This is a genomic window from Streptomyces sp. 130, from assembly GCF_007096885.1.
Taxonomy (GTDB): Bacteria; Actinomycetota; Actinomycetes; order Streptomycetales; family Streptomycetaceae; genus Streptomyces.
Window position 1 is genome coordinate 1 of record NZ_VJNO01000027.1, and the last position, 55,735, is coordinate 55,735.

The following is a 55,735-nucleotide window of genomic DNA, read 5'->3' on the forward strand; positions in this document are numbered from 1 at the left end:
CCGCCGGCCGCGAGCGGCCGGCGGGCGCCCGGCCTGGCCGCGGGCCGGGCCCTGGGCCGTCGGTTCCTCGACGGGCGGCTGTGCGGGCGGCTGCGCGGCCGGCGCGGGCGCCGGGGTCTCGGCGGGGGGTGCCGGGGGCACCGGGCGGCTGCCGGGGGCGCCGAGCCGCGCGCGGGCGGCGAAGATCCAGTTCTCGGCCCGGGTGATCAGCGGCTCCACCCAGGGCAGGCCCAGCAGGATCAGCAGGCCCGCCGCCCAGCCGAGGAGCACGTCGCTCAGCCAGTGCGTACCGAGGTAGACCGTCGTCAGGCCGACGCCGAGCGAGACGATGGCGGACATGGCCGACAGATAGCGCCTGGCCCTCGGGGTGGCGGCCAGATAGGCGAGGATGCCCCAGGTCACGACGGCGTTGGCGGTGTGGCCGGAGGGAAATATATCGCCGCCGGCGAAGAGCTCGGCCGATCCGATCCTGGTCGCGTAGTGCGGGCCGAGCCGGCCGAGGCCGATCTTGACCGCGCCCACCGTCAGGTTGAGCAGCAGCAGCGAGGCGCCGAGCGTCAGCAGCGGACGCAGGGTGTGCTGCCGCCAGGAGCGCCAGCCGAGCCAGCAGGCGACCATGACCGCGGTGGGCCCGCGCTGGCCGAGGACCACGTAGTAGTCCAGGGCGGCGTGGATTTCGGGCCACTGCTGGTAGGGCCGGAAGAGCATGACCTTCCAGTCCAGGGCCACCAGCCAGGACGACATGAGCACGGCAATGACGATGGCCAGATAGAACGCCAACGTCCCGCCGAAGAGAGCGATGCGGTGACGGCTCATCCGCGGTGTCTCTATCTTCGGCGGTTCCGGCTCCCGGTCCAGCCGGGCGAAGATGTCGGTACGCACCCAATCGACGTTACAGGGAGTGAGTGGGCGCGCCTGTCGATCCGGGCGCTTTGTGATGACGATGTGATGTGGAGTATGTCTCAGCCGCCGGGTTTTTCTAGGTTGCCTGAATAACTCCCCTATTCTTTTCGGCCGATTATGCGATACCTGTTCGACAAGTAATTCGCTGACGCTTGCGAGAATTCCGAAGGGATCTCGAAGTGTGTTTGTCCGTAGCGTGGCGAAGCGGAACGGAGGGTGTCAGTCCGGTTACCGTACGGCTTCGGGTGGGGGGTCGTACGGTGCCGCCGGGCGGCGCGCGCAGTGGCGTACGCCACACCGAGGCGGGTCGGGCGGTATGAGATGGGCCACGTGTGGCCCAGCCGAACTCGCGTACGCTGACGGATCACTCGCCCGTCGACGCCGGGCCCGGACGCCGCGTCCCGTGGGCCCGCCGAGAGCGAGGGGACCATCTGGGAGGTAGATGCATGTCCGGGACGCCCACCGCCCGAATCCGCCCGCGCGCAGCCGCCGACGGTGCCAACCGCTGGGTCGTCCTGGTCGTCCTCTGCCTCAGTCTGCTGCTCGTCGCGCTCGACGCGACCGTGCTCCACGTCGCCGTCCCCGCCGTCTCCGAGGACCTGCGGCCCAGCGCCGCCGGACTGCTCTGGATCGTGGACGCCTACCCGCTCGTCTGCGCCTCGCTGCTGATCCTCTTCGGCACCCTCGGCGACCGGTTCGGACGCCGGCGCGTCCTGCTGCTCGGCTACGCCCTCTTCGGCGCCGCCTCGGCCGTCGCCGCCCTGGCCGGCAGCGCGGCGGTGCTCATCGCGGCGCGGGCCCTGCTCGGCGTCGGCGGGGCGATGATCATGCCCGCGACCCTCTCGATCCTGCGCCAGGTCTTCCCCGACCGGCGCGAACGGGCGGTGGCGATCGGCGTCTGGTCCGCCGTGGCCGCCGTCGGCGCCGCCACCGGGCCCGTCATCGGCGGCTTCCTCGTCGAGCACTTCTGGTGGGGCTCGGTCTTCCTGGTCAACATCCCGCTGATGGCGCTGATCCTCCCAGTCGGCCGGCTGCTGCTCCCCGAGTCCCGGGGCAACGACGACGGGCCCTGGGACGTGCTCGGCGCGCTGATGGCCGCCGCCGGGGTGCTCGGGGTGGTCCTCGGCGTGAAGCGGGCCGGCACCGGTGAGGACGTGGCCGGCCTCGCGACCCTGCTGCCGCTGCTGCTCGGCGCCGTCCTGCTGGTCGCCTTCGTGCGCCGCCAGAAACGGCGCACCCACCCGCTGATCGACATCGGCATGTTCGCCCGGCCCGCCTTCTCGACCGCCGTCGGCTGCATCGTCCTGGCCATGCTCGCCCTGGTCGGCCTCGAGCTCGTCGCCGTCCAGTACCTCCAGCTCGTCCTGGGCCTCAGCCCCCTGGAGACCGGCCTCAGGCTGCTGCCGCTCACCTTCGCCGCGATGGCCGCCGGCGCCACCGGCTCCCACACGCTGCGCCGGATCGGGCCGCGCCGGATGGTCGGCTGGGGCTTCGTCGTGACGGCCGCCTCGGTGCTGACGCTCACCGTGATGGGCCGGGACGACCGGCCCGCCCTGCTGGCCGTCGCCTTCGTGGCCCTGGGCTTCGGCCTCCAGACGACGCTGTTCGGCGCCTACGAGTCGATGCTCAGCGAGGCCCCCGCCGACCGGGCGGGCGGGGCGGCGGCCATCGGGGAGACCTCCTACCAGCTGGGCGCCGGCATGGGGATAGCGCTCCTCGGCAGCGTGATGAACGCCGCCTATACGCCCGGCCTCGCGGGCCTGCGGGCCGACGGCGTCCCCGCGTCCGCAGCCGCCGGGGCCGCCCACTCGCTCGGCGAGGCCTACCAGGAGGCCACGCACCTGGGCGGGCCGCTCGGCGCGGTGCTGCGCACCACGGCCCGGGACGCCTTCATCGCCGGGCTGCACGTGACCCTGCTGGTCAGCGCGGGGCTCCTGCTGCTCGGGGCGCTGGCCGCGCTGCGGCTGCCCCGGGCGATGGAGTGCGCCCCGAAGCTCTGCGAGCCCCGGGAGCCGGTGGAGCGCCCGGACGCGCCGGCGCGCGAGGCCGTGGACCGGCCGGACGCGCCGCCGCGGGTGCCGGCGCGGCGCCGGCCGGGCGGGGCGGCGGGCGCCGGGCACCCTGGACGTCCGGCACACCGGGTCGTAACGTCGGCCCGGCACCGTAACTAACGCTGCTAGTTTTCGAGCACCCCGCCGGAGGCACCCCCTCATGTCCACCGCCCCGTCCTCGCCGCCCCCGCCCTTCGACCCCCGCGATCCGATCGGCGTCGACGACCTGCTGAGCCCCGAGGACCTCGCCATCCGCGACACCGTCCGCACCTGGGCCGCCGACCGCGTCCTGCCGCACATCGCCGAGTGGTACGAGAACGGCGAGCTGCCCGGCATCCGTGAGCTGGCCCGCGAACTGGGCGCCCTCGGCGCGCTCGGCATGTCGCTCCAGGGCTACGGCTGCGCCGGTGCGACGGCCGTCCAGTACGGGCTGGCCTGCCTGGAGCTGGAGGCGGCCGACTCCGGCATCCGCTCGCTCGTCTCCGTACAGGGCTCCCTCGCGATGTACGCGATCCACCGCTACGGCTCCGAGGAGCAGAAGCGGCGGTGGCTGCCCGGCATGGCGGCGGGCGAGACCATCGGCTGCTTCGGCCTCACCGAGCCCGACCACGGATCGGACCCGGCCGCCATGCGCACGTACGCCAAGCGCGACGGCGAGGACTGGGTGCTCAACGGCCGCAAGATGTGGATCACCAACGGCTCGGTCGCCGGTGTCGCGGTCGTCTGGGCGCAGACCGACGAGGGCCCGGCCGGCACCGGCATCCGGGGCTTCGTGGTCCCGACGGACGCGCCGGGCTTCTCCGCCCCCGAGATCCGGCACAAGTGGTCGCTGCGCGCCTCGGTCACCAGCGAACTGATCCTGGACGAGGTGCGGCTGCCCGCCGACGCCGTCCTGCCCGGGGTCACCGGGCTGCGCGGACCGCTCAGCTGCCTGAGCCACGCCCGCTACGGCATCGTCTGGGGCGCCATGGGCGCGGCCCGGTCCAGCTTCGAGGCGGCCGTCGACTACGCGCGCACCCGGGAGCAGTTCGGGAAGCCGATCGGAGGTTTCCAGCTCACCCAGGCCAAGCTGGCCGACATGGCGGTCGAGCTGCACAAGGGCATCCTGCTCGCCCACCACCTGGGCCGGCGGATGGACGCCGGGCGGCTGCGCCCGGAGCAGGTGAGTTTCGGGAAGCTGAACAACGTGCGGGAGGCCATCGAGATCTGCCGCACCTCGCGCACGATCCTCGGTGCCAACGGGATCTCGCTGGAGTACCCGGTGATGCGGCACGCGACCAACCTGGAGTCGGTGCTCACCTACGAGGGGACCGTGGAGATGCACCAGCTGGTGCTGGGGAAGGCGCTCACCGGCCTGGACGCGTTCCGATGAGCGCCCGGAGGGCGGTCAGCTCTGGTTGAAGAAGCCGTCGGCCGGCCGGCCGACGGCTTCGCCGTTCATCACCTGGGTGTCGGCGGGGGTCAGCAGGAAGACGCGGGTGGCGACGCGGTCGATCGACCCGCGCAGTCCGAAGATCAGGCCCGCGGCGAAGTCCACCACGCGCTTGGCGTCGGCGGAGTCCATGGAGGTGAGGTTCATGATCACCGGGACACCGTCCCGGAAGAGCTCGCCGATGGCCCGGGCGTCCCGGAAGCTGTCCGGGGTGACGGTGGCGATCCGGCGGCCCGTCTCCTCGGCGGACTCGGAGGCCACCCGCACCCGGGGATCGGTCACCCACGCCTGACCGGTGCCGGTCCGTGCACCCTCGGCGTACTCGTCGTCCTCGTAGTACCGCTCGTCGTTGTCCTCTACGAGGCCCAGCCAGGCACTCGCCTTGCGCACCGATCCCATGGACGCCTCCTCTCACCGCGGTTCCTTGGTGTTCCGCATCTCTTTCGTATCCCTATGGTCGTCCATGATGCGGATCGTGCGCCAAGTGGATAGGCGGCGCGCAGGGCATTCGTGACGGTACTGGTGCACATGATGTGGCGATTCGTCAGCTTTCGCCCCGGTAAAGGGTGCTGAAGAAAGAAAATATGATCTCCGGGCCGTACGGGTGACATGGGGGGCGTACGGGTGAACGGGACGCTGGGTACGATGCCGTCGCGTCCGCGCCCGAGCGCGGCGCACACCGCGAACGAAACCCGGGGGACGGCCGTGTTCGGAATAGTCAGGCCCTGTACGCACCGCCTCTCCGAGAGGCTCAGGACCGAGTGGATGGCCCACCTCTGCGGGCTCTGTCTGGCGCTCCGCTCCGACCACGGGCAGTTCGCCCGGGTCGTCACCAACTACGACGGCCTGATCGTCTCGGTCCTGACGGAGGCTCAGGCCGAACGCACCCCCGCACAGCGCCGGACGGCCGGGCCCTGCCCGCTGCGCTCCATGCGCACCGCGCCCGTCGCGCGCGGCGAGGGTGCCCGGCTGGCCGCCGCCGTCTCGCTGGTGCTGGCCTCGGCGAAGGTGCGGGACCACGTCGCCGACCGGGACGGCCTGTTGGCGCGCCGCCCGGTCGCCGCGGCGGCCCGCCGCGTCGCGGCGGGCTGGGACCGGGCCGGGGCGCGCACCGGTGCCCAGCTCGGCTTCGACACCGCCGTCCTGGTCGACGCGGTCGACCGGCAGACCGGCATCGAGCTCCTCGCGGGCCCCGGCACCCCGCTGCTGACGGTCACCGAGCCCACCGAGACCGCCACCGCCGCGGCCTTCGCGCACACCGCCGTCCTCGCGGGCAAGCCGGAGAACGCCGAACCGCTCGCCGAGGCCGGACGCCTCTTCGGGCGCCTCGCGCACCTGCTGGACGCGGTGGAGGACCAGGAGGCCGACGCGGCGTCGGGAGCCTGGAACCCGCTCACCGCGACCGGCACCTCGCGCGCGGAGGCCCGGCGGCTGTGCGACGACGCGCTGAGGGGCGTACGGCTGGCGCTGGCGGACGCGGAGTTCACCGATGGCCGGCTCGCCCATGTGCTGCTGACCCACGAACTGCGGCGCTCGGTGGACCGGGCCTTCGCCACGGACGTCTGCTCGCACCGCGCGGGCGGACCGCCGGCCGCCTCCGGCGAACCGTCAGGAACGGCGCCCGCGGGCTCGTTCGGGCCGCCGCCGGGCAACCCGTACGCGCCCACCGGACCGGGCGGGCCCGCCGGGCCCCGGCCGCCCGAGCCGCCGCGCGACCGGCGCGGTCTCGTCATGGGCTGCCTGGTGTGGGCGGGGCTCGCCTGCACCTGCCAGATGTGCTGTGGCACCTTCGAGGACCCCTGGTCTCGTCAGCGGCGCGAAGGGCTGTGCAGCCAGTGCGACTGCGGGGACTGCTGTGACGGCTGCGAGGCGTGCAGCAACTGCTGCGACTGTTGCAGCTGCAGCGACGGCTGTGACTGCGGGTGCGACTGCTGAGGCGGTGTCACCCGCGGGACCCGGTGCCGCGTGGTGGCCGCGTCACGGGATCGCCGCCCCCCGTATGGAAGGGTTGACCACCATGAGCACGCACGCACAGCAGCAGGCAGCGCGGGACTGGGAGCGCTGGCGCGAGGAGCGGACCGCCGCGGTCGCGGCGCCGTACGGTCCGCTGTCCCTCACCGGGACCCACTGGCTCGCGGATTACCTGGAGGGGCGAATTCCGGCCGTCCCGGGCCGGTGGCGCGAGGTGGACGGCGCGTTGGCGCTGGACGCCGTCCCGGAGGACCGGCTGACCGTCGACGGGAAGCCCTTCGCCGGCGAGGTCCGGCTCGGCGCCGACCGGGGTCCGGTCGACGCCTCCCGGGTCGCGCACGAGGGGCGCAGGCTCGTCGTGCTCAGCCGGGAGGGCCTGTGGGCGGTCCGGGTCTTCGACCCCGAATCGCCGGCGCGGCGCGCGTTCCGGGCGATCGACGCGACCCCGTACGAGCCACGCTGGGCGGTGCCGGGCACCTTCCGCCCGTACCCGGACGCGCGCTCCGTCCGGGTCGAGAACGCCGACGGTGTCGAACGCGGACTCGGGCTCGCCGGGGAGATCGCCTTCGAGCTGGACGGGGCCGGGCACACGCTCCGGGTCGCCGTCGAGCCGGACGGTTCGCTCTGGGCCGTCTTCGCCGACGCCACCAGCGGGAACGGCAGCTACCGCTTCCGTTTCCTGCGGCCCGCCGCGCCGGACGCCGACGGCGCGGTGACCGTCGACTTCAACCGCTCACTGCTGCCGCCGTGCGCCTTCGCTGACCACTTCATCTGCCCCTTCCCGCCGCCGGGCAACACCCTTCCGGTGGCCGTGGCCGCGGGGGAGCGGAACCGGGTCGACGGCTGAGGCGGCTGCCGGGCTCAGGCCAAAAGGCGCCCTTGCGCCAGAAGTTGACGCCTTGAATACTCCCGAGCAGCGCTTGTCAGGAGCACGGCGTATCCGGAATGCGGACGGATCGCCGGGCACCTGACTGCGCCTCACGGGCCCGACCACCCCACAGGCGGGCCCCCGATTCCCCTCGGGAGGAATGACAGTGAGGATCAAGCGCACCACCCCCCTCAGCGGTACCGCCAGACGCACTCGGGCCATCGCCATCGCGGCGGGCCTGGTGGCCGTAGGCGCCCTGGCCGCCCCCACCGCCCAGGCCAGCTCCAGCGGAACGTACAGCGCCAACCAGCTCGCCGCCGCCAGTGACGCCGTGCTCGGCGCCGACATCGCGGGTACCGCGTGGAGCGTCGACCAGAAGACCGGGAAGGTCGTGGTCACGGTCGACAGCACGGTCTCCGCGGCGGAGATCAAGCAGATCAAGGACTCCGCGGGCGGCAACGCGGGCGCCCTGCGCATCGAGCGCACCCCGGGCAAGTTCAACAAGCTGCTCTCCGGCGGCGACGCGATCTACGCCCCCGGCTGGCGCTGTTCCCTCGGGTTCAACGTCCACAGCGGCAGCACGTACTACTTCCTGACCGCCGGTCACTGCACCGACGGCAACCCGCCCTGGTACACCAACTCCTCGAACAGCACCTACATAGGCCCGACGGTCGGCTCCAGCTTCCCGGGCAACGACTACGGAATCGTGCGCTACGACAACACCGCGCTCGCCCACCCGGGCACGGTCGGCAGCGTCACCATCACGGGCGCGGCCAACGCGACGGTCGGCATGTCCGTGACCCGCCGGGGCTCCACGACCGGCACCCACAGCGGCACCGTCACCGGGCTCAACGCCACGGTCAACTACGGCAACGGCGATGTCGTCTACGGCATGATCAAGACCAACGTGTGCGCCGAGGGCGGCGACTCGGGCGGTCCGCTCTACTCCGGCAGCAAGGCCATCGGCCTGACCTCCGGCGGCAGCGGCAACTGCAGCTCCGGCGGTACGACGTTCTTCCAGCCGGTCACCGAGGCGCTGAGCGCGTACGGCGTCAGCCTGAACTGACGTCCGGTCCCGTACGGACGCATGGCCCCCGGTTCGCCGGGGGCCATGCGCGCGAGAGGGGCGGGACGCCGGTCAGCCGCCGGCCGCGCCCGCCCCGGCCGGTGCCACGCCGAAGATGTCCACCGCGTGGTAGTACGTCCAGGCCGTGGCGTCGCACGAGGTCCGCGTGGCGCCCGAGTAGGCGGCGCACACGCGCTTGAGGTCCGCGTAGAGGGCGCTGTCGAGCCGGGCCTTGTTGGCGGAGAACGTACCCGCGGCCTTGTAGTTGCGGTACCCGAAGTCGTGGCGGGCGCAGGCCGTCTGGAACGGGAAGCCGAAGGGGTTGTCGGGCGAGGTGCTGCAGTAGTCCGTCGACCAGTCGAAGCCGTACGCGGACCACGCGCCCTTGTTGTTGCGGGCGGAGTTCCACGCGTTGTAGCTGGCGGCGCTCGTCTGCGTCCAGGAGCTGAGGACCTGGGGCTTGTCCGCGGGGGCCGCCGAGGCGGAGGCGGTGGGCAGCAGGGCGAGCGGGAGTGACATCCCGAGGGCGGCGAGCAGGGTGGCGATGCGTCGGCGCATGGACAACCTCCGTGGGGCGAGGGGCGGTTGGAGCGGCTCACGGGTGCGCGAGTCGCTCCAGGATGCCGCCATGCACCTGTCACGCCTAGGGGCGTGCGGTGGCTGTTCGGCGCTGTGCGCCGTGCGGGGTACGCGTCAGCGGGCGTGCCGCCGTCCCAGCAGGCGGGCCTGCTCCCTCTTCAGTTCGGCGAAGCCCTTGCGCGCGTACGCGGCTATCTCCTGACTGGGGAACGGTACGACCGAGAGGTGCTGTTCATGGCTGCCCCGCGACCACCGGGCGGCCGTGATCTCGTAACCCGAGACATGGGCGCACAGCTGGAGCAGGAAGGGTGGCATCGCCGGCTCGCTCAGGAGGTCGGCGTGGGCGAGGACCAGATCGCGCATGGCCCGGATGTTCGGGAGGAAGACGGTCGTGACCCACAGCCGCCACTCGGCGAGCTCCTCCTCGGTGGGCGGTGTCCCGTGGTCGAAGGGGGACCTGCCGCCGGGGCGGGCGTTGCGTTCCAGGAACGCGGCGAAGATGCGGCTGTTGGCCTCGGTGAGGGCGAACAGAGGGCCGTAGAACTCGCCGAGCTGGCGGTTCACCCGGGCGAGGCGTTCCTGGCGCTGCGCGAGGCGCAGCCCGTTGAGATAGGTGAGGGCGTAGCCGGCGAACGTGAGCCCGATGGTGACGGCCAGTGTGATCATGGGGGCCGATGTTAACGGGGGGACGCCTCCGTCGCCGCCGGCCGGTCAGGCCTCCGCCGCATCGCCGTCAGCAGGGTCCCCGCCGTGCCCGCCACCGCCCACGCGGACAGCACCAGCAGGGGTCCGGTCACCGCGTTGCCGCGGAAGTACGCGATCGAGCGGGCCGTCCAGGTCGAGGCGCCCGGGGGCAGGGCGGGGCCGATCGCGCGCCAGAAGTCCGGGAGCATCGGGAGCGGGAAGGCGCCGCCCGCGCTCGGGTTGCCCGCGATGACCACGATCAGGACGGCCAGGCCGATGCCGACGATGCCGGTGAGCCCCTCCAGGGCGAGGGTGATCATGCCGACCGCGAAGACGGTCAGCGCGCCCAGGCCCGACAGCCCCCAGATGCTGCCGGGCAGGGCGCCGAGGACCGGGCCGATGATGAGCGCGCCGCCGATGCCGCCCGCGATCGCGTACAGCGCCATGACCCCGGTACGGATCAGCGCGCGCTGCCGGTTGGCGGGGCGGGTGCCCGCGCTGATCGCCAGGATCGAGGCGCACAGATAGCCGCCGACGCACCAGCCCACCGCCAGGTAGAACGCGGACAGCCCGTCGAAGTCCTGACGGGAGGCGGGGGCCACGTCGACGGCGCGCACGGTGCGCCGCTGGGCGGCCTCCGCCTCCTTGACGATCTTCGTCAGCGAGGTGGCCAGGACGGTGCCCCCGCCGGAGGCGACCAGCACGGTGTCCTTCGTGCCCCGGGGGTCCACGATCAGGGCCCCGTCGATCTCGCGGTCCAGGATCTGCCGGCGGGCGGTGGCCTCGTCGGAGACCGTACGCGGATCGAGCGGGCCGCCCGGGAGGCCGTCCAGCTCGGCGACGAGCCGGGCGGACGCCTGCTGGGGCGCGACGACGCCGAAGGGGACGTCCGTCGGCTTCGGGTGGTGCAGCGCCCCGATGTAGGACGCGATGAAGAGCAGCTGGAGCGCCAGCACCCCGATGACGAGCAGAGCGGCCCGGGGAGTGACGGCGTTCCTCACCTCGTCGGCGAAAGTCATGCCCCCCACGCTCCGGGCTGCTCCCCGCGCGCGCAGTCGGGACGCGGCCGAACGGCGGAAGGGGAGGGGTGCGTGACCGGGGGAGAGGGGCGGGCGCGGAGTATCGTACGAGTGTTCGAAACTTGGTTTATGGTGGAGAGCGAGGGGGTGGGCAGCGCGTACGAATCGGTTCAGGAGGTGCAGGTGCCAGGGTTCACGCATCTGCGTACCGCCTCCGGGTTCTCCCTGCGGTACGGGGCCTCGCACCCGGAGCGGCTGGCGGAGCGCGCCGCCGAGCGCGGCCTGGACGCCCTCGCGCTGACCGATCGCGACTCCCTGGCCGGGGCGGTCCGGTTCGCCCGGGCCTGCGAGCGGGCACGGGTGCGCCCGCTGTTCGGGGCGGACCTCGCGGTGGGACCGGGACCGGGCCGGGCGGACGGGCCCGCCCGGCGCCCCCGCACCCCCGCCCGGGGAGGTGTCTTCGTCGATGAATCGGCACCCCGGGTCACCTTCCTCGCCCGCGACGGCGCCCTGGGCTGGGCCGAGCTGTGCCGTCTGGTCACCGCCGCCCACGCCGCCGTCCCCGAGGGCGGCCGGCCCCTGGTCGACCGGTCCGCCCTGCCCGCCGAAGGGCTGACCGTGCTGCTCGGCCCCGCCTCCGACGTGGGCCGGGCGCTGTCGGCGGGCCGCCCCGACCTGGCCGCCGCCCTCCTCGCCCCCTGGCGTGAGCTGTACGGGGACGGACTGCGCCTCGAAGCCGTCCACCACGGGCGGACCGGCACCGGGCCCGGTTCGCTGCGGCTCGCCGCCCGTACCGTCGGCCTCGCCGCCGAGCAGGGCGTGCGGGCCGTGCTGACCAACGCCGTCCGGTACGCCGACCCGGGGCAGGGACCGGTCGCCGACGTGCTCGACGCCGCCCGCCGGCTCGTCCCCGTCGACCCGCGCCGGGCCCCGCTCGACAGCGGTGAGCGCTGGCTGAAGGACGCCCGCGCGATGGCGGAGACCGCCGAGCGGATCACCGCCGCCGCCGGACTCGGCGCCGGTGCCGGGGCGCGGCTCCTCGCGGAGACCCGGCACACCGCGGAGGCGTGCGTGGTGGACCCCGGGGGCGACATCGGCATCGGCTCCGTCCGCTTCCCGGAGCCCGGCCTCGTCGGCGCGCACCGGCGCACCGCCCAGCGGGTGCTGGCCTCCCGCGCCGCCGCCGGCATGGTGCTGCACGGCTACGACCGCAGGCCCGAGTACTGGGACCGGATGCACCACGAGCTGGACATCATCGCCCACCACAACTTCGCCTCGTACTTCCTGACGGTCGCCCAGGTGGTGGACGACGTACGCGCGATGAAGGTGCGGGTGGCCGCCCGGGGCTCCGGGGCCGGTTCGCTGGTCAACCACCTGCTGGGCATCGCCCACGCCGACCCGGTCGAGCACGGGCTGCTGATGGAGCGCTTCCTGTCCAAGCGCCGCTTCGTGCTGCCCGACATCGACATCGACGTCGAGTCGGCCCGCCGCCTCGACGTCTACCGTGCGATCATCGACCGCTTCGGCGCCGAGCGGGTCGCCACCGTCGCCATGCCCGAGACCTACCGGGTGCGCCACGCCATCCGCGACGTCGGCGCCGCGCTCTCCATGAACCCGGCCGAGACCGACCGGCTCGCCAAGGCGTTCCCGCACATCCGGGCCCGCGACGCCCGCGCGGCCATGGAGGAACTGCCCGAACTGCGCGAGGTCGCGAGGACCAAGGAGACGTACGGGAGGCTGTGGGAGCTGGTGGAGGCGCTGGACGCGCTGCCGCGCGGCGTCGCCATGCACCCGTGCGGGGTCCTCCTCTCGGACGCCTCGCTGCTGCGCCGCACCCCCGTCGTGCCCACCAGCGGCGAGGCCTTCCCCATGTCCCAGTTCGACAAGGACGACGTGGAGCACCTGGGGCTGCTCAAGCTGGACGTGCTGGGCGTACGGATGCAGTCGGCGATGGCGCACGCGGTCGCCGAGGTGAAGCGGGCCTCGGGGCGCGAGGTGGACCTGGACGCCGTGGAGCCGGGCGACCCGCGTACGTACCAGCTGATCAGGACGGCCGAGACGCTGGGCTGCTTCCAGATCGAGTCACCGGGCCAGCGGGACCTGGTCGGCAGGCTCCAGCCGGAGAACTTCCACGATCTGGTGGTCGACATCTCGCTGTTCCGGCCGGGCCCGGTCTCCGCCGACATGGTCCGCCCGTTCATCGAGGCCCGGCACGGCCGGGCGCCGGTCCGCTATCCGCACCCCGACCTGGAGGGCCCGCTGCGCGAGACGTACGGCGTGGTGGTCTTCCACGAGCAGGTCATCCAGATCGTCGACATCATGACCGGCTGCGGCCGTGACGAGGCCGACCGGGTCAGGCGCGGGCTCTCCGACCCCGAATCGCAGGCCCGGATCAGGGTCTGGTTCGCCCAGCACGCGGCGGCGCGGAAGTACGACGCGGAGGTGATCGCCCGCGCCTGGGAGATCGTCGAGGCGTTCGGCAGCTACGGCTTCTGCAAGGCGCACGCGGTGGCCTTCGCCGTGCCCACGTACCAGTCGGCCTGGCTGAAGGCGCACCACCCGGCCGCCTTCTACGCCGGGCTGCTCACCCACGACCCCGGGATGTACCCGAAGCGGCTGCTGCTCGCCGACGCCCGGCGACGCGGGGTGCCCGTGCTGCCGCTGGACGTGAACCGGTCGGCGGCGGCCCATCGAATCGAACTGGTGTCTGATGAGGGGGGTGAGGGGGAGCGCTGGGGGCTGCGGCTCGCGCTCTCGGACGTGCACGGGATCAGCGAGGCCGAGGTCGCCCGGATCGAGGCCGGCCAGCCCTACGGCTCGCTGCTCGACTTCTGGCAGCGGGCCCGCCCGGGAAAGCCGGCCGCCGAACGGCTGGCCCAGGTCGGCGCGCTGGACGCGTTCGGCGCCAACCGCCGCGACCTGCTGCTCCACCTGTCCGAACTGCACCGGGCCCAGCGCGGCCCGGGCTCCGGCGCGCAGCTCCCGCTCGGCGGCGGGCACCGCACCGCCTCCGTCGGTCTGCCCGACCTCAACGAGGCGGAACGGCTCAGCGCCGAACTGGGTGTGCTGAGCATGGACGTCTCGCGCCATCTGATGAGCGATCACCACGCCTTCCTCAAGGAGCTCGGCGCGGTCTCGGCCAAGCGGCTGCGGGAGGCGCGGCACGGGGAGACCGTGCTGGTCGCGGGCGCCAAGGCGGCGACCCAGACCCCGCCCGTCCGCTCCGGGCGCCGGGTCGTCTTCACCACCCTGGACGACGGTACGGGCCTGGTCGACCTGGCCTTCTTCGACGACAGCCACGCCGCCTGCGCGCACACCGTCTTCCACTCCTGGCTGCTGCTGGTGCGCGGAGTGGTGCAGCGACGCGGGGCGCGCAGCCTGAGCGTGGTCGGCGCGGCCGCCTGGAACCTGGCGGAGCTGGCCGAGCTGCGGCGCACCGGCGGACTCGACGCGGTCGCGGAGCGGCTGGCGCGGGTGCCCGAGCCGGAGGGCGGGGCCCCGGAAGGGCCGGAGCCGGCCGGTGAGGGCGGGCGTCGCATCCGGATGCCCACCGGTTACGAGATGAACCCCTGGGCGGACCTCAAGCCGCCCGGCGAGGGGCTGCCCACCGGAAGGAAGCTGTGGCACCAGAGCCCGGGGAGCGCGGGATGACCGGGGTGCCGGCCGGGCAGCCCGGCGTCCTCTGCCTGCGGTTTCGCCGGGTCGGCGGCGGCCCCCCGGACGCCGCCGGGTACGCGGGGCTGCTCGCCCTGCTCGATACGTTCACCCCGGTCGTGGAGGCGGCCCCGCCCGACGGGGCGCTCGCCGATGTGCGCGGCGCGCTCCGCTACTTCGGGCGGGACGTGCGGGGCCTGGCCTCGGTGTTCCGGGTCCGCGCGCTGGCCCTGCACGGGGTGGACTGCGCGATCGGGGCCGCCCCGAATCCGATGCTGGCCCGGATGGCGCTGCGGCAGGCCGCGCCCGGGACGACCTTCGTGGTGCCCGCAGACGGGGTGGCCGCCTTCCTCGCGGACCGGCCGGCCGCCGCGCTGGACGGCGTCGGGGCGGCGACGGCCCGGACGCTGTGCGGGTACGGGCTCGACTCCGTCGGCCGGATCGCGGCGGCCCCGCTCGGCACCCTGCAACGGATCACCGGCGCGCGGACCGGGCGCGACCTGTGGGAGCGGGCGCGCGGCATCGACCGCACCGCCGTCCGGCCGAACGCCGCCGCCCGCTCGGTCGCCGCCGAGCGCACCTTCCCGCGCGACGAGCTGGACCCGGAGCGGCAGCGCCGCGCGCTCATGTCGCTCACCGAGGAGCTGGGGGCGCGGATGCGCGGCGAGGGGCAGGTGTGCCGCGCGCTCGCGGTCTCCGTGCGCTACGCCGACCGCACCGGTTACTCGACGCTGACCCGGAGCCGTACCCTCCGCGAACCCACCGCGCACTCCGCGGAGCTCACCGCGCTCGCGTACCGCATCCACGACTCCTTCGGCCTGCAACGGGCCCGGGTCCGGGGGGTCGGGCTGCGCGCGGAGGGGCTGGGCGAGGCCGGGCGGGCGGCCCGGCAGCTGAGCCTCGACCCGGTGGACGAGCGGGCGCGGCGGATCGAGGCGGTCGCGGACCGGCTGCGGGAGCGGTACGGCCCCCGCGCCGTGATGCCGGGGCGGCTGGCGGCCTGAACGGCGCGCGGGGCCGCGCGGGCCCGGACGGCTCGGGGGTTGCTTGTGTTACCCGGGCGTTCCGGGGGCTGCTTGCGCGACCTGGGCGGCTTGGGGGCCGCTTGCGTAACCCGGGCGTTCCGGGGGCTGCTTGCGCGACCTGGGTGGCTTGGGGGCCGCTTGCGTAACCCGGCTGTTCCGGGGGCTGCTTGCGCGACCCGGGCGTCTCGGGGGCCGCTCGCGCGACCCGGGCGTCTCGGGGGCCGCTCGCGCGAGGAGAGTCAGGGACGGGGCGTTGTCAGTGGCGGCTGGCACGATCGGATCATGAAGACGAACGACTGGGACTCCCTCGCCGGCACCTTCGACCAGGAGGCCGACCACGGGCTGCTCGACCCGGTGGTCCGCGCCGCCTGGGCGCGGCGGCTGGCGAGCTGGCTGCCCGCCGGGCCGTCCGACGTGCTCGACCTCGGCTGCGGTACGGGGAGCCTGTCCCTGCTCGCGGCCGGCCTGGGCCACCGGCTCACCGGTGTGGACAGTTCGCCGCGCATGGTGGAGCGGGCCCGCGCCAAGCTGGCCGGCACGGGCGCCGAGGTGTTGGTGGGCGATGCGGCCCGGCCGCCCGTCGGCGACCGGAAGTTCGACGTGGTCCTCGCCCGGCACGTGGTGTGGCTGCTGCCCGACCCGGCGGCCGTCCTGCGCCACTGGGCCGGGCTCCTGCGCCCCGGCGGCAGGCTGGTCCTGGTGGAGGGCGTGTGGAACGGCACCGGAATCCCCGCCGACCGCCTCACGGCGCTGCTCGCCCCGCTCACCGAGCGCGTCCACCACGAACGCCTCTCCGGCGACCGCGACCTGTGGGGCAAGGACGTGGACGACGAGCGGTACGCGCTGGTGGCCCCCGTGCGCGGGACACGCCGTCACACCGAGGTGGTCGACGTGCACCTGATCCTCCGTCGCGGCTCCGAGGTCCTGCTCGCCCGCCGGGCCGGCACGGGATACGCGGACGGCCTGCTGCACGCCCCGTCCGGCCATGTGGAGGACGGCGAGGACGTGCGCGCCGCGGTGGTCCGGGAGGCGGCCGAGGAGACCGGCCTCGTCCTGGACCCGGCGGAGCTGCGCGTGGCGCTGGTCATGCAGCACCGCGGCCCGGGCGGCGATCCGCGCACGGGCTGGTTCTTCGAGGCGGCGTACGACCCCGCGCGGCCCCCGTACAACCGCGAACCCGACAAGTGCTCCGAGCTCGCCTGGCATCCGCTGGACGCCCTCCCCGACGACATGGTCGCGTACTGCCGCGCGGCCCTCGACGGCTACCGGGCCGGGGAGCGCTTCCTGGTCCACTGGCACGAGGACGGCGACCCGATCGCGTACGAACCGGGCGGCGAGCGGCGGGCGGTGGCGCTGCCGGTGAGCGGCGCCCGCACCGGGCGGGTCCACCACATCGAGCTGTGGGTGCCCGACCTGGCGGCGGCCACACCGGGCTGGGGCTGGCTCCTCGGCGAGCTGGGCCACGTCCCGTACCAGGAGTGGGAGCACGGGCGCAGCTGGCGGCGCGGGGACGGCTATGTGGTGATCGAGCAGTCGCCCGACCTGGCCCCCGGGGCGCACGAACGGCGGCGCCCCGGTCTCAACCACCTGGCGTTCCACGTCGAGGACCGGGCCGCCCTGGACGCGCTGGTGGCCCGGGCCCCGGACCACGGCTGGCGGCTGCTCTTCCCGGACCGCCATCCGCACGCGGGCGGCGAGGACCGCGTGGCCGCCTACCTGGAGGACGCGGCGGGGTACGAGGTGGAGCTGGTGGTGCGCTGAGGGGCCCGGGCGGTCAGGCCAGCAGCGGGGCCAGACCCTCCGGGGAGCGGGCCAGCCTCTCCAGCTCGTCCAGGGCCGCCGCCGCTGCCGCCGCGGCCTCCGGGTCGCGGCCGGCCAGGCCGCTCGCGGCGAACTCGTCCTCGTCCAGGCGCAGGATCTCCGAGCGGTCGGCCGGCACCCACAGGTCGAGGTCCAGGTCCTCCACGACCAGTTCGCCGTCCCGGAGCACCGCCGGGCGGGTCACGTCGCAGTACCAGCCCTTGAGTTCGCCCGAGCCGGTGCGGACCTCCTTCACCGCGAACCAGGCGTTCCGCCAGTAGTGCTCGGTGAAGACGTCGCCCGGCTCGAAGCGGACGAAGCCGAAGTCCCGGACGCCCGGGGCGGCCCAGGGGGCCCGGACCGTGATCCGGGTCCCGTCGTCGGCGACCGGGACCGCCGGATACCTGATCTTGGTCTTCCCGGCCTTGACCAGGACGACGGTCAGGCCGGCGTCAGCCGAGCCTGCGGACATGGCGCACCTCCGTGGCACAGATCTCGTAGCCGAACCAGCGGTTGATCGCCAGCATCGGCCCGTTCCCGGCGTCGTTCCCGGTGTAGGCGTCGGTGTAGCCGGCGGCGCGCGCCCGGTGCAGCGAGTCGTTCTTCGCGAGCTTGGCGAGGCCGCGGCCCCGGTGCGCCCGGCGGGTGCCCGTCATCGCCGAGCCGTAGCGGCTCACCCCGTCGGTCCGGGCGGCGCTGAAGGCCGCCACCTCGCCGCCGGCCACCACGACCGAGGTGAGGCCGTGGTCGAGACCGGGCGCCCGCCAGATCTCGGCGAGCCACTCCTCGTAGTCCCCGAGCCGGGCAGGCGTGTCGCTGGGCTCGTCCGCCGTGGCCTCGGCGTCCGCCTCGAAGAGCGGGCGCGGATCGTCGGCGAAGTCGGCGCCCGTCCGCAGCTCCACCCCGGGCGGCAGCTCCTGACGCGGCGGCAGCGAGCCGTTCGCCAGGTCCAGCCGGAGGAAGTGGGCCGGCCGGCTCGGCGTGTAGCCGTGCTTCGCGGCGAACGCCCGGTCGCCGGGCGTGTCCAGGACCCAGGTGTAGACCGACGTCGCCCCCGCCAGGGCCAGATACTCCTCGGCGGTCCGCAGCAGCAGCGTCCCCGCGCCCCGGCCGGTCCGCTCCGGATGGGTGTAGGGATTGCAGAACGCCAGTCCCGGCTCCGGGCTCTCGTGGGCCAGGCCCACCTGCGCCGTCCCGATGATCTCGCCGTCCTCCTCGGCGACCAGCATCCGGTACCGCCGGGCCGCCGGGGCCCCGGCGAGATCGGACACGGCCTGCTCCGGCGTGGTGATCATGTACGGGAGGGCGGCGCGCCGCACCCGCACCCACCCCTCGGCGTCGGCGGGCCGGAAGTCGCGTACGAGGACAGTCATGCGCCGGACGCTAGCCGCGCCCCGGCCCCGCCCGCCTCCCATTTTCCGCCGGTGGGGGACAATCGGCCCGTGACCCTGAAGATCACTGTGGACCCGGACTCCGGCATCGCCCCGTACGAGCAGCTGCGCACCCAGATCTCCGAACAGGCCCGCTCCGGCGTGCTGCCGGTCGGTCACCGGCTCCCGACGGTACGCGGCTTCGCCGGGGAACTGGGACTCGCCGCCAACACGGTCGCCAAGGCGTACCGGGCGCTGGAGGCGGACGGCGTCATCGAGACCCGCGGCCGCAACGGCACGTTCGTCGCCGCCGCCGGTGACACCGCCGACCGCAACGCCGCCGCCGCGGCCCGCGCGTACGCCGAACAGGCCCGCCGCCTCGGCCTCTCCCGCGCCCGCACCCTGGAACTCGCCCAGGACGCGGTGCGCGCCGTCTTCGCGGACTGAGTACGGCCCCGGCGAGATCCCGGGCCGGCACGTGCGCCCCGTCCGCGAGTTGACGGGGCGTCCGGTCATGAGCGCGTCGGCAAAAGCTCACCCGTTCGACTTGGCATGAACACTTCCGGAAAGGGGGCCCGCGCTGCTACCACTGGGTAGGCAGAGATCCTGCCGGCCGCTCAAGGGAGATTCCGTGAAACTGTCCAGACTTGTGGCCTTCTCGTCCTCGCTCCTGCTCGGCGCCGTCATCGCCCTGACCGGGGCCGCCACCGCGAACGCCGCATCCTCCGTCGACTACGTCGCCCTCGGGGACTCGTACTCCTCCGGCGTCGGCTCCGGGAGTTACATCAGCTCCAGCGGGGACTGCAAGCGCAGCACCCTCGCCTACCCCTCCCTCTGGGCCTCCGCCCACTCGCCCGCGTCCTTCTCCTTCACCGCCTGCTCCGGGGCGCGTACCGGCGATGTGATCGCCGGTCAGCTCGGGCCGCTCAACTCCTCCACCGACCTCGTCTCGATCTCCATCGGCGGCAACGACGCGGGCTTCTCCGACGTCATGACGACCTGTGTCCTCCAGTCGGAGACCACCTGCCTCAACCGCATCGCCACCGCCCGCAGCTACGTGGACACCACGCTGCCCGGCAAGCTGGACTCGGTGTACGACGCGATCGAGGCCAAGGCCCCCGCCGCCCATGTCGTCGTCCTCGGCTACCCGCGCTTCTACAAGATCGGCGGCAGCTGCATCGTCGGACTGAGCGACAAGGTGCGCAGTGCCATCAACGGCGCCGCCGACTACCTCAACGCGGCCACCGCCAAGCGCGCCGCCGACCACGGCTTCAGCTTCGGCGACGTCACCAGCACCTTCGCCGGGCACGAGATCTGCTCCGGAAGCGCCTGGCTGCACAGCCTCAACTGGCTGAACATCGGCGAGTCGTACCACCCCTTCGCCGCCGGGCAGTCCGGTGGCTACCTGCCGGTCCTGAACGCCCTCGACTGAGCCCGCGGCGCGCCCCGGGCGGGGCGCGCCCGCCAACTCGCCCCGGACCCGGGCGGATTCACCGACGCTTCGTCAACCTCCGTATATGTGTGCGCAATCCCGCTCCCGGGATACACGAGTGTCGGTGGCAGGCGATAGGGTTAACCTGCCCGGGCCGAGTGCCCTCGTACGGGTGGGGAGTGACATGGAACAGATAACGGTGCGCAGCAGGGCGCGCGTACCTGCCATTACCTGCGGGAGCGGTGCGACGAGTTCGCGCCTCGACCGCCATCTCGCGGTGCTGGGCGGCCCGGTCGTGCCGCAGCGCGAGGCGGCGGAGGCGACACTGCTGATGCGCGAACTGACCTCGCGCGACGCCGGACACGCCCGGCGCAGCCGGAGCGCGCGGGTGTCGCTCTTCGCGCCACTGCGCCGGCTGCGGCGCTCGCTCTTCGGCAGCCGCCACTGACCCGATCGCGGTCCCGACTCCCGCAGCGCGCTGCTGCCCGCTCTTCCGTCATCCCCGGAGCCGGCAGTGGCGCGTCGCCATGTCCGCGCCCGGTCACACACCGTGTCCGACAGGCCCGCATGGGTACCGAGGTAATTCGATGCCGAACTACTTCTACACTGTGCCCATGCCCGAGAAGCGAGCCGCGCGCCTGCGCCCCGAGGAACGAAGGGCGCAATTGGTGGCGATTGGCGTGGACATGCTCGCCGATTGCTCCCTGGACGAGCTCTCCACCGATGCCGTGGCCCGGCGGGCCGGCATATCGCGCGGCCTGCTCTTCCACTATTTCGACTCCAAACGCGACTTCTACCGGTCCGTGGTGCGCCAGGAGTGCGACGACTTCGCCGCCGCCACCGCACCCGACGCCTCCCTGGACCCGGTCGCCTGGATGCGCGCGTTCATCGCCGGCCTCGTCGCGTACGTGACCGGGCGCCGCAAGGTCTACCGCGCCCTCGTCCGGGGCGCCGCCGGCAGCCACCCCGCCGCCGGCGACATCGTGGAGGCCACCCGCGCCACCCTCGTCCGCCGGATCGTGGAGGGGCGGCGCCGGCTCGGGATGGAGCCGTCGCCCCGGCTGACCCTGGCCGCCCGGGCCTGGCTCGCCTTCGCCGAGGAGGCGGTCTCCGGCTGGCCGCTGGACGAGCCGGACGCCCTGGACGAGCTCCGCGCCTTCCTGGAGACGGGCTTCGTCCGCCTGCTCGGCGACCTGGACCGGCCGGCTGCCCTGGCCGACCGGGGCGCGCCCGGCCCCGCTCACAGCAGCGCGAACTGACCGTCCGGCCCCTCCTCCTGATGGTCCAGGACCGAAGCGGGCCGCCGGGCCGGCTCCCCGACCGGCAGCACCCCCGCCGCCCGCAGCTCGTCCTCGCCGGTCCCCGGGCCCGCCGCCAGCGCCCCGGCCAGCTCCTCCTGACGGGGCCGCAGCTCGGCGAGGAGCGCGAGGAGCGTGACCAGGTCCAGCAGCTCCGAGGTCCACTCCTGCGGCCAGGCGCGCGGCCGGACCGCGTCGAGCCCCGCCGCGTCCGCCCCCGGCGCCCCGCACACCGCCGCCCGCCGCTCGAACCACAGCTCCAGGGTCCGCACCCCGCTCACCCGGAACTCCCACGCACCGGCGGGCACCGGCGAGACGCGGCCGGTGCCGAGCGCGAGCACCCGCTCCCCGGCGTCGTACGACAGGGGCACCGGGACCGGCGGGACGGCCGCCCGCACATAGGGGCGCTGCCCGCCCGGCAGCCGGGGGCGCTCGGCCCCGCGCGCCCCGCGCAGCTGGAGCCGCAGCAGCTCGCGGCCAAGCTCCACCCCCTCCGCCCAGCGCGCCGCGTCCGCCGGGAGCGGGACCACGCAGCCGGCCGGTGAGGGGCGGGCCGCGGCCAGAATCCAGGCGAGCACCGACTCGGCGGTGACCGCCTGCCCGTACCGGGCGCGCAGCACGGGGAGCAGGCCGGGGGCGAGGTTGGGTTCGAGGCCGCCGGGGCGGCGGTACAGCGGGCGGACCCGGCCCGGGCGGCCGGCGGGGGAGTGGCCGTCGGGCAGCAGGGCCGTCACCGACACGGCGGGGCCCGGATCGTTCGGCACCCGGCCGTGCTCGACCAGGAAGAGCTGGTGGTCGTCGGCGACCCGCCACAGCTCGGGCCGGGCCACGTCGATGAGACGGTGGTCGGGGATCAGCCACTGTTCGTCGTACGGCCCGTGCGCGATCCGCACCGGCTCGGGGCAGGGGCCCGTCTCGCGGGCGAAGCGGCCGGTGCCGCCGGACCGGCCGGGCAGGGCGGTCACGGCGGTGTGCTGCGTACGGGCGCGGGTCGGGGCGAACAGCCGCTCGCGCTCCTCGCCGGACGCCCGCACCAGACGGTCCCAGCGGGCCCGCAGGGACGCCGCGTCGGGGGCGGTCACCCAGGTGCGCCCGGTGCGCACCGGCCGGACCGACCAGGGCATGAGGTCGTCCAGGAGGGGACCGCGCGGGCCCTCGCCGGACCCGGCCGCTGCCGGTGCTGCCACCGTGTCGTCCTCCCCGCCTGCCGCCTTCCCCGGCATCGTAGGACTCAGTGGGCCTCCACCGTCACCGAGAACGAGAACCGGTCGCCCCGGTAGTGGATCCGGGCCACGTCGACCACCCGGCCGCTCTCGTCGTACGTGATGCCCGTGTAGTACAGGATCGGGCTCAGCAGCGGGACGCCCAGCAGTTCGGCGGTGGCCGGGTCGGCGAGGCGGGCCTCGACCGTGTCGGTGATCCGGGAGATCGGGACGCCCACCCGGTCGCGCAGCACCTTGGTCATCGGCCACCGGTCGAGGTCCGCCGCGTCCAACTCCGCCGCGACCTCCGGGTGCACCCAGTTCTGCGCCCAGTTGGTGGGCTCGCCGGTCGTCCCGTCGCACCGCAGCCGGCGGTAGCCGACGACCTCCGCGCACCCCGGGAAGTGCTCGGCCACCTCGACCGGGACCGGGACCGGGCCGTGGCCGAGCAGCGTGGAGCGCTCGCCCGACTGCTGGGCGACGATCGCGTCGATCGAGCCGAGCAGCCGGACCGGCGCGCTCCGGCGGGCGTGCGGCTCGATGAACGTGCCGCGCCGCCGGTGCCGGCTGATCAGGCCCTCCGCCTCCAGCTCCTTGAGCGCCTGGCGCATGGTCAGCACGCTCACCCCGTAGTGCGCCGCGAGCTGCTCCTCGGTGGGCAGCCGCAGCGTGGCGTCCGGGGAGCGGCCCAGTATGGACGCCCGCAGCGACTGCGAGACCTGGTACCACAGCGGCAGCTTGCGGTTCAGGACCAGCGAGTCGGGTGCGAAGGCGGTGCCCCGGGGCGCGGGGCTGTTCGCAGCGGGCTGCGGCACCTGGTCCTCCTGCGTGCGTCGTCGCCGGCCCCGGCGGGGACCGTCACGGCCTGAAGTTGCGGCTCAGACCCTGCCATACGTCGTCGTAGCCCCGCTGCAGGTGGTCCGCCGTCGTGGCCTGCGCGGTCGCGGTGACCGGCCAGCGGGTCTCGAACATGAAGGCGAGGCCGTCGTCGATCTTCTGCGGCTTCAGCTCGGCCGCGCTCGCCTTCTCGAAGGTCTCCCGGTCCGGGCCGTGCGCGGACATCATGGTGTGGAGCGAGCCGCCGCCGGGCACGAAGCCGCCCTTCCCGGCCGTCTTCGCGTCGTACGCGCCCTCGATCAGGCCCATGTACTCGCTCATCACGTTGCGGTGGAAGTACGGCGGGCGGAAGGTGTCCTCGCCGACCAGCCAGCGCGGGGCGAACACCACGAAGTCGACCCCGGCCAGGCCCGGCGTGTCCGAGGGCGAGGTCAGCACCGTGAAGATCGACGGGTCCGGGTGGTCGTAGCTGATCGAGCCGATGACGTTGAACCGGTGCAGGTCGTAGACGTACGGGGTGTGGTTGCCGTGCCAGGCGACGACGTCGAGCGGGGAGTGGTCGTAGGTCGCCGTCCAGAGGTTGCCGCAGTACTTGTTGATCACCTCGACCGGGCGCTCCACGTCCTCGTACGCGGCGACCGGGGCGAGGAAGTCCCGCGCGTTGGCGAGGCCGTTGGCGCCGATCGGGCCGAGGTCCGGGAGCGTGAACGGGCGGCCGTAGTTCTCGCAGACGTAACCCCGGGCGGTCTCGTCGAGCAGCTCGACCCGGAAGCGGACGCCGCGCGGGATCAGGGCGACGTGCCCGGGCTCGGCGCGCAGCAGGCCCAGTTCGGTGCGCAGGAGCAGCCCGCCCTGCTGGGGGACGATCAGCAGCTCCCCGTCGCTGTCGCTGAACACCCGGTCCGTCATCGCCGCGTTGGCGTGGTAGAGGTGCACCGCCATGCCGGCGCGCTGCGTCACGTCGCCGTTGCCGCCCAGGGTCCACAGGCCCGCCACGAAGTCCGTGCCGGGCGCGGGCTCGGGCAGCGGGTCCCAGCGCAGCCGGTTCGGGTCGGGCACGGTCTCGGTGAACGGGGCCGAGCGCAGCGCGCCGTTGTCCGTGCGGACGAACGGGGGATGGGCCGCCGAGGGGCGGATGCGGTACAGCCAGCTGCGGTGGTTGTGGGCGCGGGGCTCGGTGAACGCGGACCCGCTCAGCTGCTCCGCGTACAGCCCCAGGGGGGCGCGCTGCGGCGAGTTGCGCCCGTGCGGGAGCGCTCCCGGCACCGCTTCCGAGCTGTGCTGATTCCCGAAACCGGTGGAGTACTCAAGCCCCTCCGCCGTCTTCCTGGCCTGCTCGATGCCGCCCATGTGCGCTCCCGTCCGAAGGAATCCTATGCACAACCGTAGGAATGGAAGCGTGGCGAGTCAACGGCATTCGTCGTGCAGAAGGGGTTCAAAAAGCTGAACATTGCTCTACTCTCCGGCACATGTCGTGGACACGAAGACTTTTGGCGGTCCTGGCGGTGCTCGCCGCCGCACTGCTCGCGGCCCCCGCCGCCCAGGCGCACGAGGAACGGCCGGTCGCCCTCCCCGACGGCACCGGCAGCGTCCCCGTGCACCGGACGGGCGAGCCCGACCTCCTGGTCTGCAAGACCGACCGGGCCGACTTCGAGCGCCGCGTCTCCGGCTTCCCCGATGCCCTGAAGGCGCGCAACCTCACGCTCTTCGAGCGGTGCCGCACCTCCGGCTACCGCCACCTCCAGCAGGCGGTCGACGCCGTCGACGGGCCCGGGAAGACCATCGCGATCCTGCCCGGCCTGTACGAGGAGGAGCCCTCGCTGCCCGCGCCGAAGGGGGAGTGCGCCCGCCTCGAGGCCCCCGACTCCAAGCTGGGCTACCAGATCCTCAGCTACGAGCAGCAGGTCAGGTGCCCGCACAACCAGAACCTGGTGGCGATCCTCGGCAAGAAGGACCTCCAGATCGAGGGCACCGGCGCGGCCCGCACGGACGTCGTCATCGACGCCAAGTACCGCAAGCTCAACGCGATCCGCTCGGACAAGTCCGACGGGATCTACTTCAAGAACTTCACCGCCCAGCGCACCACCTTCAACTCGCTCTACGTCCTCGCCCAGGACGGCTTCGTCATCGACGACGTGCTGACCCGCTGGAACGACGAGTACGGCTTCCTGACCTTCGCCAGCGACCACGGCCTGTACAAGAACTGCGAGTCCTACGGCAACGGCGACTCCGGCATTTACCCCGGCAGCGCGTCCGACATCAACGACGGCTACGGCTACGACGTACCGCGCTACTCGATCGAGATCACCGGCTGCCGCAGTCACCACAGCATGGTCGGCTACTCCGGCACCGCCGGAGACTCCGTCTACGTCCACGACAACGAGTTCGACCACAACATGGGCGGCGCCTCGATGGACAGCGCCTTCCCCGGCCACCCCGGACTCCCGCAGAACCACGCCCGCTTCGAACGCAACCTGATCCACGACAACAACGCCGACTACTACCGTTACGTCGCCGACGGCACCTGCGCCAAGCCGCCCGCCGAGCGGGGTTACGAGGACGGCGTCGTCTGCCCGCAGATCTCGATGCCCCCGGGCACCGGCATCATCACCGCCGGCGGCAACTGGAACCGCTACGAGGACAACTGGATCTACGGGCAGGACCGCGCGGCCTTCTTCCTGAGCGCCGTCCCCGCCTTCATCCGCGGCGAGAACGCCCTCGGCAAGCAGACCGACACCTCGCACCACAACCGGTACGCCGGCAACCACCTCGGCAAGGACCGGAACGGCACCTCCCGCCCCAACGGCACCGACGTCTGGTGGGACGGCCAGGGCGACGGCAACTGCTGGCAGTCCGACACCGGTGCCTCCACCCCGCGCGCCCTGCCCAGCTGCGGTGAGAGGCGGGGCGACGTCTCCGGCTCCACCGACCGGCTCTTCGGCGAACCCGTCAAGCTCGCCCAGCTGCTGGTCTGCGCCGACTACGACGTACGGGCCCGCCGGCTCCCGGCCGGCTGCGACTGGTACGGGGCGCGCGGCATCGAGCGCATCGAGGTGCAGGCCGCCCTGGGCATCGCCGTGGTCCTCGTCCTCGTCGGCGGGGTGCTCTGGTGGCGGCGGCTGCGGGGGAGCCGGCTCGCCGCGGGCGCGTCCGTCCTCGGCGTCATCGGCCTCGGCCTCGACGTGGCCGGCTCGACCATGGGCCTCGCCGCCACCTACGTCCCCGCCCTCGCACTGCTGCTGACCGGGCTCTGGTGGACCGGCATCGGCCTGGCGCTGCGCCCGGCGCGCCCGGTGTTCGGCTGGGTGACGGTGGTCCTGGGCGCGCTGACGCTGCTCGACGCGCTGGACAAGGGCGTGTTCATGATCCCGTGGATTCCGCTCAGCCCGGCCTGGGCACGGGGGCTGCTCGGCCTGGTCTGGGTCGTCTGGGCCGTCGTGGCCGCCGCCCGGCACGGGGAGCGGGGCGCGGAGGGCGCCGCAGGCGCCGGAGGGGACGGGGACGGGGGCTCGGAGGGCGCCGGCGCACCGAAACCCGCGACCACCGCCGCCCCCGCCGCTTCCGCGGCCCCGCACCCCGGCGCCCCCGCCGCCCCGCACACCGGCGCGCCCGCCGCCCCGCACACCGCCGCGCCCGCCGCCCCGCACCCCGCCGCCCCCGCCCCGGAACCGGAAGGCGACCCCTCATGACCCGCGCCCGCCCCGGTACCGGAAGGCGACCCCTCGTGACCCGCGCCCGCCCCGTCGCCCGCCCCGTCCTCGCCCTGCTCGCCGCCGCCGTCCTCGTCCTCGGCGCGGGCGCGTGCGGAGGCAGGGCGACCACCCACCACAAGCCCGGCACCAGCCACGCCGAGGACACCGGCAGCAACGGGCGCCTCCTGAAGGCCGACGACGGCGACGGCCACCGGCTCCGCCAGGTCGACGCCGCCGGCGCCCCCGAGGTGGACCTCGCCGTCCGGCCCGACTCGGAGGACGGCTGGAACGTCCACCTCATCGTGGCCAACTTCCGCTTCACCCCGGACAGCGTGGGCGGCGGCGCGCTCGCCGGACGCGGCCACGCCCGGCTCTTCCTGGACGGCCACCCGCTCGCCCGGGTCTACGGCGCCTGGTTCCACCTGCCCGAATCGCTGATCCGGGCAGCCGGGGGCGGCACCCGCCTCACCGCAGGGCTGTACGCCGACGACCACACCGCCTGGGCCGTCGGCTCCGCCCCGGTCCGGGCCGCCGCCACGCTCGGCGACGCCGCCACGGGCCCCGGCGACGACACCGTCACCGTCGAGATGGCCGTCGAGCGCGGCCAGGTGAGCCCCGCGCCCGGCCGCACCGAGGTCGACAAGGGCCGCACCGTCCGCCTGCGGGTCCGCAGCGACCGCGACGACGTCCTGCACGTCCACGGCTACGACAAGGAGGCCAGGCTGCCCGCCGGACGGACCGTCACGGTCTCCTTCACGGCCGACCGCACCGGGCTCTTCGAGGTCGAGACCCATGAGTCGGACCTCCTGCTGACCCAGCTCGTCGTCCGGTGACGGGCGCCGCCGCCCCCGGTGCCGTGCGGGTCCTCGCCCACGGCATCGGGGCCCAGCACGACCTGCCCCTCTCGCCCTTCTACGCCTTCGCCGGGGCCTTCGCCGCGCTCTTCGTCTCCTTCCTGGCGCTCGGCCTGCTCTGGTCCGACTCGCGGTTCACGGGCGAGCGCGCGGGCCGCCCGCTCCCGGCCGCCGTCCAGCGCCTGGCCGACGCCCGCGCCACCCGGCTCACCGCCCGCGCGCTCGGCCTGGCCGCCGCGCTCACCGTCGTGCTGTGGCTGTTCCTCGGCCCCGCCGACCCGGACCGCAACCCGGCACCCGGGGCGGTCTACGTCCTCCTGTGGGTCGGGCTCGTCCCCGCCTCGCTGCTCCTGGGGCCGGTCTGGCGGTCGCTCAACCCCCTGCGCACCGTGCACCTCGCCGCCTGCCGGGCGCTGGGCCGCGACGCGGAGTCCGGCCGGCCCCTCCCCGTACACCTGGGCATGTGGCCCGCCGCGGCCGGGCTCCTCGCCTTCACCTGGCTGGAACTCGTCGCCCCCGACCCCGCCTCGCCCACCGCCCTGCTGGTGTTCCTCGGCGTCCACGCGGCCGTCCACCTCGCGGGCGCGGCGGTGTACGGCGCCCGCTGGTTCGACCGCGCCGACGCCTTCGAGGTCTACTCCGGCCTCCTCGCCCGGCTCTCCCCGTTCGGCCGCCGCCCCGCCGACGGGCGCCTCGTCGTCCGCTCCCCGTTCAACGGGCTCGACGCCACGCCCCGGCTCCCCGGACTCGTCGCCACCGTCTGCGTGATGCTCGGCTCCACCGCGTACGACGGCTTCTCCGACGCGCCGCGCTGGATCACCACCGTGCAGACCTCCGCGCTGGGCCGCACCACCACCGCCACCCTGGGGCTGCTCGGCGCCGTCGCCCTCGTCGCCGCCCTGTACGGGCTCTGCGCCGCCGCCACCCGGCTCGTCTGCGGCACGCTGCCCCACCCGCTCACCGCGTTCGCCCACTCACTGGTGCCGATCGCCCTCGGCTACCTGATCGCCCACTACTTCACGCTCTTCGCCACCGAGGGCCCCCGCACCCTCGCGCTGGCGTCCGGCGCCGACCGGCCCGCCCCGCCCGCACCACCCCTGGGGCCGGGCGGCGTCGCCACCCTCCAGGTCGTCGCGATCGTCACCGGGCACGTCCTCGGCGTCATCGCCGCGCACGACAGGTCCGTACGGCTCATGCCGCCCCGGCGCGCCGTCATCGGCCAACTCCCGCTGCTCGTCCTGATGATCGCGTACACCGTGGGAGGGCTCGCCCTGCTCATCGCCTGAGCCCGGGCTCCCGCCACCGCCGCAGGAAGGCCCACGGCATCATGGAAGGCGTGCCCGACACGAACAACCTCCGCCGCGCCCCGGTGCAGCAGCGCAGTGCCGAACGCCTCGCCCGGATTCTCGACGCCTGCGCCGGACTCCTGGACGAGATGGGCTACGAGCAGCTGTCCACCCGGGCCGTGGCCCAGCGGGCCGGGGTGCCCATCGGCTCCGTCTACCGCTTCTTCTCCAACAAGCGGTCCCTGGCCGACGCGCTGGCCCGCCGCAACCTCGACAGCTACGCGGAGCGCGTCACCGCCCGGCTGACCGCCGTGGAAACCGCCGACTGGCGCGGCGCGATCGACGCCGTGCTGGACGAGTACCTGACGATGAAGCGCACCGTCCCCGGCTTCGCCCTCGTGGACTTCGGCGCCCCCGCACCCCACGAGGACCCGGCCGACGACGCCAACCAGCGGGTCGCGTCCCGGCTCGCCGGACTCCTCGCAGGCCGGCTCGGCCAGGAGACCGACGCGGACCTGCTGCGCGCGATCCTGGTCTGCGTGGAGGCGGCCGACGCCCTGCTCAAACTGGCCTTCCGCACCGACCCGTCCGGCGACGACGCACTCGTCGCCGAGACCCGCGAGCTCATTCACGCCTACCTCGCCCACCGCCTCGGCTGACCTCGCGCCCGGCTGTGAACGGGGCCGGGGGATACCCAAATTCGCGCGAGTCATTCCCTCACCGGGCCCGGTGGGCTAATTTCGGGCCACTGCCGCTCCCCACCGCTCCATCACGAACCCTCCCGGGCGGAACCACATGACTCGCGCCATCACCCTGAACAACGTAAGCAAGGCCTACGGACGGTCCCAGCGCGCCGTCGACCAGCTCTCGCTCTCCATAGCCCCGGGCGAATTCGTCGTCCTGCTGGGCCCCTCGGGCTGCGGCAAGTCGACCGTGCTCCGCATGATCGCCGGCCTGGAGGACATCACCGAGGGCGAGATCCTGCTCGACGGCGAACCGGCCAACCACCTCACCCCGCGCGAACGCGGCATGTCGATGGTCTTCCAGAACTTCGCGCTCTACCCGACCATGACCAACCGGGCCAACATCGGCTTCCCGCTGAAGCTGGAGAACCCGCGCGCGGACCACAACGAGCGCATCGAGAACACGGCCAGGATGCTCGGCATCGAACGCGTCCTGGACCGGCTCCCCGGCCAGCTCTCCGGCGGCGAGCGCCAGCGGGTCGCCATGGGGCGGGCCATCTCGCGCCAGCCCTCCGCCTTCCTCATGGACGAGCCGCTGTCCAACCTCGACGCCAAGCTCCGCAACCATCTGCGCGCCGAGATAGCCCAGCTCACCAAGGAACTCGGCGTCACCACCGTCTACGTGACCCACGACCAGGCCGAGGCCATGTCCCTGGGCCACCGGGTCGCCGTCATGCGCGGCGGGGTCCTCCAACAGGTCAGCCCGCCGCGCGAGGTGTACGCCCTGCCGGAGAACGTGTTCGTCGCCGCGTTCATCGGGACGCCCCGGATCAACCTCCTCCAGGCCGTGGTGCACGCGCCCCTGGAGGGCCGGATGTCCATCGACCTGGGCCGCCAGCGGCTCCCGCTGTCCGAACCGCTCAGCCACGACCACCAGCTCCTGCGCATCCAGCAGGGCCGCCCGATCATCGTCGGCCTCCGCTCGGAGGCGGTCCGGATCGCCCCGCCCAGCCACGCCCGCCCGGGCGAGGTCGCGCTCAGCGGCATCGTGGAGCACGTGGAGTACCAGGGCCACGAGGCGCTGGTCCACCTCAACACCGGTTCCCGCCCCGCCGTGGTCCCCGAGCTGGAGTCGGCCCGCACCGACCGGGGCCCGGTGCGCAGGCGCCGGGGCGGCCAGGGCGGTACGGGGATGCTGGGGCGGATCAAGGAGCGCGCCACCTCCTACGTCGGAGGGTCCGTCGCCGTCATGGAAGCGCCGGAGACCGACGACCTGCCGCCGGGCACGCACAGCCCGGACCGCCCCGCCGTCACCGCCAGCGACCTCGTCGTGCGGACCGGGCCCGACATGATGCTGCGCACCGGCGGCCAGGTGCCCCTCCTGGTCGACCTCGCGCACCTGTACGTCTTCGACCACCAGGGCCGCCGCATCTGCCCGCTGCCGAAGGACGTCCCCGGTCTGGACATGTAGTCCCGGCCGGCCCCGTCCGCCGGACGCCGACCGCGGCGGGCGGGGCCGGCACGTGACGGGGGTCTCCGGAGGGTCTCTGGCGCCTGAAAACTAACAGCGCTAGTTTGGGCTCCGGACGATCCCGTCCGTCACCGTGCCCGGGAGGAAGAGCGATGAAGGCCCACGACGGTATGTACATCGGCGGCGCCTGGCGGCCCGCCGCGGGAACGGACACGATCGCGGTCGTGAACCCGGCGGACGAACAGGTCATCGGCCACGTCCCGGCCGGCACCGCCGAGGACGTCGACGCGGCGGTGCGCGCCGCCCGCGCCGCCTTCCCCGGCTGGGCCGCCACCCCGCCCGCCGAGCGCGCCGCCCGCATCGCCGCCCTCCGCGACGTGCTGGGCGTCCGCGCGGAGGAGATCGCCGAGACGGTCACCGCGGAGCTGGGCGCCCCGCCCGCGCTGGCCGTCTCCGTGCACGCCGGCCTCCCGCTCCTGGTCGCCGGGACGTACGCCGAGCTCGCCGCCACGTACGCCTTCGAGGAGCGGCACGGCAACTCGACGGTGTACCTGGAGCCCGTGGGCGTCGTCGGCGCGATCACCCCCTGGAACTACCCGCTGCACCAGATCGTCGCCAAGGTGGCCCCCGCGCTGGCCGCCGGCTGCACGGTCGTCCTCAAGCCCGCCGAGGACACCCCGCTCACCGCCCAGCTCTTCGCCGAGGCGGTCGCCGAGGCCGGGCTGCCCGCGGGCGTGTTCAACCTGGTCACCGGGCTCGGCCCGGTCGCCGGACAGGCCCTCGCCGCGCACGAGGACGTCGACCTCGTCTCCTTCACCGGGTCCACCGCGGTCGGCCGGCTGATCGGCGCCACGGCCGGCGGCGCGGTCAAGCGCGTCGCGCTCGAACTGGGCGGCAAGTCCGCCAACGTGATCCTGCCCGGCGCGGACCTCGCCAGGGCGGTCAACGTCGGCGTCGCCAACGTGATGTCCAACTCCGGCCAGACGTGCAGCGCCTGGACCCGGATGCTGGTCGACGCGGAGCGGTACGAGGAGGCCGTGGCGCTCGCCGCGGCGGCCGTCGCCAAATACGTGCCCGGGGACCGGGTCGGCCCGCTCGTCAACGCCAAGCAGCAGGCCCGGGTGCGCGGTTACATCGAGAAGGGCGTCGAGGAGGGCGCCCGTCTCGTCGCCGGCGGCCCCGAGGCCCCGCTGCCCACCGGCTACTACGTCAGCCCCACGGTGTTCGCCGACGTCACGCCGGAGATGACGATCGCCCAGGAGGAGATCTTCGGCCCCGTCGTATCGATCCTGAAGTACGAGGACGAGGACGACGCGCTCCGCATCGCCAACGGCACCGTCTACGGGCTGGCCGGCGCCGTGTGGGCCGCCGACGACGAGACGGCCGTGGCCTTCGCCCGCCGGATGGAGACCGGCCAGGTCGACATCAACGGCGGCCGCTTCAACCCCCTCGCGCCGTTCGGCGGCTACAAGCAGTCCGGCGTCGGCCGCGAACTCGGCGCGCACGGCCTGTCCGAGTACCTCCAGACCAAGTCCCTCCAGTTCTAGGGGGACTTGCCGGTCAGGGCCGGGCCCGCGACGCCTGGCACGGCCCTGACCGACAGGACACCCTCCGCCCCGTAACGCCCGCCCATCAGCGATCAGCGAGGAGCAAGTCCGTGGTCCGCGCCGCCGTACTGCCCGCCGTCGGAGCTCCGCTGGAGATCACCGACATCGTCCTGCCCGAGCCCGGCCCCGGCCGGGTGCGCGTCCGTCTCGCCGCCGCCGGGGTCTGCCACTCCGACCTCTCGCTGTCCAACGGCACGATGCGGGTGCCCGTCCCCGCCGTCCTCGGCCACGAGGGCGCCGGCACCGTCGTCTCGGTCGGCGAGGGCGTCACCCACGTCGCCCCGGGCGACGGCGTCGTCCTCAACTGGGCGCCCTCCTGCGGCGACTGCCACCACTGCGGCATCGGCGAGGTGTGGCTCTGCGCGGGCGCCCTGGCCGGCGCGGCGAACGTGCACGCCCGCACCGCCGACGGCACCGACCTGCATCCCGGGCTGAACGTCGCCGCCTTCGCCGAGGAGACCGTCGTCGCCGGGAACTGCGTGCTGCCCGCCCCGGACGGCATCCCGCTCACCGACGCGGCGCTCCTGGGCTGCGCGGTGCTCACCGGATACGGCGCGGTCCACCACAGCGCCCGGGTCCGCGCGGGGGAGTCCGTCGTGGTGTTCGGCATCGGCGGCGTCGGTCTCGCCGTGCTCCAGTCCGCCCGGATCGCGGGCGCCTCGCAGGTCATCGCGGTGGACGTCTCCCCGGAGAAGGAGGAGCTGGCCCGCCGCGCCGGCGCCACGGACTTCGTCATCGCCTCGGAGACCACGCCCCGGGACATCCGGAAGCTCACCGGCGGCCAGGGCGCGGACGTGGCCGTCGAGTGCGTGGGGCGGGCGGCCACCATCCGCAGCGCCTGGGAGTCCACCCGTCGGGGCGGCCGGACCACGGTCGTCGGCATCGGCGGCAAGGACCAGCAGGTCACCTTCAACGCCCTGGAGATCTTCCACTGGGGCCGGTCCCTGACCGGCTGCGTCTACGGGGACAGCGACCCCGCCCGCGACCTCCCGGTGCTGGCGGACCACATCCGGGCGGGCCGCTTCGACCTCTCCATGATGGTCACCGGACACATCGGCCTGGACGGCATCCCCGCCGCCTTCGACAACATGATCGCGGGCAAGGGCGGCCGGGCGCTGGTGGTCTTCTAGCCCGGTCCGCGGCGGGCGGGCTCCAGCTGTGCGTACTGCAGCTCCAGCCCGTCCACCAGCGCCCGCAGCCCGGTTTCAAAGGCCCCCTCGTCCACCTGCTGGCGCCGCTCGGCCAGCAGGTGGGCCTGGCCCAGGTGCGGGTAGTCGGCGGGGTCGTAGGCCGTCTCGTCGTCCACGAAACCCCGGGCGAAGGAGCCGAGCGCCGAGCCGGTGATGAAGTAGCGCATCAGCGCGCCGATGTACGTGGCCTGGGCCGGCGGCCACCCCGCGCGCACCATGGCCCCGAACACGGCGTCCGCGACCCGCAGACCGGCCGGGCGGCGCCCGGGCCCCTGGGCGAGCACCGGGACGATGTGCGGATGCGCGGCGAGCGCGGCCCGGTAGGAGACCGCCCAGTCGTGCAGCGCGGCGCGCCAGTCCCGGGGGTCGGACTCCTCGAACATCGACAGGTCGACCTGCGCCGAGACGGCGTCGGCGACCGCGTCCAGGATCTCGTGCTTGTTGCGGAAGTGGTTGTACAGCGAGGGCCCGCTGACCCCCAGCTCGGCCGCCAGCCGGCGGGTCGACACCGCGTCGAGCCCTTCGGCGTCCACGAGGGCGCTCGCCGTCTCGACGATGCGTTCTCTGCTCAGGAGGGGCTTGCGCGGGCGGGCCATGCGGCACATAGTAGGCCCTGCGATCCAAAAACTAGCAGTGCTAATTAACGCGGAGGGTGCGGCCGATGAACCTGGAGCTGAGCGAGGAGCAGGAAGCCGTCCGGCAGCTCGCGAGGGACTTCGTGGCCCGCGATGTCACCCCGTACGCGGCCGAGTGGGACCGGTCCGAGAACGTCGACAAGTCGATCGTGAAGAAGCTGGGCGCCCTCGGCTTCCTCGGCCTGACCGTTCCGGAGGAGTACGGCGGCTCGGGCGGTGACCACCTCGCGTACTGCCTGGTGACCGAGGAGCTTGGCCGGGGCGACTCCTCGGTGCGCGGGATCGTCTCGGTCTCCCTGGGCCTGGTCGCCAAGACCGTCGCCGCCTGGGGCGACGAGGAGCAGAAGCGCCGCTGGCTGCCCCGGCTGACCTCGGGCGACGCGGTCGGCTGCTTCGGGCTCACCGAGCCCGGCACCGGCTCGGACGCGGGCAGCCTGACGACCCGGGCCGTGCGGGACGGCGCGGACTACGTCATCAACGGCAGCAAGATGTTCATCACCAACGGCACCTGGGCCGACGTGGTGCTCCTCTTCGCCCGCACCAACGACACCCCCGGCCACAAGGGCGTCTCCGCCTTCCTGGTCCCCGCCGACACCCCCGGCCTCACCCGCCGCACCATCCACGGCAAGCTCGGCCTGCGCGGCCAGGCCACGGCCGAACTGGTCCTGGAGGACGTACGGGTGCCCGCGAGCGCCCTGCTGGGCCCCGAGGGCAAGGGCTTCTCCCTCGCCATGTCCGCCCTGGCCAAGGGCCGGATGTCGGTGGCGGCCGGCTGCGTCGGAATCGCCCAGGCGGCCCTGGACGCGGCCGTCGGATACGCGGGCGAACGCGAGCAGTTCGGCAGGCCCATCGCCGGCTACCAGCTGGTCCAGGAGCTCATCAGCGACATCTCCGTGGACGTCGAGGCCGCACGCCTGCTCACCTGGCGGGTCGCCGACCTCATCGACCGGGGCCAGGACTTCGCCACCGCCGCGTCCCGGGCCAAGCTGTTCGCCTCCGAGGCCGCCGTCCGCGCCGCCAGCAACGCCCTCCAGGTCTTCGGCGGCTACGGCTACATCGACGAGTACCCGGTCGGCAAGCTGCTCCGGGACGCCCGCGTGATGACGCTCTACGAGGGCACCAGCCAGATCCAGAAGCTGATCATCGGCCGCGCCCTGACGGGGGTCTCCGCGTTCTGAGTACCGTCTGAGTACTCGTACGGATGTGGCGTGCGTCATACAGTCGGATGCTGGGCGTCATGAGTGAGACGACACCGGTCAGACAGCAGAACACCGCCGCCTACTTCGGCCAGGCCGTCGCGTCCTTCGGGGTCGCGATGGCCGCGGTGACCCTCGGGATCTACTACCTCGACGCCGACGCCTGGGTCCGCGCCTTCCTCGCCATCGGCATCCTCTACCTGGTCACGTCCTGCTTCACCCTGGCCAAGGTCGTCCGGGACAAGCAGGAGGCGGGCCAGCTGGTCAGCCGGGTCGACCAGGCCCGGCTGGAGAAGATCCTCGCCGAGCACGACCCCTTCCAGAAGCTCTGAGAGCCCACCCGCGACACGTTTCCCTAAGCGCTTGCTCAGGATCGGGGTAGGGTGTGCCTCCTGCTGACTGAGAGGGGCGAGCGACGATGAGCACGGCGCAGGAGACCGACGCCGAGGACCCGCCGTGGGCCGAGGTGACGCCCGAGGCCGCCCGGCGGCTCCTCGTCGCGGCCGTCGACGCCTTCGCCGAGCGCGGGTACCACGCGACCACCACCCGGGACATCGCGGGCCGCGCCGGAATGAGCCCCGCCGCGCTCTACATCCACTACAAGACCAAGGAAGAGCTGCTCCACCGGATCAGCAGGATCGGCCACGACCGGGCCCTGGCCGTGCTGGAGGCCGCCGCCGACGGCGACGGCACGGCCGCCGAACGGCTCGCCACCGCCGTCCGGTCCTTCGTCCGCTGGCACGCCGAACGGCACGCCACCGCCCGCGTGGTCCAGTACGAGCTGGACGCGCTCGGCGAGGAGCACCGCACCGAGATCATCGCGCTGCGCCGCAAGACCGACGCGGTGGTGCGCCGGATCATCGGTGAGGGCGTCGCCTCCGGCGAGTTCGACGTACCGGACGTGCCGGGCACCACGCTCGCGGTGCTGTCGCTCTGCATCGACGTGGCGCGCTGGTTCAACGCGCAGGGCAGCCGGACGCCCGACGAGGTCGCCGAGCTGTACGCCGGCCTGGTGCTGCGCATGGTCGCCGCCGGACGCTGAGCACGACCGCACCCCCGGCCCCCTCGTGGGGCCGGGGGTGTTCGCGTACGCACACCGGCGCGGGCTCAGAAGTAGTAGCGCGACACCGACTCGGCGACGCACGCCGGCTTGTCGCCGCCCTCGCGCTCGACCGTCACGACGGCGGTGATCTGTACGCCGCCGCCCGCCTCTTCGACGCTCTTCAGGACGGCCGTCGCGCGCACCCGCGAGCCCACGGGCACGGGGGAGGGGAAGCGGACCTTGTTGGTGCCGTAGTTGATGCCCATCTTCGCGCCCTCGACCGCCATGACCTGCGGGACGAGCACCGGCAGCAGCGACAGCGTCAGATAGCCGTGCGCGATGGTCGTCCCGAACGGGCCGGCCGCCGCCTTCTCCGGGTCCACGTGAATCCACTGGTGGTCGCCGGTGGCGTCGGCGAACAGGTCGATCCGCTTCTGGTCGATCTCCAGCCAGTCGCTGTACCCCAGCTGCTCGCCCACGCCGTCCCGCAGCTCCTGCGCGGAGTCGAAGATCCTCGGCTCAGCCATGTTCCTGCTCCCTGCCTTCCGCTCTGCCGACCGTCCATCGCGCACTGTCTAAGCGCTTGCTCAGCATCCTTGGCGGCTGCGTTCCTGTCAACGACGGATGGGCCGAGCACCGGCGGCGTAGGCTTCGAGGGGTGCCCCAGATCCCGCAGACACTTCACGAACTCACCGTCGGCCAGCTCTCCGCGCGCAGTGGCGCCGCCGTGTCGGCCCTGCACTTCTACGAGGCCAAGGGCCTGATCAGCAGCCGCCGCACGAGCGGCAACCAGCGCCGCTACAGCAGGGACGCGCTGCGCCGGGTCGCCTTCGTCCGCGCTGCCCAGCGGGTGGGCATCCCGCTGGCCACGATCCGCGAGGCGCTGGCCGAACTCCCCGAGGAGCGCACCCCGAACCGCGACGACTGGGCGCGGCTCTCGCACGCCTGGCGCTCCGAGCTGGACGACCGGATCAAGCAGCTGGGCCGGCTCCGCGACCACCTCACCGACTGCATCGGCTGCGGCTGCCTGTCGCTGGAGACCTGCGTCCTGTCCAACCCGGACGACATCAGCGGGGAGAGGATCAGCGGTTCGCGTCTGATGCCGGAGCGCCGCACGGCGGACCGCGCACCGGTGAGCCGCGAGCGGGCGGAGAGCGCCGAGGGCTGCTGCTGACCGAGGGGCGCCGAGCGGCCCGCGCGGCGGGCCGCTCGCCTCTCAGGCCACCGTCGCCAGCTCGCCCGCCAGGTCCCGGCGGGCCCGCGCCAGGGCCGCCGGGGTGAGCACGGGCTGCGGCACCACGATCCCGCACCCGGTGCAGACCGGGCCCGACCAGGGCTCGCTGTCCAGGTCGTGCCGCCAGGTGATCCTGGTCCTGCCGCACACCGGGCAGCCGGTGCCGGGCTCCGCCTCCAGGGCCGAGATCAGCCGCGCCAGCACCTCGGCGAGCGGGGCCGAGGGGTGGACCGCCGGGTCGTCGCAGCGCGCGACGCCGTTGCCGCCCCAGGTGCGCCGGTGCCAGTCGTCGAAGGCGCCGGGCCGGCGCAGCCCCCGGTGCTTCTCCCGCCGGCGGCGCTCCGCGAACCCCGCCTCGTAACCGAGCCAGACCGTGCGGGCCCGCTCCAGCTCGTCCAGTGCCCGCACCAGCCGCACCGGGTCCGGGGACCGGTCCTCGGGGGCTATGCCGTGCCGTGCGCACAGATGGTCCCAGGTGGCCCGGTGCCCGTAAGGGGCGAAGCGTTCCAGGCACTTGCGTAGCGAGTACCGCCGCAGTGCCAGATCGCTCCTCGGGTCGCGGACCTGTCTCGCCAGACTCCGGAAACCGGCCATTGAGCCGCCACCTCCGTCGCTCGTACTCCGTCGCCCGTACTTCGGCGTCAGGGGATGGACGTACGACTGCCCGGATCGGCTCCATTCAAGGGCCGGAACGTCCAGAAGATGAGACGCCGCACAGAATCCACCGGCATGTGGCGATTCGGAAAAGGTGACCGATGTTCATCTTACCGGCCGGTCATACCGCCGGTAACCTGCCGCGCATCGGCCTCTCGGAGGAGTACGCATGCCCCCACGCACCCGTATGACCCGCACCGGTACCACCAGAGCCGCCGCCCTCGCCGCGGCTCTCGTCCTCGGCGCGTCCCTGCTCGCCGCCGCTCCCCACGCGGGCGCCGCCGAGGCGGACCCCGTCCCCGACCACTGCCAGGGGCAGTGCGACGACATCCTGCCGCCCGGCGAGAACGGCAACGCCACCCTGGTGGAGATCCTGGGCAACAAGGCGTTCGGCACCCACCCCGCGCACAGCGACGACCAGCTCGACCGCTACGACGGGCTGGTCGCCGGGCACACCGGGCTCACCGACCAGAAGCTCACCGACTTCTTCAACGACGCCTCCTTCGGCGTACCGAAGGACCAGGTCGAGTCCGTCACCTCGCCGCGCGACGACGTCACCATCACCCGCGACAAGGCCACCGGCGTCCCGCACATCAAGGGCACGACGCGTTACGGCACCGAGTTCGGCGCCGGGTACGCGGCCGGGCAGGACCGGCTGTGGCTGATGGACCTCTTCCGGCACATCGGGCGCGGTGAGCTGACCTCGTTCGCCGGCGGGGCCCTCGCCAACCAGGGCCTGGAGCAGCAGTTCTGGCCGCAGGCCCCGTACACCGAGGCCGATCTGGAGGCCCAGGTCGAGTACATCAGGACCCATGAGGGGGCCAGGGGCGAACAGGCCATGGCGGACGCGCAGGCGTACGTGGACGGCATCAACGCCTACCGCAAGAAGGCGAAGGACGGCCGCTACTTCCCCGGCGAGTACGTCCTGACCGGCAAGATCGACGCCATCACCAACATCGGCGAGATCCAGCCGTTCAAGCTGACCGACCTGATCTCCATCGCCTCGGTCGTCGGCGGCCAGTTCGGCGGCGGGGGCGGCGGCGAGGTGCAGGCGGCGCTGTCGCTGCTCGCCGCCCAGCAGAAGTACGGCGTCGCCGAGGGCACCAAGGTCTGGGAGTCGTTCCGTCAGCGCAACGACCCCGAGGCCGTGCTCACCATCCACGACGGCACCTCCTTCCCGTACGCGGACAAGCCCGCCAACGCCGTCGGCACGGCCCTCCCGGACCGGGGCTCGGTCACCGCCGAACCCCTCATCCACGACCGCACCGGGTCGGCGGGCACCGGCGTGAAGGCCCCCGTCAAGGCCCCGGCGGCGCTCCGCAAGGCGCAGGGCATCTTCGACGACGGGGTCATCCCCGAGGGCTCGCTGCCCGGCTCCGGCTCCGGCGCCCAGAAGCGCGGGATGTCCAACGCCCTGCTGGTGTCCGGCAAGCACACCGCGAGCGGAAACCCGGTCGCCGTGTTCGGGCCGCAGACCGGCTACTTCGCCCCGCAGCTGATGATGCTCCAGGAGCTCCAGGGCCCCGGCATCAGCGCGCGCGGCGTCTCCTTCGCCGGTGTCGGGATGTACGTCCAGATGGGCCGGGGCCAGGACTACGCCTGGAGCGCCACCTCGGCCGGGCAGGACATCACCGACACCTACGCCGTCGAGCTGTGCGAGCCCGACGGCTCCACGCCCGCCAAGGACTCCACGCACTACCTCTACCGGGGCACCTGCACCGCGATGGAGAAGATGGAGAAGACCAACTCCTGGAAGCCGACCGTCGCCGACTCCACCGCCAAGGGGTCGTACCGGATGCAGGTCTGGCGCACCGGCTACGGCATCGTCACCCACCGCGCCACGGTGGCCGGCAAGCCCGTCGCGTACACCACGCTGCGCACCACCTACCGCCACGAGGCCGACTCGATCATCGGCTTCCAGATGCTCAACGACCCGGCGTACGTCACCGACGCGGCGTCCTTCCAGCGGGCCGCGAGCAACATCGACTACGCCTTCAACTGGTTCTACGCCGACTCCCGCACCGCGGCCTACTACAACAGCGGGATGAACCCGGTGCGCGCGCCCGGCGTCGACCCGGCACTGCCGGTCCGCGCCGAGAAGGCGTACGAGTGGCAGGGCTACGACCCGGCCGCCAACACCGCCTCGTACACCGCCTTCGCCGAGCACCCGCACTCCAGCGGCCAGGACTACTACATCTCCTGGAACAACAAGCAGGCCGAGGGGTACGCGGCGGCCGGCTTCGGGCTCAGCGCGGTGCACCGCGGCGACCTGCTGGACGACCGGGTGTCCGGGCTCGTCGCCGAGGGCGGCGTCACCCGGGCCTCGCTCACCCGGGCCATGGCGGACGCGGCCCTCACCGACCTGCGCGGCGAGCAGCTGCTGCCCGAGCTGCTGAAGGTCATCCGCTCCCAGCCGGTCACCGACCCGGACCTGGACGCGGTGGTCCAGCAGCTGGACTCCTGGCGCGCGGCGGGCGCCCAGCGCAAGGAGACGAGCCCCGGCTCGCACACCTACGGACACGCCGACGCGGTCCGGATCATGGACGCGTGGTGGCCCCGGCTGATCGAGGCGGAGTTCCGGCCCGGTCTCGGCGACGAGCTGTACGAAGCGCTCACCGCGAACGTCGCCACCGACGAGTCCCCGGCCGCCAGCCACGGGCCGAGCGGGGCGCACAGCGGCTCGGCCTTCCAGTACGGCTGGTGGGGCTTCGCCGACAAGGACCTGCGCCAGGTGCTCGGCCGGCAGGTCAGGGGCCCGCTGGCCAAGTCCTACTGCGGCGGCGGCGACCTGAGCGCCTGCCGTACGGCGCTGCTCGCCTCGCTGAAGGAGGCGGCGGCGGTCCCGGCGGCCGAGGTCTACCCGGGCGACGACAGCTGCGAGGCCGGTGACCAGTGGTGCACCGACTCGATCATCCACCGCGCGCTGGGCGGCATCGCCCAGAAGGGCATCCACTGGCAGAACCGTCCGACGTACCAGCAGGTGGTGGAGTTCCCGAGCCACCGCTGAAACCGCGGCCGGGCGGGTCCTCGCGGGCCCGCCCGGCTCACCTCAGCTCACCGGTACTGCAGGTATTTCTTCCGCACGGCCCGGAACTCCGCGAGGTCGTCCGCCCACGCGCCGGTCACCTCGTCCAGGTCCGCCCCGGCGTCGATCATCGTCCGCACCCGGGTGTTCCCCGTCAGCTTGTCGATCCAGTTGTCCGACCGCCACGCGAAGCCGTCCCACGTCCGCTTCGCGGTGATCAGCAGCGCGATCCCCGTACGCACCGGGTCGAAGACCTCGCGGTCCTGGACGTGCAGCTGCACCCCGCCCACGGTCCTGCCCTGGAACTTCGAGAAGGTCGGCGCGAAGTACGCCTCGCGGAAGGCCACTCCGGGCAGTTCCAGCGCGTTGGCCGCGTCCGCCCACCGGTGGTCGACGCCCTCCGCGCCCAGCAGCTCGAACGGGCGGGTCGTGCCGCGTCCCTCGGACAGGTTCGTCCCCTCGAAGAGGCACGTGCCGGAGTAGACCAGGGCCGTGTCGGGCGTCGGCATGTTGGGGCTCGGCGGCACCCACGGCAGGCCCGTCGCGTCGAAGAAGTCCGAGCGCGACCAGCCCGACATCTTCACGGTCTCCAGCTCGGCCGGGCGGTCCTTCAGGAACTCCCCGTTGAACAGCAGCGCCAGCTCGGTCACCGTCATCCCGTGCGCCTGGGAGATCTCCCGGCGCCCCACGAACGTGCCGAACGCCGGGTCCAGCACCGGCCCGAGCGCCGCCCGCCCCGACACCGGGTTCGGCCGGTCCAGCACCACGAACCGCTTGCCCGCGAGCGCCGCCGCCTCCATGCAGTCGTACAGCGTCCAGATGTACGTGTAGAAGCGGGCGCCGGCGTCCTGGATGTCGAAGACGATCGTGTCCACGCCGGACGCCGTGAAGACGTCGGCGAGCGCCTGACCGCTCTTCAGGTACGTGTCGTAGACCGGCAGCCCGGTCGCCGGGTCGTCGTAGCGGCCCTCGGAGCCGCCCGCCTGCGCGGTCCCCCGGAAGCCGTGCTCGGGGCCGAAGACCGCGGTGAGGTCCACCCGGCCGTCCGGGTGCATCACGTCCACGATGTGCCGGACATCGGACGTGATCCCGGTCGGGTTGGTGACGACGCCGACGCGCTGCCCCTTCAGCAGGGCGTAGCCGTCCGCCGCCAGCCGGTCGAACCCGGTACGGACCCGCTGCCCGCCCCCGTTCCCGTGCCCGCGGCCCTTGCCGTGCGAGGCACCGGCCGCCGCCGGGCCGGCCGAGGCGGCCGTGGCCGCGAGCGCTCCCATCGCACCGCCGGCAGTCAGCAAACCACGCCTGGACAGGCTCATTCGGCTACCTCCAAGATCGCGACGAGTGTCATGGTCACGCACGCTAGCGCGCGGACGGGCCCGGGGGAACGTGTCGGACGGGGCCGCCGCGCCGCGAGTGGCCGACGGGACGGCTCCGCCTCTTCCCGCGCGACACCTCTTCCCACACGACATACCGACTGGTTAGTCTGCCCGTGCAGTCGGCTGAGAGGTGCGAGAGCGATGAGTACGGTGCAGGGCGCTGGCGTAGTGGTCACCGGGGCCGGAGGCGGCATCGGCGCCGCCCTCGCCCGCAGATTCGCCGCCGAGGGCGCACGGGTCGTCGTCAACGACCTCGACGCGGCCCGGGTCGAGGCGCTCGCCGGGGAGATCGGCGCCACCGTCGTCGCCGGGGACGCCTCCCGGATCGTGGACGCCGCCCGGGACGCCCTGGACGGCACCGTCGACGTCTACTGCGCCAACGCGGGCCTCGCCTCGCCGGGCGACCCGCTGGCCGACGAGGAGGTCTGGGCCGCGGCCTGGGACGTCAACGTGATGGCCCACGTCCGGGCGGCCCGCGCGCTGCTCCCGGACTGGCTGGAACGCGGCAGCGGCCGGTTCGTCTCCACCGCCTCCGCCGCCGGGCTGCTCACCATGATCGGCGCGGCCCCGTACAGCGTGTCCAAGCACGGGGCCGTCGCCTTCGCGGAGTGGCTGTCGCTGACCTACCGGCACCGGGGCGTCAAGGTCCACGCGATCTGCCCGCAGGGCGTGCGCACGGACATGCTCACCGCCGCCGGATCGGCCGGCGAGCTCGTCCTGGCCCCCGGCGCCATCGAGCCCGAAGCCGTCGCGGACGCCCTGTTCGACGCCATGGCGAACGACCGGTTCCTGGTCCTGCCGCACCCCGAGGTCGGCCGTTACTACCAGGCCAGGGCCGCCGACACCGACCGCTGGATCCGCGGCATGAACCGCCTCCAGCGCACCTGGGAGGAGACCGGAGCATGACCGGGTCCATCTACGCGGCGAAGCCCTGGCTCCCGCTGCTCAGCGAGGCCCAGCGGGCCCCCGTCCACCCCGCCGAGACCCTGGTGCACGCCTTCCGCGCGTCGGTCGCCCGCACCCCGGACCACCCGGCGCTCGCCTACTTCGACGGACGCCTCACCTACCGCGAGACGGACGAGCTCTCCGACTCCGTGGCCGGCCACCTCGCCGCCCGGGGCCTGGAGCCCGGCGACCGGGTCGCGATCATGCTCCAGAACTCCCCGCAGTTCGTCCTCGCGCTCCTCGGCGCCTGGAAGGCCGGCGCCACCGTCGTCCCGCTCAACCCGATGTACAAGTCCGCCGAGGTCGGGCACGTACTCCACGACGCCCAGGTCACCGCCCTGATCTGCTCGGACCGGGCCTGGGAGGCGTATCTCCGGGACACCGCCGCGGCCGCGCCCAGCGTCCGGATCGCGCTCACCGCCTGCGAGCTGGACCTCCAGACGAAGAACGACAAGCGGGTCCTGGACTTCGAGCGGCTGCCCGCCGCGGCGGACGCCGACGACCTCGTCGCCGTCGCCCGCCAGGGCCTCGCCGCCCCCGCCGGCCGGCAGCCCACCGCCGCCGGCACCGCGCTGATCAGCTACACCTCCGGGACCAGCGGCACCCCCAAGGGCGCCATGAACTCCCACGGCAACATCATGGTCAACGCCGAACGCCAGCGCACCGGCCACCCCGTCCCCGAGGGCGCCGCCTACTTCGCGCTCGCCCCGCTCTTCCACATCACCGGCATGGTCTGCCAGCTGGCCGCCTGCCTCACCAACGCGGGCACCCTCGTCCTCGCCTACCGCTTCCACCCCGGGGTCGTCCTCGACGCCTTCGCCGAGCACCGCCCCGCGTACACCGTCGGACCCTCCACCGCCTTCATGGCGCTGGCCGCGACCCCCGGCGTGACGCCCGCGCACTTCGCCTCCTTCCAGGTCATCTCGTCCGGCGGCGCCCCGCTGCCGCCCGCGCTCGTGGAGAAGTTCCGGGCGGGCTTCGGCCCGTACATACGCAACGGCTACGGGCTCACCGAGTGCACCGCCCCCTGCGCCTCCGTGCCCCCGGAGCGCGAGGCTCCCGTCGACCCGGTCTCCGGCACCCTGTCGGTCGGCGTGCCGGGGCCGGACACCGTCGTCCGCATCCTGGACGAGAACGGCGCCGAGGTGCCCTTCGGGGAGCAGGGCGAGATCGCGGTGCGCGGCCCGCAGGTCGTCTCCGGCTACTGGGGACTGCCCGAGGCCACCGCCGCCGCCTTCCCCGACGGCGAGCTGCGCACCGGCGACATCGGCTTCATGGACCGCGAGGGCTGGCTCTACGTGGTCGACCGCAAGAAGGACATGATCAACGCCTCCGGGTTCAAGGTGTGGCCCCGCGAGGTGGAGGACGTCCTCTACACGCACCCGGCCGTCCGCGAGGCCGCCGTCGTCGGCGTGCCCGACGCCTACCGGGGCGAGACGGTCCGGGCCTACGTCAGCCTGCGTCCGGGCGCGTCCGTGGAGCCGGACGAGCTGGGCGCGTACTGCAAGGAACGGCTGGCCGCCTACAAGTACCCGCGCGAGGTCGAGATCCTGGCCGAGCTGCCCAAGACGGCAAGTGGGAAGATCCTCAGGCGGGAACTGCGTTCAGCCCGTTAGAAACAGACAGACGCGTACGCACGGAAGGAAGGCGGCGGCTATGGCCAAGGAGACGGACGGGAGCGGCGCCCCCGTCCCGCAGCGACTGCTGGCCGCCGCCACCCGGCTCTTCGCCGAGCAGGGCTACGACCGCACCTCGGTGCAGGAGATCGTGGAGGCGGCCGGCGTCACCAAGGGGGCGCTGTACCACTACTTCGGCTCCAAGGAGGACCTGCTCCAGGAGGTGTACGCCCGGGTGCTGCGCCTCCAGCAGGAGCGGCTCGACGCCTTCGCGAACGCCGAGGCGCCCATCGAGCGGCGGCTGCGCGACGCGGCGGCCGACGTGGTCGTCACCACCATCGAGAACCTGGACGACGCCTCGATCTTCTTCCGCTCCATGCACCACCTGAGCCCGGAGAAGAACAAGCAGGTACGCGGCGAGCGGCGGCGCTACCACGAGCGGTTCCGCGCCCTGGTCGAGGAGGGCCAGCGCAGCGGCGTCTTCTCCACGGCCACCCCGGCGGACCTCATCGTGGACTACCACTTCGGCTCGGTCCACCACCTGTCGACCTGGTACCGCCCGGACGGCCCGCTCACCCCGCAGGAGGTCGCCGACCACCTGGCCGACCTGCTGCTCCGGGCGCTCCGACCGTAACGGCGGCCCCGCCCGCGGGCTCCCCGCCGCACAGCCGCCCGAGCAGCGCCTCGGCCGCCGGATTGCGCGGCCGGGGCGCCCGGCCCACCAGCAGCACCGTCCGGCCCGGCTCCGGCTGCCGGATGGCCACGCACGGCAGCCCCGCGTCCTCACCGATCCGGCGCGGCACGATCGCCACCCCGATGCCCGCCCGGACGAGGTCGACGAGCAGCCGGATCTGCGTGACGTCGCAGGTGATCCGGCGCTGCAGACCGCAGTGCGCGGCCAGCCGGCGCACCGCCGTCTCCAGGCCCGTGCCCGCCCGGAAGTCCACGAACGGCTCGTCGGCGAGGTCCTTGATCAGGGTGCGCCCGGCCCTCGCGAGGGGGTGCCCGGGCGCGGTGATCAGCACCAGCTCCTCGTACCAGGTGGCGAACGCGGTGATGCCCTCGGGCAGTTCGGCGGTGTCCGGCGCCAGATAGGCGAGATCCAGCTCCCCGGCGCGCACCGCCGCCACCAGCTCCGGTGTCGTCGCCTCGCGCAGGGAGATCTGCACCCCCGGCCACAGCCGGTGGAACGCGGCCAGCTCGGCGGCGAGGTCGACGCAGGTCAGCGTCTGGATCGTGCCGACGCGGACCCGCCCGGCGGCCAGCCCCGACACGGCCGCCACCGCGTCCCGGGCGGCGTCCGTCCCCGCGAGCACCGTGCGCGCGGCGGGCAGCAGCGCCCGGCCCGCCTCGGTGAGGACCACCCGGCGGCCGGTGCGGTCGAAGAGCTCGGCGCCCAGCTCCCGTTCCAGGTTGCGCACGGACGTGCTCAGCGCCGACTGCACGATCAGCTCGGCGCGGGCGGCGGCGGTGAAGCTGCCGTGCGTGATCACCGCCATGAAGTGGCGGAGCTGGCGTATCTCCATGCATCTACGCTATCGATGGCTCCCAGTGAATCCATCTGTTGGACCGTCTCCCGGGCCGGGGCCAAGCTGGATTCATGGCGCACCTCCAGAGCTCCGCCCGCATCCCCGCCCTGTGGACCGCGGCCTACGGCCCCCGCCGCCCCCGCGCCGTCCGCCTGCTGGCCCGCACCCTGCTGCGGGTACGGGCCTTCGCCCGCGAACTGGCCCTGGCCGACCACGTGCCGACCGGGGGCTACTGAAGCGCTACAGGTACTTCTTGATCTCCCGCCGGGCCAGCGAGCGCTGGTGCACCTCGTCCGGGCCGTCCGCCAGCCGCAGGGTCCGGGCCGAGGCCCACAGCTCGGCGAGCGGGAAGTCCTGGCTCACCCCGCCCGCGCCGTGCAGCTGCACCGCCTGGTCCAGGATGGCGACCACCGCGCGCGGGGTGGCGATCTTGATGGACTGGATCTCGGTGTGCGCGCCCCGGTTGCCGACGGTGTCCATCAGCCAGGCCGTCTTCAGCACCAGCAGCCGCAGCTGCTCGACGGTGACCCGGGCGTCCGCGATCCAGTTCTGCACGACGCCCTGCTGGGCGAGCGGCTTGCCGAAGGCGGTACGGGAGACCGCGCGCCGGCACATCAGCTCGATCGCCCGCTCCGCCATGCCGATGAGCCGCATGCAGTGGTGGATGCGCCCCGGACCCAGCCGGGCCTGGGCGATGGCGAAGCCGCCGCCCTCCTCGCCGATCAGGTGCGACGCCGGGACGCGCACGTCCTCGAAGACGACCTCCGCGTGGCCGCCGTGCCAGTGGTCCTCGTAGCCGTACACCTGCATGGCGCGCTTCACCGTCAGACCGGGGGTGTCCCGGGGCACGAGGATCTGCGACTGCTGGCGGCGGATGTCCTCGCCGTCCGGGTCCGTCTTGCCCATCACGATGAAGATCTCGCAGTCCGGGTTCATCGCCCCGGAGATGTACCACTTGCGGCCGTTGATGACGTAGTCGCCGCCGTCCCGGGTGATCCGGGTCTCGATGTTCGTCGCGTCCGAGGAGGCGACCTCCGGCTCCGTCATCGCGAAGGCCGACCGGATCTCCCCGGCCAGCAGCGGTTCCAGCCACCGCTTCTTCTGCTCGTCGGTGCCGAACTCGGCCAGCACCTCCATGTTCCCGGTGTCCGGCGCCGCGCAGTTCGTCGCGGTGGGCGCCAGCCGCGGCGAGCGGCCCAGGATCTCCGCCAGCGGCGCGTACTGGAGGTTGCTCAGGCCCGCCCCGTGCTCCGTGCCCGGCAGGAAGAGGTTCCACAGACCCTGCCGGCGGGCCTCCGCCTTCAGGTCCTCCACGATCCGCGGGGTCTGCCAGGGGGAGTCCAGCTCGGCGCGCTGCTCGTCCGCGATCCGCTCGGCCGGGTAGACGTGCTCGTCCATGAAGGCGAGGAGCCGGGCGCGCAGCTCCTCGGTACGGGCGTCGAATGCGAAGTCCATGGGGTTCAGCCTTCCTGGAGGGTGGTGAGGCCGTGCTCGATGAAGACGGGGACGAGGTCGCCGATGCGGTCGAAGCCGCCGCCGACCGTCTGGCCCAGGGTGTAGCGGTAGTGGATGCCCTCCAGGATCACGGCGAGCTTGAACCAGGCGAACGCCGTGTACCAGGAGATGGCGGAGGTGTCGCGGCCGGACCGGGACGCGTAGCGCTCGATCAGCTCGGCGGGGGACGGGTGGCCGGGCGCGCCGCTGGTCGTGGAGACCGGCGACTCGGGCAGCCCCAGGTCGGAGCTGTACATCACGAGCAGTCCGAGGTCGGTGAGCGGGTCGCCGAGCGTGGACATCTCCCAGTCGAGGACGGCCCTGATCTCGTCGTCGGGGCCGATCAGCGCGTTGTCCAGGCGGTAGTCCCCGTGCACCACGGTGGGCGCGGGGGAGCCGGGCAGGTCGCGGCCGAGCGCCGCGTGCAGCTCCTCGATGCCGGGCAGCTCGCGGTTGCGGGAGGCGTCCAGCTGCTTGCCCCAGCGGCGCAGCTGCCGGTCCAGGAAGCCCTCGGGCCGCCCGAAGCCGCCCAGCCCGACCGCCTCGGGGTCCACGGCGTGCAGCTCGACCAGCGTGTCGACCAGGGCGAGGACCGCGGCGCGGGTGCGTTCCGGGCCGAGCGGGGCCAGCTGCTCCGCCGTGCGGTACGGGGTGCCCTCGACGTACTCCATGACGTAGAACGGCGCGCCGACCACCGAGTCGTCCTCGCAGAGCAGGAGCGGTTCGGGGACCGGGACCGCCGTCGGGTGCAGGGCGCTGATGACCCGGTGTTCGCGCTTCATGTCGTGCGCGGTGGCCAGCACGTGCCCCAGCGGGGGCCGGCGGACGACCCACCGGCCCGTGCCGTCGGTGACGACGTACGTCAGGTTCGACCGGCCGCCCTCCACGACCCGGGCGTCCAGCGGTCCGTTCACCAGTCCCGGGCGCTCGCGGTCCAGGTGTCCGCGCAGCCGGCCGAGATCGAGACCTGGCGGATGGACGTGGCTCATCGTGCGTACCTCCGGGGTGGGCGAACGGTCGCTCTCATGATGCCGACCAGTCGGTATGTCGTCCAGTGCGTCCCCGGAACCGGATGCGGAGTCTCCGGTCCCAGTGCCGCCCCGCCCCTGGTGCTCGGTCGCATCCCTGAATAGGGTTCACGTATGGATACCGCGCTGCTCATCGACGAAGTCCGGCTGACCCCGATCCTCATCGCCGACCCGCCCCTGCTCAACACGCAGGGCGTCCACCAGCCGTACACGCCCCGGCTCGTCGTGGAGGTCGTCACCCGGGGCGGGGTCACCGGCATCGGGGAGACCTACGGCGACGGCAAGTACCTGGAGCTCGCGAAGCCCCTGGCCGCCGCCCTGCCCGGCCGCCCGGTCAGCGATGTGAACGGGCTGTTCGCCCTGGCCGACGAGGTGTGCGGCGACTCACGGGCGGCCGACGAGCGGGTCGACGCGGGCGGGCTGCGCGGCGTCCAGACCGCGGACAAGCTGCGGCTCTCCGTGGTCTCCGGCTTCGAGGTGGCCTGCCTGGACGCGCTCGGCAAGACCGCCGGGCTCCCGGTGCACGCGCTGCTCGGCGGCAAGGTGCGCGACCGGGTCGAGTACAGCGCGTACCTCTTCTACCGCTGGGCGGAGCACCCCGAGGGCGGCGAGCGCGACGACTGGGGCGCCGCCCTGGACCCGGCCGGCGTCGTCGCCCAGGCCCGCCGCTTCGCCCGCGACCACGGCTTCTCGTCCTTCAAGCTCAAGGGCGGCGTGTTCCCGCCCGACGAGGAGATCGCCGCCGTCCGCGCGCTCGCCGAGGCGTTCCCCGGGCAGCCGCTGCGGCTGGACCCCAACGGCGCCTGGTCCGTGGAGACCTCGCGGTACGTCGCCGAGCGGCTGGCGGACGTCCTCGAATACCTGGAGGACCCGGCGAGCGGCACGGACGCGATGGCCGCCGTCTCGGCCGCCACCGGCGTGCCGCTGGCCACCAACATGTGCGTCACGACGCTCGCCGAGGTCCCCGGGGCGTTCGCCCGGGACGCCGTCCAGGTCGTGCTGTCCGACCACCACTACTGGGGCGGGCTGCACCGCACCCGCGAGCTCGCCGCGATCTGCCGCCTGCACGGCGTCGGGCTCTCCATGCACTCCAACACCCACCTGGGCATCAGCCTCGCCGCGATGACACACGTGGCGGCCACCGTCCCCAACCTGGACTACGCCTGCGACAGCCACTACCCCTGGCAGACCGAGGACGTCATCACCGCCCGCCACGTCTTCGAGGACGGCCGCCTCACCGTCTCCGACGCCCCCGGCCTGGGCGTCGAACTCGACCGGGACCGGCTCGCCGTACTGCACCGCCGCTGGCTGGACGACGACGGCACGATGCGCGAGCGGGACGACGCCGCCGCGATGCGCAAGGCCGAGCCGGACTGGCGGACCCCGTCGATCCCGCGCTGGTGACGGCACCGGCTGAGTTGCGCGCGCACCGCCCCGCCGCGAGTGTCGGAGCATGAAGGCGATCAGTTACCGCCGATTCGGCGACGAGAGTGTCCTGGAGTACGGCGAGCGGCCCGACCCGAAGGTGGGGCCCGACAGCGTCCTGGTCGAGGTCAGGGCCGCCGCGGTGAACCCCGTGGACCGGGCGACCCGGGAGGGGAAGCTCGACGGCATCCTCGACACGGTCTTCCCGGTGATCCCCGGCTGGGACGTCTCCGGCGTCGTCGTCCAGCCCGGCGCCGCCGTGGACGAGTTCGAGGCCGGCGACGAGGTCATCGGCTACGTCCGCGAGGACTTCCTGAGCCGGGGGACCTTCGCCGAGTACGTGGCCGCGCCCGTGCGGACGCTCGCCCGCAAGCCGCTCAGCCTGAGCTTCGAGGAGGCGGCGGGCCTGCCCCTGGCCGGGCTCACCGCCCATCAGGTGCTCCACCGCGTCCTGCGCGTCCAGGAGGGCGAGACCGTCCTCGTCCACGCGGCGGCGGGCGGTGTCGGCTCGCTCGCCGTCCAGCTCGCCCGGCACGCCGGCTGCCGGGTCATCGGCACCGCGAGCGAACGCAACCACGACCACCTGCGCCGGCTCGGCGCGGAGCCCGTGGAGTACGGGGACGGGCTGGCGGACCGGCTGCGGGCGCTGGCCCCCGACGGCATCGACGCCGCCTTCGACACGGTGGGCGGGGACGCCCTGCGCGCCTCCGCCGAGACCCTGGCCCCGGACGGACGGCTCGCCTCCATCGTGGACACCGAGGTCGTCTCCTACGGCGGCCGGTACGCGTTCGTCCGGCCGGACGCCGACGACCTGGCACACCTCGCGGAACTGGCCGAGCAGGGCATCGTCACCGTCCACGTCGACCGGGTCTTCCCGCTGGCCGAGGCGGCGGCGGCCCAGCGGCTCAACGGGGAGGGCCGGACCCGGGGCAAGATCGTGGTCACGGTCGACCGGGAAGAACCGGAGGGCTGACCCGGGCGCTTCACGGTGGACCGGGAGGCTGACCCGGGCGCTTCACGGTGGACCGGGAGGAGCCGGAGGGCCGGCCCGGGCGCCCCGCCCTCAGAACAGCATGGCCGCCGCGAACACCGCCAGCGCCACCGTGCACGCGGCGGCCGTGAGGGCGCCCGCCGCCTCCATGGGCTGCGGGCGGGCGCGGCCCATGGACTGCACCCGGCGGTGGGCGACCAGGAGAAACCCCAGCCAGGCCAGGACGCTCAGCGACAGCGCGATGACCCCCGCGCCCGTCGCCCCGTTGTGCAGCGTCTGCTTCACCGCCAGCACCGCGGCCACCGTGCAGGACAGCGTCGTACGCCGCCACGCCAGCCGGGTCCGCTCCGGCTGCAGCCCAGGATCGCGCTGCCCGGCCGTCACCGGCCCTCCCAGCCGAAGAGGACCACCACCACCATCGCCACCGCCACCACGGCGACCGCGATGCTCAGCAGCGTCGGGAAACGCGAGACCGGCAGGTCCTCGCCGCGCCGCATCGCCCGCTCGCACCGCACCCAGTGGTTGACCGCCCGCAGCGCGCAGAGCACACCGGCGGCCAGCAGCGCCAGCGCCAGACCGGCCCGCACCCAGCCGGACAGCTCCGGCAGGAACTGGTCGACCGCGAAGCCCCCGCCGATCAGGGCCAGGGCGGTCCTGATCCAGGCCAGAAAGGTCCGCTCGTTGGCGAGCGAGAAGCGGTAGTCGGGCGTCTCGCCCTCGGCGCGGATGCGCTGCGGCGCGAACCACAGCCGCAGGCTCTGTACGAATTCGTTCACCCGTGGACCTTATCCGCCGCTTTTCCGATCGCTTCCGATCGGCTCAGCTGGCTGCCCGGAACGCCCGCAGCCGCCGGTAGCAGTCCAGCCCGTCCGGTACCCACAGCCAGTCGCCGATCCGCCGCTCCAGCTCCGCGTCGTCCAGGAAGGTGTGCCAGGCGACCTCTTCCACCTGCGGGTTCACCGGCAGCTCGCACCTGACCCGGTAGACCGACGACCACCAGGTGTGGTGGCCGCCCTCGTCCTCGTACAGGAACTTGAACAGCGGCTCCGGGCGCGGAAGCCCCGACACGCCCAGCTCCTCCTCGGCCTCCCGGAGCGCCGCCTCGTCGTAGCTCTCACCGGCGCCGACCACCCCGCCGACGAACATGTCGTAGTGCGAGGGGAACACCAGCTTGCCCGCGGTCCTGCGGTGCACGAAGATCCGGCCCTCGGCGTCCCGCGCCTCGATGAAGACGCACCGGTGGCGCAGCCCCCGGGCGGTCGCCTCGCCGCGCGGGGCCTGCCCCACGACCACGTCGTTCTCGTCGACGATGTCCAGGATCTCGTCAGAAGGATTCATACCGGCCATCCAACAGCACCGCCCCGCCCCCGCTCACTGCCGCTGCAGGCTGTGCGAACCACCCCGCGCCGGGCCCTTCGGCATCGCCGGATGCAGCCCCAGCAGCACGATGCCCGTGACGATCGCCGCGAGCCCGGCGGCCTGCCAGGCCAGCGCGCCCGCGTCCGTCCGCACCCGGTCGCCCAGGAACCCGATCCCGCAGGCGATCCCGGCCAGCGGCTGGGCGGCCGTCAGCGCGGGCAGCGACATCCGCAGCGGACCCGTCTCGAAGGCGCTCTGGACCAGCAGCAGGCCCGTCACCCCCAGCACCAGCACCGCGTACGGCTGCCAGGACGTCAGCAGGCCCGACCAGCCGCCCTCCGAGAAGCGCTCACCGCTCAGCCGGGTCAGCGCGTCCTGCAAGCCGTAGAGCAGCCCGGCCGCCACCGCGAGCAGTGCCGGGGACGACCGCGACCTGCGGCGCTTGGCGAACGCGGTCAGCAGCAGGGCGAGCCCGGCCACCACCCCGACGACCAGCCAGTGGCGCAGCGGGCTCGACATCGCCTCGCCGCCCTCCGGCTCGCCCGCCACCAGGAACGCGGCGACCCCGAGGGCCAGCAGCCAGAGCCCCGCCCAGCCCTGCCGGCCGAGCCGCTGGCCGGTGCGGTAGCGGGACAGGGCCATCGCGAAGAGCAGGTTGGTCGCCAGCAGCGGTTCCACGACGGAGACCTCGCCCTTGCCGAGCGCCAGGGCCCCCAGCACCATGCCGCACACCATGAGGGCGATCCCGGCCAGCCAGCTGCGCACCTTCATCAGGTCGAGCAGCAGCCGGAACGTCAGGTAGTCGCGCTTGGGCGCGTGCGCGGCGGCGGCCTGCTGGAACACGAAGCCGAAGCCCAGACAGCAGGCTGCGGCCACGGCGAACACGACGACCAGCACCGACACGCTTGTCCACCCCACGTCAGGCCGGAGGAGGGTGATGTGTTCCGACGATAACCGCCCGCCCCGGCCGGTGCGGCGGTGGCGCGGCCGACCGGGGCGGTTGACGCGGGGACGGGCGGTACCGAAGATCTGACGCACCAGTAACTTCGCGAGCCCCGACAAGGATGGAAACCATGGCGTACGACGCTGATGTGATCGTGATCGGGGCGGGGCTCGCCGGGCTCGTGGCCACCGCCGAGCTGGTGGACGCGGGGCGTTCGGTCATCGTGCTCGACCAGGAGCCGGAGCAGTCGCTCGGCGGCCAGGCGCACTGGTCCTTCGGCGGCCTCTTCCTCGTGGACTCGCCCGAACAGCGCCGGATGCGCGTCAAGGACAGCCATGAGCTGGCCCTCCAGGACTGGCTGGGCACGGCCGGTTTCGACCGCGAGGAGGACCACTGGCCGCGCAAGTGGGCCGAGGCGTACGTCGACTTCGCGGCCGGTGAGAAGCGCTCCTGGCTGCACGCCCAGGGCATGCGGTTCTTCCCCGTCGTCGGCTGGGCCGAGCGCGGCGGCTACGACGCGAACGGCCACGGCAACTCGGTGCCCCGCTTCCACATCACCTGGGGCACCGGCCCCGGCGTCGTCGCACCCTTCGAGCGCCGGGTCCGCGAGGGCGTCGCCAAGGGCCTGGTCACCTTCCGCTTCCGCCACCGGGTCACCGGCCTCGCCCGCACGGCCGGCGCCGTCGACACGGTGACCGGCGAGGTCCTGGTCCCGAGCGCCGCGCCGCGCGGGACCGCCAGCGGCCGGGAGACCACGGGCTCCTTCGAGCTCCGGGCCCAGGCGGTGATCGTCACCTCCGGCGGCATCGGCGGCAACCACGACCTGGTTCGCGCCCAGTGGCCGCAGCGGCTCGGCACCCCGCCGGCCAAGCTGCTCTCCGGTGTGCCCGCGCACGTCGACGGGCTGATGCTCGGCGTCGCCGAGAAGGCGGGCGCCCACCACATCAACCGCGACCGGATGTGGCACTACACCGAGGGCATCGAGAACTGGAACCCCGTCTGGGACAAGCACGCCATCCGCATCCTGCCCGGCCCGTCCTCGCTCTGGCTGGACGCCACCGGCAAGCGGCTGCCCGTCCCGCTCTTCCCCGGCTTCGACACGCTGGGCACCCTCGAACACATCATGCGCACCGGCCACGACTACACCTGGTTCGTGCTGGACCAGAAGATCATCGGCAAGGAGTTCGCCCTCTCCGGCTCCGAACAGAACCCCGATCTGACCGGCAAGTCCGTCCGCGGCGTGATCGGCCGCGCCCGCGCCGACGTCCC

52 protein-coding genes (1 of these 52 cut by a window edge) are annotated in these 55,735 nt (G+C 73.5%); 31 read left to right on the top strand and 21 right to left on the bottom strand.

Features of this window, described 5'->3' with window-relative positions:
- A partial coding sequence (locus FKN01_RS21775; RefSeq protein WP_143623182.1) for a phosphatase PAP2 family protein occupies positions 1-882 on the bottom strand: 882 nt, incomplete at its 3' end.
- Positions 883-1,349: 467 nt separating this feature from the next.
- On the opposite strand from FKN01_RS21775, the gene FKN01_RS21780 reads away from it, so the two are divergent.
- Both FKN01_RS21780 and FKN01_RS21785 read left to right on the top strand, forming a co-directional pair.
- A complete protein-coding gene (locus tag FKN01_RS21780; RefSeq protein WP_143623184.1) occupies positions 1,350-3,074 on the top strand; it encodes an MFS transporter in 1,725 nt (574 codons plus the stop codon).
- 40 nt (positions 3,075-3,114) lie between these two features.
- On the top strand, positions 3,115-4,326 hold the full coding sequence (locus FKN01_RS21785; RefSeq protein WP_143623186.1) for an acyl-CoA dehydrogenase family protein: 1,212 nt from the start codon (positions 3,115-3,117) through the stop codon (positions 4,324-4,326).
- A gap of 15 nt (positions 4,327-4,341) precedes the next feature.
- Here the strand turns inward: FKN01_RS21785 and FKN01_RS21790 are convergent, their stop codons facing one another.
- On the bottom strand, positions 4,342-4,785 hold the full coding sequence (locus FKN01_RS21790) for a cell division protein SepF (RefSeq protein WP_143623189.1): 444 nt from the start codon (positions 4,783-4,785) through the stop codon (positions 4,342-4,344).
- A gap of 366 nt (positions 4,786-5,151) precedes the next feature.
- Here FKN01_RS21790 and FKN01_RS21795 point away from each other — a divergent pair, with 366 nt between their 5' ends.
- The 3 genes from FKN01_RS21795 (at position 5,152) to FKN01_RS21805 (ending at position 8,291) form a co-directional block, all read left to right on the top strand.
- Entirely contained in the window at positions 5,152-6,321 is a 1,170-nt protein-coding gene (locus tag FKN01_RS21795) for a DUF5685 family protein (RefSeq protein WP_143623191.1), read from the top strand.
- 82 nt (positions 6,322-6,403) lie between these two features.
- The gene (locus FKN01_RS21800; RefSeq protein ID WP_143623193.1) at positions 6,404-7,204 is read left to right on the top strand and encodes a DUF1684 domain-containing protein; all 801 of its coding nucleotides are present in this window, start codon (positions 6,404-6,406) and stop codon (positions 7,202-7,204) included.
- Positions 7,205-7,391: 187 nt separating this feature from the next.
- Complete coding sequence (locus FKN01_RS21805) at positions 7,392-8,291, top strand: S1 family peptidase (protein WP_143623195.1); 900 nt, start codon at positions 7,392-7,394, stop codon at positions 8,289-8,291.
- A gap of 72 nt (positions 8,292-8,363) precedes the next feature.
- Here FKN01_RS21805 and FKN01_RS21810 read toward each other — a convergent pair whose 3' ends face one another.
- From FKN01_RS21810 to FKN01_RS21820, 3 genes are all read right to left on the bottom strand, one after another.
- A complete protein-coding gene (locus FKN01_RS21810; protein WP_143623197.1) occupies positions 8,364-8,849 on the bottom strand; it encodes a phospholipase in 486 nt (161 codons plus the stop codon).
- Between the two features lie 135 nt (positions 8,850-8,984).
- Positions 8,985-9,536, bottom strand: coding sequence for a hypothetical protein (locus FKN01_RS21815; protein WP_143623199.1), 552 nt, complete (start codon positions 9,534-9,536; stop codon positions 8,985-8,987).
- 11 nt (positions 9,537-9,547) lie between these two features.
- A complete protein-coding gene (locus FKN01_RS21820; protein ID WP_143623201.1) occupies positions 9,548-10,573 on the bottom strand; it encodes a DUF3533 domain-containing protein in 1,026 nt (341 codons plus the stop codon).
- A 129-nt stretch (positions 10,574-10,702) separates the two neighbouring features.
- Here FKN01_RS21820 and FKN01_RS21825 point away from each other — a divergent pair, with 129 nt between their 5' ends.
- The 3 genes from FKN01_RS21825 to FKN01_RS21835 all read left to right on the top strand — a co-directional run bounded on the left by FKN01_RS21825 (position 10,703) and on the right by FKN01_RS21835 (position 17,013).
- A complete protein-coding gene (locus tag FKN01_RS21825) occupies positions 10,703-14,224 on the top strand; it encodes a DNA polymerase III subunit alpha (RefSeq protein WP_185992936.1) in 3,522 nt (1,173 codons plus the stop codon).
- Complete coding sequence (locus tag FKN01_RS21830; RefSeq protein WP_143623203.1) at positions 14,221-15,231, top strand: DNA polymerase thumb domain-containing protein; 1,011 nt, start codon at positions 14,221-14,223, stop codon at positions 15,229-15,231. The genes FKN01_RS21825 and FKN01_RS21830 overlap by 4 nt, the downstream gene beginning before the upstream one ends.
- A gap of 303 nt (positions 15,232-15,534) precedes the next feature.
- A complete protein-coding gene (locus FKN01_RS21835; protein WP_143623205.1) occupies positions 15,535-17,013 on the top strand; it encodes a trifunctional class I SAM-dependent methyltransferase/NUDIX hydrolase/VOC family protein in 1,479 nt (492 codons plus the stop codon).
- A gap of 13 nt (positions 17,014-17,026) precedes the next feature.
- On the opposite strand, the gene FKN01_RS21840 is transcribed toward FKN01_RS21835, so the two are convergent.
- Positions 17,027-17,524, bottom strand: coding sequence for a DUF402 domain-containing protein (locus FKN01_RS21840; protein ID WP_143623207.1), 498 nt, complete (start codon positions 17,522-17,524; stop codon positions 17,027-17,029).
- On the bottom strand, positions 17,505-18,425 hold the full coding sequence (locus tag FKN01_RS21845) for a GNAT family N-acetyltransferase (protein ID WP_143623209.1): 921 nt from the start codon (positions 18,423-18,425) through the stop codon (positions 17,505-17,507). The genes FKN01_RS21840 and FKN01_RS21845 overlap by 20 nt, the downstream gene beginning before the upstream one ends.
- A 69-nt stretch (positions 18,426-18,494) precedes the next feature.
- Between FKN01_RS21845 and FKN01_RS21850 the strand changes: the two genes are divergently transcribed.
- The 4 genes from FKN01_RS21850 (at position 18,495) to FKN01_RS21865 (ending at position 21,113) form a co-directional block, all read left to right on the top strand.
- Entirely contained in the window at positions 18,495-18,869 is a 375-nt protein-coding gene (locus FKN01_RS21850) for a GntR family transcriptional regulator (protein ID WP_143623211.1), read from the top strand.
- 202 nt (positions 18,870-19,071) lie between these two features.
- Positions 19,072-19,854 carry an SGNH/GDSL hydrolase family protein gene (locus FKN01_RS21855; protein WP_143623340.1) on the top strand — a complete coding sequence of 261 codons (783 nt, stop codon included), beginning with the start codon at positions 19,072-19,074 and terminating at the stop codon, positions 19,852-19,854.
- A 184-nt stretch (positions 19,855-20,038) separates the two neighbouring features.
- Complete coding sequence (locus tag FKN01_RS21860) at positions 20,039-20,302, top strand: hypothetical protein (RefSeq protein ID WP_143623213.1); 264 nt, start codon at positions 20,039-20,041, stop codon at positions 20,300-20,302.
- Between the two features lie 166 nt (positions 20,303-20,468).
- Positions 20,469-21,113 (top strand): TetR/AcrR family transcriptional regulator, encoded by a 645-nt coding sequence (locus FKN01_RS21865; protein ID WP_260696971.1) that lies wholly within the window; start codon positions 20,469-20,471, stop codon positions 21,111-21,113.
- Here the strand turns inward: FKN01_RS21865 and FKN01_RS21870 are convergent.
- From FKN01_RS21870 to hmgA, 3 genes are read right to left on the bottom strand one after another with little or no spacing between them, the layout of a single operon-like run.
- The gene (locus tag FKN01_RS21870) at positions 21,095-22,375 is read right to left on the bottom strand and encodes a type ISP restriction/modification enzyme (protein WP_398932924.1); all 1,281 of its coding nucleotides are present in this window, start codon (positions 22,373-22,375) and stop codon (positions 21,095-21,097) included. The genes FKN01_RS21865 and FKN01_RS21870 overlap by 19 nt on opposite strands.
- 8 nt (positions 22,376-22,383) lie before the next feature.
- Positions 22,384-23,169 carry a GntR family transcriptional regulator gene (locus FKN01_RS21875; RefSeq protein WP_143623217.1) on the bottom strand — a complete coding sequence of 262 codons (786 nt, stop codon included), beginning with the start codon at positions 23,167-23,169 and terminating at the stop codon, positions 22,384-22,386.
- 43 nt (positions 23,170-23,212) lie between these two features.
- Positions 23,213-24,541 (bottom strand): homogentisate 1,2-dioxygenase, encoded by a 1,329-nt coding sequence (gene hmgA / locus FKN01_RS21880; RefSeq protein WP_143623219.1) that lies wholly within the window; start codon positions 24,539-24,541, stop codon positions 23,213-23,215.
- A 119-nt stretch (positions 24,542-24,660) separates the two neighbouring features.
- On the opposite strand from hmgA, the gene FKN01_RS21885 reads away from it, so the two are divergent.
- The 7 genes from FKN01_RS21885 to FKN01_RS21915 all read left to right on the top strand — a co-directional run bounded on the left by FKN01_RS21885 (position 24,661) and on the right by FKN01_RS21915 (position 33,914).
- Positions 24,661-26,880, top strand: a complete 2,220-nt coding sequence (locus FKN01_RS21885) for a right-handed parallel beta-helix repeat-containing protein (RefSeq protein ID WP_260696972.1) — start codon at positions 24,661-24,663, stop codon at positions 26,878-26,880.
- 35 nt (positions 26,881-26,915) lie between these two features.
- Positions 26,916-27,716 (top strand): hypothetical protein, encoded by an 801-nt coding sequence (locus tag FKN01_RS21890; protein WP_143623222.1) that lies wholly within the window; start codon positions 26,916-26,918, stop codon positions 27,714-27,716.
- Entirely contained in the window at positions 27,713-29,023 is a 1,311-nt protein-coding gene (locus FKN01_RS21895) for a hypothetical protein (RefSeq protein ID WP_143623224.1), read from the top strand. Before FKN01_RS21890 ends, FKN01_RS21895 begins: the two co-directional genes overlap by 4 nt.
- Before the next feature lie 41 nt (positions 29,024-29,064).
- Positions 29,065-29,682: a TetR/AcrR family transcriptional regulator gene (locus FKN01_RS21900; RefSeq protein ID WP_143623226.1), complete on the top strand. Its 618-nt coding sequence runs from the start codon at positions 29,065-29,067 to the stop codon at positions 29,680-29,682.
- Positions 29,683-29,818: 136 nt separating this feature from the next.
- Positions 29,819-31,177, top strand: a complete 1,359-nt coding sequence (locus FKN01_RS21905) for an ABC transporter ATP-binding protein (RefSeq protein WP_143623228.1) — start codon at positions 29,819-29,821, stop codon at positions 31,175-31,177.
- Positions 31,178-31,329: 152 nt separating this feature from the next.
- Positions 31,330-32,724: an aldehyde dehydrogenase family protein gene (locus tag FKN01_RS21910; protein ID WP_143623230.1), complete on the top strand. Its 1,395-nt coding sequence runs from the start codon at positions 31,330-31,332 to the stop codon at positions 32,722-32,724.
- A gap of 110 nt (positions 32,725-32,834) precedes the next feature.
- Positions 32,835-33,914 carry a Zn-dependent alcohol dehydrogenase gene (locus FKN01_RS21915; protein ID WP_143623232.1) on the top strand — a complete coding sequence of 360 codons (1,080 nt, stop codon included), beginning with the start codon at positions 32,835-32,837 and terminating at the stop codon, positions 33,912-33,914.
- Here the strand turns inward: FKN01_RS21915 and FKN01_RS21920 are convergent.
- Complete coding sequence (locus FKN01_RS21920) at positions 33,911-34,570, bottom strand: TetR/AcrR family transcriptional regulator (protein ID WP_143623234.1); 660 nt, start codon at positions 34,568-34,570, stop codon at positions 33,911-33,913. The two genes, FKN01_RS21915 and FKN01_RS21920, sit on opposite strands and share 4 nt — an antisense overlap.
- A 65-nt stretch (positions 34,571-34,635) precedes the next feature.
- Here FKN01_RS21920 and FKN01_RS21925 point away from each other — a divergent pair, with 65 nt between their 5' ends.
- The 3 genes from FKN01_RS21925 to FKN01_RS21935 all read left to right on the top strand — a co-directional run bounded on the left by FKN01_RS21925 (position 34,636) and on the right by FKN01_RS21935 (position 36,847).
- Complete coding sequence (locus tag FKN01_RS21925) at positions 34,636-35,787, top strand: acyl-CoA dehydrogenase family protein (RefSeq protein WP_143623236.1); 1,152 nt, start codon at positions 34,636-34,638, stop codon at positions 35,785-35,787.
- A 59-nt stretch (positions 35,788-35,846) separates the two neighbouring features.
- Positions 35,847-36,137, top strand: coding sequence for a YiaA/YiaB family inner membrane protein (locus FKN01_RS21930; protein ID WP_143623238.1), 291 nt, complete (start codon positions 35,847-35,849; stop codon positions 36,135-36,137).
- A gap of 86 nt (positions 36,138-36,223) precedes the next feature.
- Positions 36,224-36,847 carry a TetR/AcrR family transcriptional regulator gene (locus tag FKN01_RS21935; RefSeq protein WP_143623240.1) on the top strand — a complete coding sequence of 208 codons (624 nt, stop codon included), beginning with the start codon at positions 36,224-36,226 and terminating at the stop codon, positions 36,845-36,847.
- Positions 36,848-36,912: 65 nt separating this feature from the next.
- Here FKN01_RS21935 and FKN01_RS21940 read toward each other — a convergent pair whose 3' ends face one another.
- On the bottom strand, positions 36,913-37,374 hold the full coding sequence (locus FKN01_RS21940) for a MaoC family dehydratase (protein WP_143623242.1): 462 nt from the start codon (positions 37,372-37,374) through the stop codon (positions 36,913-36,915).
- Between the two features lie 131 nt (positions 37,375-37,505).
- Between FKN01_RS21940 and soxR the strand changes: the two genes are divergently transcribed.
- A complete protein-coding gene (soxR, locus tag FKN01_RS21945; RefSeq protein ID WP_143623244.1) occupies positions 37,506-38,021 on the top strand; it encodes a redox-sensitive transcriptional activator SoxR in 516 nt (171 codons plus the stop codon).
- A gap of 42 nt (positions 38,022-38,063) precedes the next feature.
- Here the strand turns inward: soxR and FKN01_RS21950 are convergent, their stop codons facing one another.
- Positions 38,064-38,675 carry a hypothetical protein gene (locus FKN01_RS21950; RefSeq protein ID WP_143623246.1) on the bottom strand — a complete coding sequence of 204 codons (612 nt, stop codon included), beginning with the start codon at positions 38,673-38,675 and terminating at the stop codon, positions 38,064-38,066.
- A 229-nt stretch (positions 38,676-38,904) separates the two neighbouring features.
- Between FKN01_RS21950 and FKN01_RS21955 the strand changes: the two genes are divergently transcribed.
- Entirely contained in the window at positions 38,905-41,742 is a 2,838-nt protein-coding gene (locus tag FKN01_RS21955; protein ID WP_143623248.1) for a penicillin acylase family protein, read from the top strand.
- A 47-nt stretch (positions 41,743-41,789) separates the two neighbouring features.
- Here the strand turns inward: FKN01_RS21955 and FKN01_RS21960 are convergent, their stop codons facing one another.
- Complete coding sequence (locus FKN01_RS21960) at positions 41,790-43,076, bottom strand: exo-beta-N-acetylmuramidase NamZ domain-containing protein (RefSeq protein WP_143623250.1); 1,287 nt, start codon at positions 43,074-43,076, stop codon at positions 41,790-41,792.
- A gap of 201 nt (positions 43,077-43,277) precedes the next feature.
- Here FKN01_RS21960 and FKN01_RS21965 point away from each other — a divergent pair, with 201 nt between their 5' ends.
- Genes FKN01_RS21965 through FKN01_RS21975 form a run of 3 tightly spaced genes read left to right on the top strand, consistent with a single transcriptional unit; the run spans position 43,278 to position 46,331 of the window.
- A complete protein-coding gene (locus FKN01_RS21965; RefSeq protein ID WP_143623252.1) occupies positions 43,278-44,042 on the top strand; it encodes an SDR family oxidoreductase in 765 nt (254 codons plus the stop codon).
- A complete protein-coding gene (locus FKN01_RS21970; RefSeq protein ID WP_143623254.1) occupies positions 44,039-45,697 on the top strand; it encodes a class I adenylate-forming enzyme family protein in 1,659 nt (552 codons plus the stop codon). The genes FKN01_RS21965 and FKN01_RS21970 overlap by 4 nt, the downstream gene beginning before the upstream one ends.
- Positions 45,698-45,737: 40 nt before the next feature.
- The gene (locus FKN01_RS21975; RefSeq protein ID WP_143623256.1) at positions 45,738-46,331 is read left to right on the top strand and encodes a TetR/AcrR family transcriptional regulator; all 594 of its coding nucleotides are present in this window, start codon (positions 45,738-45,740) and stop codon (positions 46,329-46,331) included.
- Here the strand turns inward: FKN01_RS21975 and FKN01_RS21980 are convergent.
- Positions 46,270-47,223 carry a LysR family transcriptional regulator gene (locus tag FKN01_RS21980; RefSeq protein ID WP_143623258.1) on the bottom strand — a complete coding sequence of 318 codons (954 nt, stop codon included), beginning with the start codon at positions 47,221-47,223 and terminating at the stop codon, positions 46,270-46,272. The genes FKN01_RS21975 and FKN01_RS21980 overlap by 62 nt on opposite strands.
- A gap of 74 nt (positions 47,224-47,297) precedes the next feature.
- Between FKN01_RS21980 and FKN01_RS32600 the strand changes: the two genes are divergently transcribed.
- Complete coding sequence (locus tag FKN01_RS32600) at positions 47,298-47,462, top strand: hypothetical protein (RefSeq protein WP_185992937.1); 165 nt, start codon at positions 47,298-47,300, stop codon at positions 47,460-47,462.
- 4 nt (positions 47,463-47,466) lie between these two features.
- Here the strand turns inward: FKN01_RS32600 and FKN01_RS21985 are convergent, their stop codons facing one another.
- Together FKN01_RS21985 and FKN01_RS21990 are read right to left on the bottom strand one after the other, a co-directional pair.
- Positions 47,467-48,681 carry an acyl-CoA dehydrogenase family protein gene (locus tag FKN01_RS21985; RefSeq protein WP_143623260.1) on the bottom strand — a complete coding sequence of 405 codons (1,215 nt, stop codon included), beginning with the start codon at positions 48,679-48,681 and terminating at the stop codon, positions 47,467-47,469.
- Positions 48,682-48,686: 5 nt separating this feature from the next.
- Positions 48,687-49,709 carry a phosphotransferase family protein gene (locus FKN01_RS21990; protein WP_143623262.1) on the bottom strand — a complete coding sequence of 341 codons (1,023 nt, stop codon included), beginning with the start codon at positions 49,707-49,709 and terminating at the stop codon, positions 48,687-48,689.
- A gap of 153 nt (positions 49,710-49,862) precedes the next feature.
- Between FKN01_RS21990 and FKN01_RS21995 the strand changes: the two genes are divergently transcribed.
- Entirely contained in the window at positions 49,863-51,152 is a 1,290-nt protein-coding gene (locus FKN01_RS21995; protein WP_143623264.1) for a glucarate dehydratase family protein, read from the top strand.
- Between the two features lie 49 nt (positions 51,153-51,201).
- Positions 51,202-52,146 (top strand): NADP-dependent oxidoreductase, encoded by a 945-nt coding sequence (locus FKN01_RS22000; protein WP_143623266.1) that lies wholly within the window; start codon positions 51,202-51,204, stop codon positions 52,144-52,146.
- A gap of 90 nt (positions 52,147-52,236) precedes the next feature.
- Here the strand turns inward: FKN01_RS22000 and FKN01_RS22005 are convergent, their stop codons facing one another.
- Genes FKN01_RS22005 through FKN01_RS22020 form a run of 4 tightly spaced genes read right to left on the bottom strand, consistent with a single transcriptional unit; the run spans position 52,237 to position 54,426 of the window.
- Positions 52,237-52,548, bottom strand: a complete 312-nt coding sequence (locus tag FKN01_RS22005) for a DUF202 domain-containing protein (RefSeq protein WP_143623268.1) — start codon at positions 52,546-52,548, stop codon at positions 52,237-52,239.
- Positions 52,545-52,940 (bottom strand): YidH family protein, encoded by a 396-nt coding sequence (locus tag FKN01_RS22010; RefSeq protein WP_143623270.1) that lies wholly within the window; start codon positions 52,938-52,940, stop codon positions 52,545-52,547. The genes FKN01_RS22005 and FKN01_RS22010 overlap by 4 nt, the downstream gene beginning before the upstream one ends.
- 43 nt (positions 52,941-52,983) lie before the next feature.
- Positions 52,984-53,502 carry an NUDIX domain-containing protein gene (locus tag FKN01_RS22015; RefSeq protein ID WP_143623272.1) on the bottom strand — a complete coding sequence of 173 codons (519 nt, stop codon included), beginning with the start codon at positions 53,500-53,502 and terminating at the stop codon, positions 52,984-52,986.
- A gap of 33 nt (positions 53,503-53,535) precedes the next feature.
- The gene (locus tag FKN01_RS22020) at positions 53,536-54,426 is read right to left on the bottom strand and encodes a DMT family transporter (protein ID WP_143623342.1); all 891 of its coding nucleotides are present in this window, start codon (positions 54,424-54,426) and stop codon (positions 53,536-53,538) included.
- Positions 54,427-54,596: 170 nt separating this feature from the next.
- On the opposite strand from FKN01_RS22020, the gene FKN01_RS22025 reads away from it, so the two are divergent.
- Positions 54,597-55,735, top strand: partial view of an FAD-binding dehydrogenase gene (locus tag FKN01_RS22025; protein ID WP_143623273.1) — the 5' portion only. 517 nt of this gene lie beyond the right edge of the window; 1,139 of the gene's 1,656 nt are visible here — the first part of the coding sequence; its start codon is at positions 54,597-54,599; its stop codon lies beyond the right edge, outside the window.

Excerpts from the sequence above, each read along its gene's own strand:
- FKN01_RS21960 (WP_143623250.1), bottom strand. The coding sequence starts at position 43,076 with ATGAGCCTGTCCAGGCGTGGTTTGCTGACTGCCGGCGGTGCGATGGGA.
- FKN01_RS21835 (WP_143623205.1), top strand. The coding sequence starts at position 15,535 with ATGAAGACGAACGACTGGGACTCCCTCGCCGGCACCTTCGACCAGGAG.
- FKN01_RS21840 (WP_143623207.1), bottom strand. The coding sequence starts at position 17,524 with ATGTCCGCAGGCTCGGCTGACGCCGGCCTGACCGTCGTCCTGGTCAAG.
- FKN01_RS21830 (WP_143623203.1), top strand. The coding sequence starts at position 14,221 with ATGACCGGGGTGCCGGCCGGGCAGCCCGGCGTCCTCTGCCTGCGGTTT.
- FKN01_RS21995 (WP_143623264.1), top strand. The coding sequence starts at position 49,863 with ATGGATACCGCGCTGCTCATCGACGAAGTCCGGCTGACCCCGATCCTC.
- FKN01_RS21845 (WP_143623209.1), bottom strand. The coding sequence starts at position 18,425 with ATGACTGTCCTCGTACGCGACTTCCGGCCCGCCGACGCCGAGGGGTGG.
- FKN01_RS21950 (WP_143623246.1), bottom strand. The coding sequence starts at position 38,675 with ATGGCCGGTTTCCGGAGTCTGGCGAGACAGGTCCGCGACCCGAGGAGC.
- FKN01_RS21780 (WP_143623184.1), top strand. The coding sequence starts at position 1,350 with ATGTCCGGGACGCCCACCGCCCGAATCCGCCCGCGCGCAGCCGCCGAC.
- FKN01_RS32600 (WP_185992937.1), top strand. The coding sequence starts at position 47,298 with ATGGCGCACCTCCAGAGCTCCGCCCGCATCCCCGCCCTGTGGACCGCG.
- FKN01_RS21885 (WP_260696972.1), top strand. The coding sequence starts at position 24,661 with ATGTCGTGGACACGAAGACTTTTGGCGGTCCTGGCGGTGCTCGCCGCC.
- FKN01_RS21865 (WP_260696971.1), top strand. The coding sequence starts at position 20,469 with ATGCCCGAGAAGCGAGCCGCGCGCCTGCGCCCCGAGGAACGAAGGGCG.
- FKN01_RS21900 (WP_143623226.1), top strand. The coding sequence starts at position 29,065 with ATGGAAGGCGTGCCCGACACGAACAACCTCCGCCGCGCCCCGGTGCAG.
- FKN01_RS21785 (WP_143623186.1), top strand. The coding sequence starts at position 3,115 with ATGTCCACCGCCCCGTCCTCGCCGCCCCCGCCCTTCGACCCCCGCGAT.
- FKN01_RS21930 (WP_143623238.1), top strand. The coding sequence starts at position 35,847 with ATGAGTGAGACGACACCGGTCAGACAGCAGAACACCGCCGCCTACTTC.
- FKN01_RS21870 (WP_398932924.1), bottom strand. The coding sequence starts at position 22,375 with ATGCCGGGGAAGGCGGCAGGCGGGGAGGACGACACGGTGGCAGCACCG.
- FKN01_RS21815 (WP_143623199.1), bottom strand. The coding sequence starts at position 9,536 with ATGATCACACTGGCCGTCACCATCGGGCTCACGTTCGCCGGCTACGCC.
- hmgA (WP_143623219.1), bottom strand. The coding sequence starts at position 24,541 with ATGGGCGGCATCGAGCAGGCCAGGAAGACGGCGGAGGGGCTTGAGTAC.
- FKN01_RS21965 (WP_143623252.1), top strand. The coding sequence starts at position 43,278 with ATGAGTACGGTGCAGGGCGCTGGCGTAGTGGTCACCGGGGCCGGAGGC.
- FKN01_RS21955 (WP_143623248.1), top strand. The coding sequence starts at position 38,905 with ATGCCCCCACGCACCCGTATGACCCGCACCGGTACCACCAGAGCCGCC.
- FKN01_RS22015 (WP_143623272.1), bottom strand. The coding sequence starts at position 53,502 with ATGAATCCTTCTGACGAGATCCTGGACATCGTCGACGAGAACGACGTG.
- FKN01_RS21790 (WP_143623189.1), bottom strand. The coding sequence starts at position 4,785 with ATGGGATCGGTGCGCAAGGCGAGTGCCTGGCTGGGCCTCGTAGAGGAC.
- FKN01_RS21810 (WP_143623197.1), bottom strand. The coding sequence starts at position 8,849 with ATGCGCCGACGCATCGCCACCCTGCTCGCCGCCCTCGGGATGTCACTC.
- FKN01_RS21940 (WP_143623242.1), bottom strand. The coding sequence starts at position 37,374 with ATGGCTGAGCCGAGGATCTTCGACTCCGCGCAGGAGCTGCGGGACGGC.
- FKN01_RS21925 (WP_143623236.1), top strand. The coding sequence starts at position 34,636 with ATGAACCTGGAGCTGAGCGAGGAGCAGGAAGCCGTCCGGCAGCTCGCG.
- FKN01_RS21980 (WP_143623258.1), bottom strand. The coding sequence starts at position 47,223 with ATGGAGATACGCCAGCTCCGCCACTTCATGGCGGTGATCACGCACGGC.
- FKN01_RS22000 (WP_143623266.1), top strand. The coding sequence starts at position 51,202 with ATGAAGGCGATCAGTTACCGCCGATTCGGCGACGAGAGTGTCCTGGAG.
- FKN01_RS21970 (WP_143623254.1), top strand. The coding sequence starts at position 44,039 with ATGACCGGGTCCATCTACGCGGCGAAGCCCTGGCTCCCGCTGCTCAGC.
- FKN01_RS21860 (WP_143623213.1), top strand. The coding sequence starts at position 20,039 with ATGGAACAGATAACGGTGCGCAGCAGGGCGCGCGTACCTGCCATTACC.
- FKN01_RS21935 (WP_143623240.1), top strand. The coding sequence starts at position 36,224 with ATGAGCACGGCGCAGGAGACCGACGCCGAGGACCCGCCGTGGGCCGAG.
- FKN01_RS21975 (WP_143623256.1), top strand. The coding sequence starts at position 45,738 with ATGGCCAAGGAGACGGACGGGAGCGGCGCCCCCGTCCCGCAGCGACTG.
- FKN01_RS21825 (WP_185992936.1), top strand. The coding sequence starts at position 10,703 with ATGGTGGAGAGCGAGGGGGTGGGCAGCGCGTACGAATCGGTTCAGGAG.
- FKN01_RS21820 (WP_143623201.1), bottom strand. The coding sequence starts at position 10,573 with ATGACTTTCGCCGACGAGGTGAGGAACGCCGTCACTCCCCGGGCCGCT.
- FKN01_RS21920 (WP_143623234.1), bottom strand. The coding sequence starts at position 34,570 with ATGGCCCGCCCGCGCAAGCCCCTCCTGAGCAGAGAACGCATCGTCGAG.
- FKN01_RS21905 (WP_143623228.1), top strand. The coding sequence starts at position 29,819 with ATGACTCGCGCCATCACCCTGAACAACGTAAGCAAGGCCTACGGACGG.
- FKN01_RS21985 (WP_143623260.1), bottom strand. The coding sequence starts at position 48,681 with ATGGACTTCGCATTCGACGCCCGTACCGAGGAGCTGCGCGCCCGGCTC.
- FKN01_RS21800 (WP_143623193.1), top strand. The coding sequence starts at position 6,404 with ATGAGCACGCACGCACAGCAGCAGGCAGCGCGGGACTGGGAGCGCTGG.
- FKN01_RS21795 (WP_143623191.1), top strand. The coding sequence starts at position 5,152 with ATGGCCCACCTCTGCGGGCTCTGTCTGGCGCTCCGCTCCGACCACGGG.
- FKN01_RS21910 (WP_143623230.1), top strand. The coding sequence starts at position 31,330 with ATGAAGGCCCACGACGGTATGTACATCGGCGGCGCCTGGCGGCCCGCC.
- FKN01_RS21990 (WP_143623262.1), bottom strand. The coding sequence starts at position 49,709 with ATGAGCCACGTCCATCCGCCAGGTCTCGATCTCGGCCGGCTGCGCGGA.